The organism is Mycobacterium sp. IDUB_3, assembly GCF_055419585.1.
The window spans coordinates 115,343-173,013 of the sequence record NZ_JBVAXZ010000001.1; the positions used below are offsets into that span (position 1 = coordinate 115,343).

General features: G+C 67.9%; 44 protein-coding genes, 1 tRNA gene and 1 pseudogene (2 of these 46 running past the window's edge). 27 read left to right on the plus strand and 19 right to left on the minus strand.

Annotated features, from left to right (window positions below; all coding sequences use genetic code 11):
- The 4 genes from ACZYVJ_RS00435 to ACZYVJ_RS00450 all read right to left on the minus strand — a co-directional run.
- Positions 1 to 1,343: the 5' portion of a cytochrome ubiquinol oxidase subunit I gene (locus ACZYVJ_RS00435; protein ID WP_463829194.1), read on the minus strand. It extends 130 nt beyond the left edge of the window; 1,343 of the gene's 1,473 nt are visible here — the first part of the coding sequence; its start codon is at positions 1,341 to 1,343; its stop codon lies off the left edge, out of view.
- Positions 1,344 to 1,431: 88 nt separating this feature from the next.
- Complete coding sequence (locus tag ACZYVJ_RS00440; RefSeq protein WP_463829195.1) at positions 1,432 to 2,037, minus strand: HdeD family acid-resistance protein; 606 nt, start codon at positions 2,035 to 2,037, stop codon at positions 1,432 to 1,434.
- 27 nt (positions 2,038 to 2,064) lie between these two features.
- Positions 2,065 to 3,396: an adenylate/guanylate cyclase domain-containing protein gene (locus ACZYVJ_RS00445; protein ID WP_463829197.1), complete on the minus strand. Its 1,332-nt coding sequence runs from the start codon at positions 3,394 to 3,396 to the stop codon at positions 2,065 to 2,067.
- Positions 3,397 to 4,237: 841 nt separating this feature from the next.
- Positions 4,238 to 4,314 (minus strand) — tRNA-Leu (locus tag ACZYVJ_RS00450).
- A 112-nt stretch (positions 4,315 to 4,426) separates the two neighbouring features.
- Between ACZYVJ_RS00450 and ACZYVJ_RS00455 the strand changes: the two genes are divergently transcribed.
- A complete protein-coding gene (locus ACZYVJ_RS00455) occupies positions 4,427 to 5,044 on the plus strand; it encodes an ANTAR domain-containing response regulator (RefSeq protein ID WP_463829198.1) in 618 nt (205 codons plus the stop codon).
- 38 nt (positions 5,045 to 5,082) lie between these two features.
- On the opposite strand, the gene ACZYVJ_RS00460 is transcribed toward ACZYVJ_RS00455, so the two are convergent.
- Both ACZYVJ_RS00460 and ACZYVJ_RS00465 read right to left on the minus strand, forming a co-directional pair.
- Complete coding sequence (locus ACZYVJ_RS00460) at positions 5,083 to 6,285, minus strand: lipid-transfer protein (RefSeq protein ID WP_463829199.1); 1,203 nt, start codon at positions 6,283 to 6,285, stop codon at positions 5,083 to 5,085.
- Positions 6,282 to 6,725 (minus strand): Zn-ribbon domain-containing OB-fold protein, encoded by a 444-nt coding sequence (locus ACZYVJ_RS00465; RefSeq protein WP_463829200.1) that lies wholly within the window; start codon positions 6,723 to 6,725, stop codon positions 6,282 to 6,284. The genes ACZYVJ_RS00460 and ACZYVJ_RS00465 overlap by 4 nt, the downstream gene beginning before the upstream one ends.
- A gap of 164 nt (positions 6,726 to 6,889) precedes the next feature.
- Between ACZYVJ_RS00465 and polA the strand changes: the two genes are divergently transcribed.
- From polA to coaE, 3 genes are all read left to right on the plus strand, one after another.
- On the plus strand, positions 6,890 to 9,550 hold the full coding sequence (gene polA, locus ACZYVJ_RS00470; protein ID WP_463832775.1) for a DNA polymerase I: 2,661 nt from the start codon (positions 6,890 to 6,892) through the stop codon (positions 9,548 to 9,550).
- A gap of 244 nt (positions 9,551 to 9,794) precedes the next feature.
- Positions 9,795 to 11,231 (plus strand): 30S ribosomal protein S1, encoded by a 1,437-nt coding sequence (gene rpsA, locus ACZYVJ_RS00475; protein ID WP_065031143.1) that lies wholly within the window; start codon positions 9,795 to 9,797, stop codon positions 11,229 to 11,231.
- Positions 11,232 to 11,249: 18 nt separating this feature from the next.
- Entirely contained in the window at positions 11,250 to 12,464 is a 1,215-nt protein-coding gene (gene coaE / locus ACZYVJ_RS00480; RefSeq protein ID WP_463829201.1) for a dephospho-CoA kinase, read from the plus strand.
- 7 nt (positions 12,465 to 12,471) lie between these two features.
- Here coaE and ACZYVJ_RS00485 read toward each other — a convergent pair whose 3' ends face one another.
- The 6 genes from ACZYVJ_RS00485 to ACZYVJ_RS00510 form a co-directional block, all read right to left on the minus strand.
- Entirely contained in the window at positions 12,472 to 12,885 is a 414-nt protein-coding gene (locus tag ACZYVJ_RS00485) for a hypothetical protein (protein WP_463829202.1), read from the minus strand.
- 56 nt (positions 12,886 to 12,941) lie between these two features.
- Positions 12,942 to 13,727 carry an Fpg/Nei family DNA glycosylase gene (locus tag ACZYVJ_RS00490; RefSeq protein ID WP_463829203.1) on the minus strand — a complete coding sequence of 262 codons (786 nt, stop codon included), beginning with the start codon at positions 13,725 to 13,727 and terminating at the stop codon, positions 12,942 to 12,944.
- Positions 13,720 to 14,610, minus strand: a complete 891-nt coding sequence (gene ligD / locus ACZYVJ_RS00495; RefSeq protein WP_463829204.1) for a non-homologous end-joining DNA ligase — start codon at positions 14,608 to 14,610, stop codon at positions 13,720 to 13,722. The genes ACZYVJ_RS00490 and ligD (ACZYVJ_RS00495) overlap by 8 nt, the downstream gene beginning before the upstream one ends.
- Positions 14,610 to 15,620 carry a non-homologous end-joining DNA ligase gene (gene ligD / locus ACZYVJ_RS00500; RefSeq protein ID WP_463829205.1) on the minus strand — a complete coding sequence of 337 codons (1,011 nt, stop codon included), beginning with the start codon at positions 15,618 to 15,620 and terminating at the stop codon, positions 14,610 to 14,612. The genes ligD (ACZYVJ_RS00495) and ligD (ACZYVJ_RS00500) overlap by 1 nt, the downstream gene beginning before the upstream one ends.
- A 37-nt stretch (positions 15,621 to 15,657) precedes the next feature.
- Positions 15,658 to 16,098: a ribonuclease FAU-1 family protein gene (locus ACZYVJ_RS00505; protein ID WP_463829206.1), complete on the minus strand. Its 441-nt coding sequence runs from the start codon at positions 16,096 to 16,098 to the stop codon at positions 15,658 to 15,660.
- A 96-nt stretch (positions 16,099 to 16,194) separates the two neighbouring features.
- The gene (locus ACZYVJ_RS00510) at positions 16,195 to 18,957 is read right to left on the minus strand and encodes an ATP-binding cassette domain-containing protein (RefSeq protein WP_463829207.1); all 2,763 of its coding nucleotides are present in this window, start codon (positions 18,955 to 18,957) and stop codon (positions 16,195 to 16,197) included.
- A gap of 302 nt (positions 18,958 to 19,259) precedes the next feature.
- On the opposite strand from ACZYVJ_RS00510, the gene ACZYVJ_RS00515 reads away from it, so the two are divergent.
- From ACZYVJ_RS00515 to ACZYVJ_RS00525, 3 genes are read left to right on the plus strand one after another with little or no spacing between them, the layout of a single operon-like run.
- Complete coding sequence (locus ACZYVJ_RS00515) at positions 19,260 to 21,332, plus strand: serine/threonine-protein kinase (RefSeq protein ID WP_463829208.1); 2,073 nt, start codon at positions 19,260 to 19,262, stop codon at positions 21,330 to 21,332.
- Between the two features lie 59 nt (positions 21,333 to 21,391).
- On the plus strand, positions 21,392 to 23,551 hold the full coding sequence (uvrB, locus tag ACZYVJ_RS00520) for an excinuclease ABC subunit UvrB (RefSeq protein WP_463829210.1): 2,160 nt from the start codon (positions 21,392 to 21,394) through the stop codon (positions 23,549 to 23,551).
- Between the two features lie 57 nt (positions 23,552 to 23,608).
- Entirely contained in the window at positions 23,609 to 25,027 is a 1,419-nt protein-coding gene (locus tag ACZYVJ_RS00525) for an MFS transporter (RefSeq protein WP_463829211.1), read from the plus strand.
- 39 nt (positions 25,028 to 25,066) lie between these two features.
- Here ACZYVJ_RS00525 and ACZYVJ_RS00530 read toward each other — a convergent pair whose 3' ends face one another.
- A complete protein-coding gene (locus ACZYVJ_RS00530) occupies positions 25,067 to 26,650 on the minus strand; it encodes a mannosyltransferase (RefSeq protein WP_463829212.1) in 1,584 nt (527 codons plus the stop codon).
- Between the two features lie 284 nt (positions 26,651 to 26,934).
- On the opposite strand from ACZYVJ_RS00530, the gene ACZYVJ_RS00535 reads away from it, so the two are divergent.
- Positions 26,935 to 27,378 (plus strand): universal stress protein, encoded by a 444-nt coding sequence (locus ACZYVJ_RS00535; RefSeq protein WP_064883444.1) that lies wholly within the window; start codon positions 26,935 to 26,937, stop codon positions 27,376 to 27,378.
- Positions 27,379 to 27,383: 5 nt separating this feature from the next.
- Here the strand turns inward: ACZYVJ_RS00535 and ACZYVJ_RS00540 are convergent, their stop codons facing one another.
- The gene (locus tag ACZYVJ_RS00540) at positions 27,384 to 28,061 is read right to left on the minus strand and encodes an MBL fold metallo-hydrolase (protein WP_463829213.1); all 678 of its coding nucleotides are present in this window, start codon (positions 28,059 to 28,061) and stop codon (positions 27,384 to 27,386) included.
- Between the two features lie 201 nt (positions 28,062 to 28,262).
- On the opposite strand from ACZYVJ_RS00540, the gene uvrA reads away from it, so the two are divergent.
- Positions 28,263 to 31,178 (plus strand): excinuclease ABC subunit UvrA, encoded by a 2,916-nt coding sequence (gene uvrA / locus ACZYVJ_RS00545; protein ID WP_463829214.1) that lies wholly within the window; start codon positions 28,263 to 28,265, stop codon positions 31,176 to 31,178.
- 6 nt (positions 31,179 to 31,184) lie between these two features.
- Here the strand turns inward: uvrA and ACZYVJ_RS00550 are convergent, their stop codons facing one another.
- Positions 31,185 to 31,433, minus strand: coding sequence for a hypothetical protein (locus ACZYVJ_RS00550; RefSeq protein WP_463829215.1), 249 nt, complete (start codon positions 31,431 to 31,433; stop codon positions 31,185 to 31,187).
- A gap of 269 nt (positions 31,434 to 31,702) precedes the next feature.
- Here ACZYVJ_RS00550 and ACZYVJ_RS00555 point away from each other — a divergent pair, with 269 nt between their 5' ends.
- The 3 genes from ACZYVJ_RS00555 to ACZYVJ_RS00565 are packed head-to-tail and all read left to right on the plus strand — an operon-like array spanning position 31,703 to position 36,446.
- Positions 31,703 to 32,419, plus strand: a complete 717-nt coding sequence (locus tag ACZYVJ_RS00555; RefSeq protein WP_463829216.1) for a hypothetical protein — start codon at positions 31,703 to 31,705, stop codon at positions 32,417 to 32,419.
- Between the two features lie 31 nt (positions 32,420 to 32,450).
- On the plus strand, positions 32,451 to 34,571 hold the full coding sequence (locus tag ACZYVJ_RS00560; protein WP_463829217.1) for an Rv1355c family protein: 2,121 nt from the start codon (positions 32,451 to 32,453) through the stop codon (positions 34,569 to 34,571).
- Positions 34,572 to 34,586: 15 nt separating this feature from the next.
- Positions 34,587 to 36,446 (plus strand): putative bifunctional diguanylate cyclase/phosphodiesterase, encoded by a 1,860-nt coding sequence (locus ACZYVJ_RS00565; protein ID WP_463832776.1) that lies wholly within the window; start codon positions 34,587 to 34,589, stop codon positions 36,444 to 36,446.
- A gap of 5 nt (positions 36,447 to 36,451) precedes the next feature.
- Here ACZYVJ_RS00565 and ACZYVJ_RS00570 read toward each other — a convergent pair whose 3' ends face one another.
- The 3 genes from ACZYVJ_RS00570 to lysX form a co-directional block, all read right to left on the minus strand.
- Positions 36,452 to 36,871 (minus strand): hypothetical protein, encoded by a 420-nt coding sequence (locus ACZYVJ_RS00570; protein WP_463829218.1) that lies wholly within the window; start codon positions 36,869 to 36,871, stop codon positions 36,452 to 36,454.
- Between the two features lie 5 nt (positions 36,872 to 36,876).
- Positions 36,877 to 38,361: an alpha/beta hydrolase gene (locus tag ACZYVJ_RS00575; RefSeq protein ID WP_463829219.1), complete on the minus strand. Its 1,485-nt coding sequence runs from the start codon at positions 38,359 to 38,361 to the stop codon at positions 36,877 to 36,879.
- Positions 38,362 to 38,438: 77 nt separating this feature from the next.
- Positions 38,439 to 41,750 carry a bifunctional lysylphosphatidylglycerol synthetase/lysine--tRNA ligase LysX gene (lysX, locus tag ACZYVJ_RS00580; RefSeq protein ID WP_463829220.1) on the minus strand — a complete coding sequence of 1,104 codons (3,312 nt, stop codon included), beginning with the start codon at positions 41,748 to 41,750 and terminating at the stop codon, positions 38,439 to 38,441.
- A gap of 501 nt (positions 41,751 to 42,251) precedes the next feature.
- Between lysX and infC the strand changes: the two genes are divergently transcribed.
- The 4 genes from infC to ACZYVJ_RS00600 all read left to right on the plus strand — a co-directional run bounded on the left by infC (position 42,252) and on the right by ACZYVJ_RS00600 (position 44,376).
- Positions 42,252 to 42,863, plus strand: a complete 612-nt coding sequence (infC, locus tag ACZYVJ_RS00585; protein WP_463832777.1) for a translation initiation factor IF-3 — start codon at positions 42,252 to 42,254, stop codon at positions 42,861 to 42,863.
- Positions 42,864 to 42,880: 17 nt separating this feature from the next.
- Positions 42,881 to 43,075, plus strand: a complete 195-nt coding sequence (gene rpmI, locus ACZYVJ_RS00590) for a 50S ribosomal protein L35 (protein ID WP_463829221.1) — start codon at positions 42,881 to 42,883, stop codon at positions 43,073 to 43,075.
- 80 nt (positions 43,076 to 43,155) lie between these two features.
- Positions 43,156 to 43,551 (plus strand): 50S ribosomal protein L20, encoded by a 396-nt coding sequence (gene rplT, locus ACZYVJ_RS00595; RefSeq protein ID WP_007776071.1) that lies wholly within the window; start codon positions 43,156 to 43,158, stop codon positions 43,549 to 43,551.
- A gap of 24 nt (positions 43,552 to 43,575) precedes the next feature.
- Positions 43,576 to 44,376, plus strand: coding sequence for a TrmH family RNA methyltransferase (locus ACZYVJ_RS00600; RefSeq protein WP_463832778.1), 801 nt, complete (start codon positions 43,576 to 43,578; stop codon positions 44,374 to 44,376).
- Here ACZYVJ_RS00600 and ACZYVJ_RS00605 read toward each other — a convergent pair.
- Positions 44,363 to 45,442: an oxygenase MpaB family protein gene (locus ACZYVJ_RS00605; RefSeq protein ID WP_463829222.1), complete on the minus strand. Its 1,080-nt coding sequence runs from the start codon at positions 45,440 to 45,442 to the stop codon at positions 44,363 to 44,365. The two genes, ACZYVJ_RS00600 and ACZYVJ_RS00605, sit on opposite strands and share 14 nt — an antisense overlap.
- Before the next feature lie 210 nt (positions 45,443 to 45,652).
- Between ACZYVJ_RS00605 and ACZYVJ_RS00610 the strand changes: the two genes are divergently transcribed.
- From ACZYVJ_RS00610 to ACZYVJ_RS00660, 11 genes and pseudogenes are all read left to right on the plus strand, one after another.
- On the plus strand, positions 45,653 to 46,564 hold the full coding sequence (locus ACZYVJ_RS00610) for an adenylate/guanylate cyclase domain-containing protein (RefSeq protein WP_463829223.1): 912 nt from the start codon (positions 45,653 to 45,655) through the stop codon (positions 46,562 to 46,564).
- A 9-nt stretch (positions 46,565 to 46,573) separates the two neighbouring features.
- Complete coding sequence (locus tag ACZYVJ_RS00615; protein WP_463829224.1) at positions 46,574 to 47,392, plus strand: rhomboid-like protein; 819 nt, start codon at positions 46,574 to 46,576, stop codon at positions 47,390 to 47,392.
- Positions 47,393 to 47,538: 146 nt separating this feature from the next.
- Positions 47,539 to 48,582: a phenylalanine--tRNA ligase subunit alpha gene (gene pheS, locus ACZYVJ_RS00620; RefSeq protein ID WP_463829225.1), complete on the plus strand. Its 1,044-nt coding sequence runs from the start codon at positions 47,539 to 47,541 to the stop codon at positions 48,580 to 48,582.
- Entirely contained in the window at positions 48,582 to 51,077 is a 2,496-nt protein-coding gene (gene pheT / locus ACZYVJ_RS00625) for a phenylalanine--tRNA ligase subunit beta (protein WP_463829226.1), read from the plus strand. The genes pheS and pheT overlap by 1 nt, the downstream gene beginning before the upstream one ends.
- Positions 51,078 to 51,107: 30 nt before the next feature.
- A pseudogene (gene argC / locus ACZYVJ_RS00630) lies at positions 51,108 to 52,167 on the plus strand (N-acetyl-gamma-glutamyl-phosphate reductase).
- Positions 52,164 to 53,378: a bifunctional glutamate N-acetyltransferase/amino-acid acetyltransferase ArgJ gene (argJ, locus tag ACZYVJ_RS00635; RefSeq protein ID WP_463829228.1), complete on the plus strand. Its 1,215-nt coding sequence runs from the start codon at positions 52,164 to 52,166 to the stop codon at positions 53,376 to 53,378. The pseudogene argC and the gene argJ overlap by 4 nt, the downstream one beginning before the upstream one ends.
- Positions 53,375 to 54,262 carry an acetylglutamate kinase gene (argB, locus tag ACZYVJ_RS00640; RefSeq protein ID WP_463829229.1) on the plus strand — a complete coding sequence of 296 codons (888 nt, stop codon included), beginning with the start codon at positions 53,375 to 53,377 and terminating at the stop codon, positions 54,260 to 54,262. Before argJ ends, argB begins: the two co-directional genes overlap by 4 nt.
- Positions 54,263 to 54,309: 47 nt before the next feature.
- Positions 54,310 to 55,473 carry an acetylornithine transaminase gene (locus ACZYVJ_RS00645; RefSeq protein ID WP_463832779.1) on the plus strand — a complete coding sequence of 388 codons (1,164 nt, stop codon included), beginning with the start codon at positions 54,310 to 54,312 and terminating at the stop codon, positions 55,471 to 55,473.
- A complete protein-coding gene (argF, locus tag ACZYVJ_RS00650) occupies positions 55,470 to 56,396 on the plus strand; it encodes an ornithine carbamoyltransferase (RefSeq protein ID WP_463829230.1) in 927 nt (308 codons plus the stop codon). Before ACZYVJ_RS00645 ends, argF begins: the two co-directional genes overlap by 4 nt.
- A 48-nt stretch (positions 56,397 to 56,444) precedes the next feature.
- Positions 56,445 to 56,939, plus strand: coding sequence for an arginine repressor (locus ACZYVJ_RS00655; RefSeq protein ID WP_065126766.1), 495 nt, complete (start codon positions 56,445 to 56,447; stop codon positions 56,937 to 56,939).
- A gap of 27 nt (positions 56,940 to 56,966) precedes the next feature.
- On the plus strand, positions 56,967 to 57,671 hold the 5' portion of the coding sequence (locus tag ACZYVJ_RS00660) for an argininosuccinate synthase (RefSeq protein WP_463829231.1). The gene runs 516 nt beyond the window's last position; only the first 705 of its 1,221 coding nucleotides appear in the window; the start codon lies at positions 56,967 to 56,969; its stop codon lies off the right edge, out of view.

A 57,671-nucleotide genomic window follows, 5' to 3' on the forward strand; every position in this document is an offset into this window, starting at 1 on the left:
ACCGCGTAGACGAGCGTGAAGGTCACCAGCGAGGTGATGACCATGCCGGGCACGTGATGCGACACCCCTTCGCGTACGGTCATCCGAATCAATTGGTCCCCAGTGGGATTGGGCGCCACCACCCAGGGCTGACGGCCCATCTCGGTGAATACCCAACCCGAGATGTTGGCCAGGAACGGCGTGGGGATGGTGAGCAGGGCGAACCAGGACATCGCGCGGCCCTTGGGTGTTCGCCCGCCGCGGGTGACCCACAACACGGTCAGGGCGAACAACACCGGGATGGCCAGGAATCCGATCATCGCCCGGAAGGACCAGTAGGTGACGAACAGGTTCGGCCGGTAGTCATCGGGTCCGAAGCGCTGCTGGTACTCTTGTTGCAGCTCGTCCACCCCGCGCAGCGTCACGCCGTTGAACTTGCCCTCGGCTAGGAACGGCAGCACGTAATGCACCTTGATGACCTCGGCGACGCTGCCGCAGTTGTTGTGCGTCCCGATCGTCAGCACCGAGAAGTCGGGGTCGGTCTGGGTGTGGCACAACGCCTCCGCCGACGCCATCTTCATCGGCTGCTGGACGAACATCAGCTTGCCCTGCCGGTCCCCGGTGAAGAACAGGCCGACAGTAGCGAGCAGCACCACCCCGCAGCCCAGGATGGCCGCCGGGCGAAACATGGTGCGGGCATCGGTTTGCGCTTCGGGCGTCGTGGGCCCCTGCCTGTGTGAGCGCACCATCCACCATGCGCTGACCGCGGCGACGAAAGTGCCCGCAACCAACAGCGCGCCGGTCACGGTGTGTGAAAACGCCGCTTGCGCAGTGTTATTGGATAGCAGGGCGAAGATGTCGTCCAGCTCGGCGCGTCGCGTCGCGGGGTTGTAGTGCGCGCCGACCGGGTGCTGCATGAACGAGTTGGCCGCGATGATGAAGAACGCCGACGCGTTGACGCCGAACGCGACGATCCAGATGCAGGCCAGGTGTATCAGCTTCGGCAGCCGGCTCCAGCCGAAGATCCACAACCCGATGAACGTGGACTCGAAGAAGAAGGCGAACAACCCCTCCATCGCCAGTGGCGCACCGAAGATGTCGCCGACGAACTTCGAGTACTCCGACCAGTTCATCCCGAACTGAAACTCCTGGACGATCCCGGTCGCCACGCCGATGGCGAAGTTGATCAGGAACAGCTTGCCGAAGAACTTGGTCAGTCGGTACCAGGCGGTGTTACCGGTGGCCACCCACACCGTCTGCATGATGGCGATCAGCGGCGCCAAACCGATGGTGAGCGGCACGAAGATGAAGTGGTAGACGGTAGTGATACCGAACTGCCACCGCGAAATATCGACGACATTCATCTGTCATCTCCCGAGACTGCGGAGGGCCGATCAACGGCTACGACAGAGTGTAGTAGATGAGTCGGCGCCTCCGCTACCGGCGCCCTCGTCAGGCGGCGAGGGTTTTGGAGGCCTTGCGAATTCCGAACGACGAAATGATCTCGAACACGCCGATGACGACGAACCACGCGCCGACCACGATGGCCAGGGTGACGATGGACTGGAACGGAGACGCCAGCACGACAATGCCGGCGAGCAGGCTGATCACGCCGACGAAGATGTTCCAGCCTCGGCCCGGCAGGTGCGGGTCACTGACAGCCGAAATCGTTGTGGCGACACCGCGGAAGATGAATCCGATGCCAATCCAGATGGCCAGCAGCAGGATTGCGTATCCCTGGCCGAAATGACGGAATGCCAGCAGCGCGAGGATCAACGACGCTGCGCCACTGATGAACAGCAGGATCCGGCTGCCTGCCGAGACATGAAGCGAGAACGCGAAGACGACCTGCGCGATGCCGGTGATCAATAGATAAACGCCGAAGGCGACGGCGGCGACCAGGATGGAAATTCCCGGCCACGCCAGCACCAGGACACCCAGGACAAGAGACAGAATTCCCGACAGCAGAGCGGATTTCCACAGATGCGGCATCATGCTTGGAACGGGGTGGGTTCCAGGAGAGCCAGGGGAGATAGTCATGGCCGCAGTCTGGCACAAACGCGGGCTGCGGTACAGGGACTTTCGTCAGGCGTGGACCGTGCGTGGAGCTTCGGAACGCAGGTCGGTGGGTTCTTCGCCTGCCTTGCGGCCGATTAGATACCAGGTGTGCATGACGCCCTTGCCCTTGATCTCGATCCGGCCGCGCTCCTGCAGGACGAACTCGTTTTTGAGGCGTTCATACATCGCCTCGGGCACTTGAATTCGGCCCACCGAATCGGTGGACTCCATTCGTGACGCGACGTTGACCGCGTCGCCCCATACGTCGTAGAAGAACCGGCGCGAACCCACGACGCCGGCCACGACGGGTCCGCACGCCATGCCCATCCGCAACTGGACAGCCTGGTCGTGCGGATCCTTCAGTGCCGCAGCAACGTTGGCCATTTCGAGTGCTAGAGCGGCCAGGGCGAAGGCGTGGTCCGGCCGCGCGCGCGGGACCCCGCTGACCACCATGTAGGAGTCGCCGCTCACCTTGATTTTCTCCAAGCCGTGCCTGTCCACCAACTCATCGAAGGCGCCGTACAGCCGATCCAAGAACCGCACCAGGTCGGCCGGCGCTGTGCTGCTGGCGCGTTCGGTGAACCCGACGATGTCGGCGAACAGAACGGAGGCCTCGTCGTACTTGTCGGCGATGACGTTTCGCTCCATGCTTTTCAGACGCTCGGCGATGCTGCCCGGCAACATGTTGGCCAGCAGCGCCTCCGACCGCTGGTACTCGGATTCCATCACCGCCTCGGCGCGCTGGGTGTCGCGCAGCGCGTACCACACGGTGATGAACACCATCACGCAGGCGGAGACGATGGTGACGACGAACATCATGGACTGCGCCCAGGCCGGCACCAGACCAGTGTCGCGGGGGACCAGGAATTCCAGGGCGATGATCAGGCCGGCGGCGATCGCCGCGAGGAGTGCCGCCAACACGATGTGATCAAGCCCCAGCACCAGCACCACCAGGCAGGCGCCCACCACCAAGAAGAATTGGCCGCCCGATGCGGTGCCCGAATCCCAACAGGTGGTGGCGACCGTGACGTAGGCCGTGCCGATGAAGGTCAGCGGCGCAACCAGTTCACCGAAGCGGTGCAGCCACGGCACGCTGGCGAAGATCAGCGCCGAGACGACGTTGACGAGGACTATCTGCCAAATCACCGCGCCGGTGACCACCTGCAGCACCACGAAGGTGGTGCAGACCACGACGGCCAACCAGGCCGCGATCGAGAGCACTCGAAATTCGCGCGCGGCACTGTCGGCGTAGTGCTGATTGCGGGCGCGTGATTGGGCGCGCGCCGCGGCCACGCAGTCCGGGCGCTCCAAGGAGCCGTCTGGGCGTCTTGGCGGGGTACCACACTTCTTTGCCGCCACGGGTGTAAGCCTAACCGCTGAGCAGCGAATTTTGTCGGCTGCCAGGTGAATATTGCCGTTTTCGCTTCCGCAACTTTCCCGAGTCTGATAACAACATTGTTATCGGGTTGTAATCGGGTTTGCGAACGGATCGTTATGGTTATTTAACACGTGCTCGGCGGGGCTGTTGGACACGTGTTCGCCTCGACTAAGGGGTGCCTGATGGCGGGTCTCAAGAGATTCGTTCTTGCGCTAATCCTTGCTCTGACCGCTGTGCTCATGGACGGCTGTAGCGCCGCCTGTAGTGAGCCGAGTTGGCTTCTCCGGGTCGCCGGCGACTCCATCGGCAACGACGCCACGGGACTGAATGTCTCTGCGTCAGACCAGGTCTGCATCACCCGATCATTCGGCGATTGAACCGGACGGTGGGCCTCGACGAGGGGTGAGGCCCACCTCAACGGCCCGGTCCGCACCGGATCCCCGGGGGCTTTGGTCCGCGCGACGGAAGCCATTGCTGGAAGGATTTCGGCGCGTGCGCCGCGCGGGTGGAAAAGAATATGAATTCATCGCGCTCCTCTTAATTGCGATGATTTTTCATTTATTGCGTGGAGTTTATTAAATCCGCAGAATCCATACCGTTGGAAGGTATTAGACGCGGTAACAGGGCAGCGGGTTTGTTGAGCTCTTTGTTCCAGGCGCTACTTCGGTACCGGAAAGCGGCCATCGGCTCCCGCCCGGTGCGTCGATGAGAGCGGGATGCCGGGCCAGGAGGCCGCGAGTGGCCTCGACGTGGCACCCAGAGCGGCACCGGATCACAGTGCGTCCGCAGGGCGGCCGGGTGCCGATATTCGCGGGGGGTCTGTGGTGCCCTCGGTGAGATTCGAACTCACACTGGACGGGTTTTGAATCCGTTTCCTCTGCCAGTTGGGATACGAGGGCGCGCGGCCTCCTACCTTAGAGGCAGCCTCCCACCATAGAGGATCAGGAGTGCTCAACCGCCTCACCGCCCCCGAGGTCGCTGGTCTGAGGCGTTCACGACACAATATGCGTCATGACAGGCCCCACGACCGACACCGACGCCGCTGTGCCGCGCCGGGTCCTGATCGCTGAAGACGAAGCGCTCATCCGCATGGATCTCGCCGAGATGCTCCGAGAGGAGGGTTACGAGATCGTCGGGGAGGCCGGCGACGGACAGGAAGCCGTCGAATTGGCCGAGCTCCATCAGCCGGATCTGGTGATCATGGATGTGAAGATGCCGCGCCGCGACGGCATCGACGCGGCCTCGGAGATAGCCAGCAAGCGCATTGCCCCGATCGTGGTGCTGACCGCCTTCAGCCAACGCGATTTGGTGGAGCGGGCGCGCGACGCCGGGGCGATGGCCTATCTGGTGAAGCCGTTCACCATCAGCGACCTCATCCCGGCCATCGAGTTGGCCGTCAGCCGTTTCGGTGAGATCGCCGAGCTCGAACGCGAGGTGGCCTCGTTGTCCGACCGGCTGGAGACGCGCAAGCTCGTCGAGCGCGCGAAAGGGCTGCTGCAGACCGAACAGGGCATGACCGAGCCCGAGGCCTTCAAGTGGATTCAACGGGCCGCCATGGACCGCAGGACCACGATGAAGCGAGTGGCCGAAGTCGTCCTGGAGACCCTGGATCCGTCGAAAGACGCCTGAGGCGCGGCCAAGACCGTAATCGCCGGCGGCCCTAGGCCCTAGCGCGCCACGATCACCGACGACCCGTGGCCGAACAGCCCCTGGTTGGCGGTGACGCCGACCTTGGCGTTCTCCACCTGCCGGCCGGTGGCCTGGCCGCGCAGCTGCCAGGTCAACTCGCAGACCTGGGCGATCGCCTGGGCCGGAATCGCTTCGCCGAAGCACGCCAGCCCACCCGACGGGTTGACCGGGACCCGGCCGCCGATCGTGGTGGCGCCGCTGCGGAGAAGGGCTTCGGCTTCACCTTTTGGGCACAGCCCCAGGTGCTCGTACCAGTCGAGTTCCAGCGCGGTGGACAGGTCGTAGACCTCGGCCATGCTCACGTCCTCGGGACCGATGCCCGCCTCGGCGTAGGCCGCATCGAGGATCTGATCCTTGAACACCCGCTCCGGTGCGGCCACGACAGCGGTGGAATCCGTTGCGATGTCCGGCAATTCGGGCAGATGCTGCGGGTAGCGCGGGGTGACCGTGCTGACCGCGCGCACCGACGGCACGCCCTCGAGCGAGCCCAGGTGCTTGCGGGCGAACTCGGCGCTGGCCACGATCAGCGCCGCGGCGCCGTCGGAGGTGGCGCAGATGTCGAGCTGCCGCAACGGGTCGGAGACCACCGGACTCGCCAGCACGTCCTCGACCGAAGATTCCTTGCGGTAGCGGGCGTTCGGGTTCTGCAGGCCGTGCTGGGAATTCTTCACCTTCACCGCGGCGAAGTCCTCGGACGTCGCACCGTAGAGGTCCATCCGGCGCCGTGCCAGCAGCGCGAAGTACACGGGATTCATCGCACCGATGAGGTGGAAGCGCTGCCAGTCGGGATCGTTCTTGCGCTCGCCGCCGACCGGGGCGAACGCGCCCTTCGGGGTGGTGTCGGCGCCGATGACCAGCGCGACGTCGCAGAAGCCGGCCAGGATGTGGGCGCGGGCGCTCTGCAGCGCTTGCGAACCGCTGGCGCAGGCGGCGTAGCTGGAGCTGACCGGCACGCCGTTCCACCCGAGCTTCTGCGCGAACGTCGACCCCGCGATGAAGCCCGGGTAACCGTTGCGGATGGTGTCGGCGCCGGCGACCAGCTGTATCTGCTGCCAGTCCAGCCCCGCCTCGGCCAGCGCGGCGCGGGCGGCGACGACGCCGTATTCGGTGAAGTCCCGGCCCCATTTGCCCCAGGGGTGCATCCCGGCGCCGAGGATGTAGAGCGGTTCGGGCGTGCTCATGACGCGATCCTCCAGGCGTGCACAAGGCGTTCGACGCCGTCGGCGTCGGTGAACAAGGTCATGGTGGCCAGCTCCATCTCGATGCCGACCTTCAGGTCGGCGGCCAGGGTGCCCTCGACCACCTTGCCCAGCACGATGATGCCCTCGTTGGCCAGCTCCACCGCGGCGATGGCGAACGGCTCGAACGGGTCGGCCGCCGGGTAGGGCGCGGGTGGCGGGTACCGGTTCTCGGTGTAGCTCCACAGCGTTCCCCGGGTCGACAAAGCGACGGACTCTAGGGCGTCGCTGGCGCACGCCGGGTTCGGGCAGTTGTTCTCCCGTGGCGGGAAGACGTAGGTGCCGCACTCGGGGCACTTGCTGCCGATCAGATGGGGATTTCCGGCGTCATCGGTGGCGAACCACCCGTCGATCGCGGGTTCTTGACTGGTGACCTCTGGCACTGGGCCAGACTACCCAGCCCAAACTCAAAACTGAAACGTGTTGCAGTTCTGCTGGTGGCACGGTCGGGGCGCCTAGCTCGTCGCACCAAGTGCTTAGAGTGAGAGCCGTGCCCGCCACGAAAACCACGACGAAGGCCATCGAGGAAGAAACCACGCCGACGCTCATGCTGCTGGACGGCAACTCGCTGGCGTTTCGGGCGTTCTATGCGCTGCCCGCCGAAAACTTCAAAACCCGCGGCGGGCTGACCACCAACGCGGTCTACGGCTTCACCGCGATGCTGATCAACCTGCTGCGCGACGAGGCTCCGACGCACATCGCCGCAGCGTTCGACGTGTCGCGGCAGACCTTCCGCTCCGAGCGTTACCCGGAGTACAAGGCCAATCGGTCGGCGACACCCGACGAGTTCCGCGGCCAGATCGACATCACCAAGGAAGTCCTTGCGGCCTTGGGCATCACGGTGCTGGCCGAGGAGGGCTTCGAGGCCGACGACCTGATCGCAACCTTGGCCACCCAGGCCGAGAACGAGGGCTACCGGGTGCTGGTGGTCACCGGCGACCGCGACTCGTTGCAGTTGGTCAGCGACAACGTGACGGTGCTGTATCCCCGCAAGGGGGTCAGCGAGTTGACCCGCTTCACCCCGGACGCCGTCGTCGAGAAGTACGGGCTGACGCCCAAGCAGTACCCCGACTTCGCCGCCCTGCGCGGCGATCCCAGCGACAACCTGCCCGGCATTCCCGGCGTGGGGGAGAAGACCGCCTCCAAATGGATCGGCGAATACGGGTCGCTGCAGGCGCTGGTGGACAACGTCGATTCGGTGCGTGGCAAGGTGGGCGACGCGCTGCGCGAACATCTGGCCGGCGTCATCCGCAACCGCGAGCTGACCGATCTGGTCAAGGACGTGCCGCTGGCCCAGACTCCGGACACGTTGCGGCTGCAGCCGTGGGATCGCGACCAGATTCACCGGCTCTTCGACGACCTGGAGTTCCGGGTGTTGCGGGACCGGTTGTTCGAAACCCTGGCCGCGGTGGAGCCCGAGGTCGACGAGGGTTTCGACGTGCGTGGCGGCGCACTGGAAGCCGGCGAGCTCGCCGTGTGGCTGGCCGAGCACAGCTCGGGAAAGCGGTTCGGCTTGGCCGTCGTCGGCACCCACCTGGCCTACGACGCGGACGCCACCGCGCTGGCCATCGTCTCCGCCGACGGCGAGGGCCGCTACATCGACACCGCGACGCTGGATCCCGAAGACGAAGCGGCGCTGGCGTCTTGGCTTGCCGACCCCGGCCCGCCCAAGGCGCTGCACGAGGCCAAGCTGGCGATGCACGACCTGGCCGGACGGGGCTGGACACTGGCCGGTGTCACCTCCGACACCGCGCTGGCGGCCTACCTGGTGCGGCCCGGGCAGCGCAGTTTCTCCCTCGACGACCTTTCGCTGCGCTACCTGCGCCGCGAGCTGCGCGCGGAAAACCCTGAACAGCAGCAACTTTCGCTGCTCGATGACAACGAGGGCACCGACGACCAGGCGGTGCAGACGCTGATCCTGCGCGCCGTGGCGGTGCTCGATCTGGCCGACGCGCTCGACGAGGAATTGGCCCGCATCAACTCCACGGCGTTGTTGAGTGGCATGGAGCTGCCGGTGCAGGCGGTGCTGGCCGGCATGGAAAACGCCGGTATCGCAGTCGATTTGGATCTGCTCACCGAGCTGCAAAGCGATTTTGCCCATCAGATCCGCGACGCGGCCGAGGCGGCGTACGCGGTGATCGGCAAGCAGATCAACCTGGGCTCGCCAAAGCAGTTGCAGGCGGTGCTCTTCGACGAGCTGGAGATGCCGAAGACCAAGCGCACCAAGACCGGCTACACCACCGACGCGGATGCGCTGCAATCGCTTTTCGACAAGACCGGCCATCCGTTCCTGCAGCATCTGCTGACCCACCGCGACGCCACCCGGCTCAAAGTCACCGTCGACGGGTTGCTGAACTCGGTGGCCTCCGACGGGCGCATCCACACCACGTTCAACCAGACCATCGCCGCGACGGGCAGATTGTCGTCGACCGAGCCGAACCTGCAGAACATTCCGATCCGCACCGAGGCGGGCCGGCGGATCCGCGACGCGTTCGTCGTCGGCGACGGCTACAGCGAGCTGATGACGGCCGACTACAGCCAGATCGAGATGCGGATCATGGCCCACCTGTCCAAGGACGCGGGCCTCATCGAGGCGTTCAACACCGGGGAGGACCTGCACTCGTTCGTCGCCTCGCGGGCATTCGGCGTGCCGATCGAGGAGGTCACCGCCGAGCTGCGCCGCCGGGTCAAGGCGATGTCCTACGGCCTGGCCTACGGATTGAGCGCCTACGGGCTGTCCGCGCAACTCAAGATCTCCACCGAGGAAGCCAAAGACCAGATGGAGCAATACTTCGCCCGGTTCGGCGGGGTGCGTGACTACCTGATGGACGTCGTGGAGCAGGCCCGCAAGGACGGCTTCACGTCGACAGTCTTCGGCCGCCGTCGCTACCTGCCCGAACTCGACAGCAGCAACCGTCAGGTGCGCGAGGCCGCCGAGCGGGCGGCGCTCAACGCGCCGATTCAGGGCAGCGCAGCCGACATCATCAAGGTGGCGATGCTCGAGGTCGACAAGGCGATCAAAGACGCCGGGCTGTCCTCCCGAATCCTGCTGCAGGTGCACGACGAACTGCTGCTGGAGGTCGCGTCCGGCGAGCGTGCACAGCTGGAGGCGCTGGTACGCGACAAGATGGGCGGCGCCTACCCGCTCGACGTGCCGCTGGAGGTGTCCGTCGGTTACGGCCGCTCATGGGACGCCGCCGCGCATTAGCGCGGCGATCGGGCCGGTGGGACGCACGGCGGCCCTCGGGCGCATATTCGCTGCTCAATCGACCGTCGCGCCTGGTGTCGTGGCGCAAGGTTCTCCGGGGATTCGGCGTGGCGTCACATTCGGGGCGGCCGTCCGGCCGAATGCGCTCCCGCTGAGTTTGGCCAGCATGTACACAGTCGAGTAACCTCGACAGGTAAATCCCAACTGTCCCTACGACCAAACCTGTCCGGAGCAACCCAACAACATGCCGAGTCCCGCCGTCACCTCGCCGCAAGTAGCCGTCAACGACATTGGCTCGAGCGAGGACTTTCTCGCCGCAATAGACAAAACGATCAAGTACTTCAACGATGGCGACATCGTCGAAGGCACGATCGTCAAAGTGGACCGGGACGAGGTGCTCCTCGATATCGGCTACAAGACCGAAGGGGTCATCCCCGCCCGCGAACTCTCCATCAAGCACGATGTCGACCCCAATGAGGTCGTTTCCGTCGGTGATGAGGTCGAAGCCCTGGTCCTCACCAAGGAGGACAAAGAGGGTCGCCTGATTCTCTCCAAGAAGCGCGCGCAGTACGAGCGCGCCTGGGGCACCATCGAGGCGCTCAAGGAGAAGGACGAGGCCGTCAAGGGCACCGTCATCGAGGTGGTCAAGGGTGGCTTGATCCTCGACATCGGGTTGCGCGGCTTCCTGCCCGCCTCGCTGGTCGAGATGCGCCGCGTCCGCGATCTGCAGCCGTACATCGGCAAGGAGATCGAGGCCAAGATCATCGAACTGGACAAGAACCGCAACAACGTGGTCCTGTCCCGGCGCGCCTGGCTGGAGCAGACCCAGTCCGAGGTGCGCAGCGAGTTCCTCAACCAGCTGCAGAAGGGCGCCATCCGCAAGGGTGTCGTGTCCTCCATCGTCAACTTCGGTGCGTTCGTCGACCTCGGCGGTGTGGACGGTCTGGTGCACGTCTCCGAGTTGTCCTGGAAGCACATCGACCACCCGTCCGAGGTTGTGCAGGTCGGCGACGAGGTCACCGTCGAGGTGCTCGACGTCGACATGGACCGCGAGCGGGTTTCGTTGTCGCTCAAGGCGACCCAGGAAGACCCGTGGCGCCACTTCGCCCGCACCCACGCCATCGGCCAGATCGTGCCCGGCAAGGTCACCAAGCTGGTTCCGTTCGGTGCGTTCGTGCGCGTCGAGGAGGGCATCGAAGGTCTGGTGCACATCTCCGAGCTGGCCGAGCGCCACGTCGAGGTCCCCGACCAGGTGGTCGCCGTCGGCGACGACGCGATGGTCAAGGTCATCGACATCGACCTGGAGCGCCGCCGGATCTCGTTGTCGCTCAAGCAGGCCAACGAGGACTACACCGACGAGTTCGACCCGGCGAAGTACGGCATGGCCGACAGCTACGACGAGCAGGGCAACTACATCTTCCCCGAGGGCTTCGACTCCGAGACCAACGAATGGCTCGAGGGCTTCGATAAGCAGCGCAACGAGTGGGAAGCCCGCTACGCCGAGGCCGAGCGCCGGCACAAGATGCACACGGCGCAAATGGAGAAGTTCGCCGCCGCCGAGGCTGCCGGGCACACCGAGCAGTCGCCGGGCAACGGTGCTCCTCCGGAGAAGGCGGGCGGATCGCTGGCCAGCGACGCCCAATTGGCCGCTCTGCGGGAGAAACTCGCCGGCAACGCGTGACGCTCTGCTGAGCACGCCATGCTGCGGATCGGGTTGACCGGTGGCATCGGCGCCGGCAAGTCGGCGCTGTCGTCCACGTTCGAGCGATGCGGTGCCGTCATTGTGGACGGTGACGTGATCGCGCGTGAGGTGGTGCAGCCGGGAACCGAGGGCCTGGCCGCGCTGGTCGAGGCGTTCGGCCGCGACATCCTGCTCGAGGACGGTTCGCTGGATCGGCCGGCGTTGGCCGCCAAGGCCTTTCGTGACGACGAGGCACGCAAGACGCTGAACGGGATTGTCCACCCGCTGGTGGGCAATCGCCGTTCGGAGATCATCGCCTCGGTGCCCGAGGATTCCGTTGTGGTCGAGGACATTCCGCTGTTGGTGGAGTCCGGGATGGCGCCGCTGTTTCCGCTGGTCGTCATCGTCTACGCCGACGTCGAGGTGCGGCTGCAGCGGCTGGTCGAGCAGCGCGGCATGCCGGAGGATGACGCCCGAGCGAGGATCGCGGCGCAGGCCAGCGACGAGCAGCGCCGCGCGGTCGCCGACATCTGGCTGGACAACTCGGGCAGCCCCGAGGATTTGGCGCAGCGGGCCCACGACGTGTGGAACACCCGCATCGTCCCGTTCGCGCACAACCTGAGCGCACACCAGATCGTCCGGGCTCCGGCCCGGTTGGTGCCGCCCGACCCGAGCTGGGCGGACCAGGCGCAACGAATTGTGAACCGCCTGCGGACCAGCTGTGGTCACCGCGCGCTGCGCGTCGACCATATCGGCTCGACCGCGGTGCCGGACTTTCCGGCCAAGGACGTCATTGACGTTCAGATCACCGTCGAATCCCTCTCCATCGCAGACGAACTCGTCGAGCCGTTGCTGGCCGCCGGGTACCCGCGCGTCGAGCATATCGCCGAGGATGTGGCCAAGCCCGACGCCCGCAGCACCGTCGAGAGCTACGACCACCGGGACGATCCGGGCCTGTGGCTCAAGCGAATTCATGGCTCGGCCGACCCCGGTCGACCCACCAACGTGCACATCCGGGTGGACGGCTGGCCCAACCAGCAGTTCGCTCTGTTGTTCGTCGACTGGCTGACGGCCAACCCCGACGCCCGCGCCGACTACCTGGACGTCAAGCGTTTGGCCGAGAAGGGCGGCGACGGAGACACCGCGGCCTATGTCGAGGTCAAAGAGCCGTGGTTCCTCGACGCCTACCGACGGGCCTGGGAGTGGGCCGACTCGACGGGCTGGAAGCCCTGACCCCTGTCTAGGGCAACGGGGCGCCGCACTGCAGCGCCCCGTTGTTGGGATCGGTGTTACCGGCCGTCGGCCTCACCATTTGGTCGGTCTGGGTGAAAACGTTGTCGTCGGCGTCGATCTCGCAATGCACGTTGGCCGCGTAGGGAAAGTGCAGCACAATCCGCAGGCCGGCTTGCGCCGGGTCGGGAAGCACGGTGTTGGCTTCGAACACGTTGCCGGGCATGGAAGGAAGGCCGGTCGTGCTGGTCTGACCGCCGTTGGTCACAAAGGTGGCCTGGCTACCGGTCGTCAGGGCATCGATCCTCGCCCGATAGGTGATGTTATGCAGATCCGCTCTTGCGATTGCTGGACTCAACTGGGCGCCGGCGGCGATGACCGTCACCGCCGCTATCGGCATCCACCTGCGGAAATGGGAGCTCATAGCAGCTGAGATTAGCCCACCGTGGTCCGGGCCACCAGGCTGGCCGGCCGCAGCGGTTAGGGCTGGCAATCGGGACACCAGAACGACATCCGGCCGCCGATCCGGCCGTTGCGAAGGGCGGTGCCGCAGCGCGGGCAGCGCGGGTCCGGATCGTCGCGTGCACCGGTGAGCCAGCGCGACAGGCCGGGGACCCGGCCGTGGCGCACCGCGGTGTGCAGCACTTGCTTCATCGCACGATGCAAGTCCCTGACCGCGTCGTCGTTCAACTCCGCAATCGGAAAATTGGGCCGTATCCTCGCCCGCCAGCAGATTTCGTCGACAAGCAGATTGCCGAGGCCTGCGATCACCGACTGGTCCATCAGCGTCGGCTTCAGCCGCCCGGACCCCTTGCGGCGCCCGGCAACTACGCCGCGAAACTCCCGCAAGCCCATGCCCAGCGCGTCGGGCCCTTGCGGGCCCAGCACCTCCGCTACCGCGTCCTCGGTGTCGGCCAGCCAGACCCCGCGCAGCTTGCGCAGGTCGGCGTAGCGCAGCTCACCCTGGTCGAGCGACATCACCAGCCGTTCATACTTTTCCGGCTCGGCGCCGGCATTCGCGTAGTACGGGTGTCCGGTCATGCCGCTGTGAATCAGCAGCGTCGGACCGTCGGTCGGCAGTATCAGCCATTTGCCGTGCCGGCGCGGGGCACCGAAGCGATGCCAGGCCAGGCGCCGCGCGAGCGTGCTGGCGGAGGCGTTGCGCAAAATTCCGGGGTCGCGGACGTCTACGTCTTCAATCCGGCGGTGGGGCAAGGTCTTAGCGAGCTCGCGCCGGAACCCTTCGACGTCCGGCAGTTCAGGCACGAAGTTTCGCCAATCGTGCGCGCGGCCCTGCGAGGGAGCGGGCGTGCCGGAACATGTCCGCCCACGGATCACCCTGCCCCGCGACCCGTTCGGGAACATCGCGGATGCTGAACCGATCCGCCCGCAGACCGCGCGTGTCCAGTTCGTCCCACTCGAGCGGGGTGGCCACCGGCGCACCGCCGCGGGCCCGCACCGAGTAGGGCGCGACGGCGGTCTGCGCGTAGGCGTTGCGCATGACATCGAGATAAATGCGGCCATCGCGTTTGTCCTTCCGGGCCTCGACGGTGCGGTGCGCCTCGTCGTCGGCGGCGACGACTTCGGCGACGTCACGGGCGAATTGGCGGACGGTGTCGAAGTCAGCCTCGACGCGCAACGGCACCACCACATGTAGCCCGCGTGATCCGGTGGTCTGCACGTAGCGTGCCAGTCTCAGGTCGTCGAGCACACCGGCCACGGCGCGGGCGGTCGCCCGCACCGCCGCGAAATCGGCGTCGGACGGGTCGAGATCGAAGACCAACCGGTCGGGCTGGTGCAGGTTGCCCTGCCGCGACTGCCACACATGCAGCGTTACGCAGTTCTGGTTGGCCAACCAGCGCAGCGCTTCCGGGCGTTCGGCCAATGGATGCACCAGGGTGCCGCCCTCTTTGTCGACCTCGACCCCGCTCATCCAGTCCGGCAATGTGTCAGCGAAATCCTGCTGCACGAACCCCTTTTCGTCGATACCGCGGGGGAACCGCTGCACGGTCAGCGCGCGGCCCTTCAGGTGCGGCAGCATGGTCTCGGCCACCTCACCGTAGTAGTCGGCCAGGTCCCGCTTGGTGATCCCGTCCTTGCCGAACATGACCCGATCCGGGTGGGTGATCTCGATGTCGATGCGTGCCATCAGCGTGTCTCCCGTACCACCTCTGCAGGGTCCTTGTCGATGCGCAGGCCCTGGTAGCGCGGGTGACGGAGCTTGCCGTCGCGGGTCCATTCGGTAAACCCGATCTGCGCCACCAACTCCGGGCGCACCCAGCGAGCACCGTTCTCGCGTACCAACCCCCGGGTGAACGGCGGGGCCTCCTGTTGGAGGGGCGAGAGGCGCTCATGCAGGCTGCGTAGCGTGGCCGCGTCGAACCCGGTGCCGACCTTGCCGGCGTACACCAGGTCGCGGCCTTGCCCATGGCCTGTGTAGTAGCCGAGCAGCAACGCGCCCAGTTCGATTCGGCTGCCTTTCGGGTTGGTGTAGCCGCCCACGACGAACTCTTGGTCGCGCACGCATTTGAACTTCAGCCAGTTCTTCGACCGGCCGCCGTCATAGGCGGAGTCGGCCAGCTTGGCGATCACGCCTTCGTCGCCGCGCTTGCAGGCGGCGCGGTAGGCGGCGAGGCCGTCATCGACGCGGTGCGCGGTGTTGCGCAACGGATCATCGAAGTTGAGCACATCGCGTAGTAGTCGCTTGCGCCACCGCAGCGGCAGCGCGGTGGTATCCCTGCCGTCCAGGTGCAGCAGATCGAACACGTAGTAGTAGACCCGGATTCGCGAGGCGCGGGCCACCTCGGGGTCGGTGATGCCCAGGCGTCCCTGTAGGCGGGCGAAACTGGTGCGGCGTCCCTGGAACGCGACGACCTCGCCGTCCACCACGAATCGGGTAGTGCGCTGGGCCGCGAGCGCATCGACCAGCTCCGGGTAAGTCCCGTTGAGCGGCTTGCGATTTCGTGACAGCAGCCGGACTTCGTCGCCGTCACGAAAGGCGAGGCAACGCATGCCGTCGAATTTGCGTTCGAAAATCCACTGCGGGTCACAGAACCGCTCGTCGGTCAGGGTGGCCAGTGTGGGCTCTCGCCAGACGGGCACCGGTTCGGCGTGCAGCGCCTCGCGCAGTGCATCGGGCAGACCGGCGATATCCGTCATGTCAAGGTGCATACCCGGCGTCGGACTCGGAAAACGGCTACGGCGCCCGCCAGGTCAGTTCCATGCCGTGGTGCGCCAGCCACCGCGACAGGTCGTAGCCGTTACAGGCCAACCCATCGACCGCGGCCACGGCGCGCCGCACCGCCTGCGCGGCGGCCTCGGGAGTCAACAAGCCGTGCCGGACGGCATCCAGCAGCTCGTCGACGTCGGTGAGGTCGGCCCTGGCGCCGGTGCGCACCTCGATGTCCAGGTAGTGGTCTTCGGAATGCCACACGGCGGGCCCGGGTGAGTATTCGCCCACGTCCAGGTAGTAATCGTGGTCGCGTTCATGCCCGGGATTGAAGTGAAACACGGTGGCGCGCAAGCCCAACGACGGCAGCAGCCACGACTCGAGGTAATGGAACTGGGCGCGACCAGGGGTGGGGCGGGCGACGTAGAGGCCCCACGGGCGCACCACGTACTCGTCGACGGTCCGCACGATGCCCTTGGGATCGGTGTTCGTGCGGGCCAGGAGGTCGAACGTCTCGTGCTTCGGCGGGTGAATGATGTCACCCTACCGCCGCGGGGCGATTCCTCAGCGGCGCAACCGGATCTTCCACCGCACGAACCCGGCGTAGAAAAGCGACAACGCGGCGAGCATGCCCATGTCCAGCAGCCAGATCGTCGACGTGTGTTGCCAGAACCGGTCCTGGGACAGCAGCGAATCGGGCACCAGGTGGCGCAGATCCACCGTCGACGAGGCCGCGGCGTAGCCCCAGCGCGCCGGCATCGCCCACGACAGCTGGTTCAAACCGAGCCGGCCCGTCACGGGGACCATCCCGCCGCACAGCACCAGCTGCGCCATCACCGTCACCACGAACAGCGGCATGATCTGCTCGCTGGACCGAACCAGCGACGAAATCGCCAGGCCCAGAATGGCCGAGGCGACACACGTCGCCGCCACGGTGGCGAACAATTCGACGGTCGCCCCGACGGTCGAGTGGCCGCACAGCACCGCGCCGCGCGTCGGGGCGCCCTTACCGATCACCACGATCGCCGTGACGATCGCCGACTGCAGTATCGCGAACCCGCAGAACACCGCGCTCTTGGCGAGCAGGTAGGCGGTGGTCGACAACCCGACCGCCTGCTCGCGCTGGAAGATGGCGCGCTCGCCGACCAGGTCGCGAATTGTCAAGGCGGTACCCATGAATGCTGCAGCCGGCATCAGCAGGGCCAGTATCTGCGCGGCCTCGTCGGGTGTCCCCGCGTTTGGTGCCGGAACGTGAAACCCGTTGCTGCCCGGGACGGTCAGCGACAGCGAGCCGAGGATGAACGGCAGCAGCGCCAGAAAGACGAAGTAGGCGCGGTCGGCGATCACCAGGCGGACCTGGCGGCGGGCGATCGTCGAGATCTGGCGTCGCACACTAGTGTGCACCGGTTCGCCGAGGCTGCCGGGCTCGCCGGTCTTGTCCGGAAGGTACTTTTGGGGCCGCTTCTGGGCCTCGTTCTGCTCCAGGAAGCGCCGGTTGGCTTCGTCGGGGTCGGCGCCGACCTGGGTGAAGATCTTCGCCCAGTTGGTGGTGCCCATCGCCCCGCCGATCTGGTCGGGCGCGCCGCAGTAGGCCGTCTTGCCGCCGGGCGCCATCAGCAACACCTGGTCGCAGACGTCCAGATACGACAGTGAGTGCGTCACCACCAGCACCACACGACCGGCATCGGCCAGCTGGCGCAGCATCGTCATCACCTGCAGATCCAGCGCGGGATCCAGGCCCGAGGTCGGCTCGTCGAGGATCAGCAACGACGGCCCGGTCAGCAATTCGAGCGCCACCGAGGCGCGTTTGCGTTGCCCGCCGGACAGCTTCTCGACGCGGGTGTCGGCATGCTTGGTCAGGTCCAGCTCCTCGAGCACCTGGGCGACGACCTTGGCGCGGTCCGCCTTGCCGGTGTCGGGCGGCAGGCGCAGCTCGGCCGCGTAGCCAAGCGCCTGGTTGATGGTCAGCTGACGGTGCACCACGTCGTCCTGCGGGACGATGCCGATCCTGCTGCGCAGCGACGCGTACTCGGCGTGAATGTTGTGGCCCTCGAACGTCACTGAGCCGGACGTCGGGGTGGTATACCCGGCGATGAGCCGCGCCAGGGTGCTCTTGCCGGCGCCCGAACCGCCGATCACGGCGGTCAGCGTGCCGGGGCGCGCGGTCAGCGAGATGTCGTCCAGCAGTTGTTTGCCGTTGTCGACGACGTACCTGACGTCGCGCACTTCCAAGCCGCCGGCGCGAGTGGCGGCGCCGCGGTGTTCGGTCAGGGTGCCGTCGCGGAACACCAGGTCGACGTTGCCGATGGTGACGATGTCGTCCTCGGACAGGATGGCCGACCCGATCCGGGTGCCGTTCACGAAAGTTCCGTTGACGCTGTTGTCCCGGATCTCGGTGCCCAACTGGGTGGGCACCAAGGTGGCGTGCTGACGCGACGCCAGCACGTCGGAGACGACGATGTCGTTCTCGGCGGCCCGGCCGATCGTCATGGCGCCGGCCGTGCCCGCGGCCGACGACGCGCGTGGCGAGAGCAATTTCACAAAACGCGTCGCCAGGTTCGACACATCGGCCGTCTTGGCGTCGATGACGGTGAATTCCGCTGCGGGCGTTGGGGATGGGTGCGACGGCGCCGCGGTTTCGCCCGCGACGGGCGGCGTGACCTGCAACCTTGCCGGCGAGCCCGGGTCGATGACGGTGAGCTGCTCGGGCGGTGTGCCACGCGGCGCCGGTGGCGGGGGCACACGAGGCGGTGGCGCCTGACGGGGCGGTGGCGCCGGCTGTCGCGGCGGTGCGTTCGGCGGCCTCGCCGGCTGCCGGGGTGGCACGGGGCGCGACGCCGCCCCCTGCGGACCACCGCGCTCCGGGTTCCTTCCCGGGCCGCCGCCGGGCCGGGCCCGCGGCGGCTGCGGCGGGTGCGTCGGGATGGTTTGCTCAGCAACCGCGGACCACGGCAGGGTCGGCGGTCCGGAATCGTGGCTCGGCCGGGTCCGCGGCGGATGCCCGGCATGACCCTGCTGGGGTCCGATCGCGAAGGTCAGCCGCGGGCCCTGCGGATTTCCGATGTGAATGCTCTGGCCGTCGTGAACGTCGACCACCGGCATCCGGTAGCCGTTGAGATAGGTCCCGTTCAGCGAGCCGTTATCGATTGCCAGCCAACGGCCTTGATCGAACCGCAGGATCAGATGCGCGCGCGAGATCCGCGGATCGGCAATGCGCACATCGGCCTGCACGTCGCGTCCGACGACCACCTCGTGGCCGGCCGCGAAGGATCGTTGGGACCCGTCATGCCGGATTGTCAGGATGGGCGGGGCGGGTCGAGTCACCACTCAAGTATCGGCCCGTGTTGGCAGTGCGCTCTATTGGACCCAGCTGTGACTTCGCTTTGTTTCGATTCGGCCACTCATAGCCCATTCATAGCCTGCTGCGACGAATCGCCCACGGCGGTGCGGCATTATTCGATCGGGAGGGGTAGTTGGATTGTGTCCGTGCGCGCCGAGCACAGCGTTGTGGCGGCAGACGCGAGACGGAGTAGTGGGCCCAATCGCTATGCACATGCCCATGGTGTGCGATCCGCATCACAGTGCGGTGACACCTGGGCGGTGCCGGGAAACGAGGGGGCAAGGCATTGATGAACGAGCACAGGGGAACTACTCGGCGCATCGGCGCCGGGCGGCGGCTGCTGAGCAACCCGCGACAAGCCCGTGAGGCGTTGCGCGCGGGTTTTCAGTCGTTGCCCGCCATGCCCATCGGGCAACTGTTCCGCCGGATACCCCCCGTCGATTCGGTGCCGAACGTGGAACCCGTGGTGGCGCAACAGCCCAACGATTCCTCGGCGTCGCGCCTTGCGGTGGGTAACGGCGCGTCGTTCGCCGGTTACACGATTCTGCGGCAGCTGGGCGCGGGCGGTATGGCCGAGGTCTATCTCGCGTTGCACCCCAGGCTGCCCCGCCGCGACGTGATCAAGGTCCTCGCCGAGGCGGTGACCGCCGATCCCGAGTTCCGCGAAAGGTTCAACCGGGAGGCCGATCTCGCGGCGACGCTATGGCACCCGCATATCGTCGGCGTGCACGATCGGGGCGAATTCAACGGGCATCTGTGGATCTCGATGGACTACGTCGAGGGCACCGACGCCTCGCGGCTGGTCAAGGAGAACTACGCCGACGGCATGCCGATCCACGAGGTGTGCGCCATCGTGCAGGCGGTCGCGGGCGCGCTGGACTACGCCCACGACCGTGGGCTGCTGCACCGCGACGTCAAGCCCGCCAACATCCTGCTCACCCACCCGGAGGAGGGGGAGCGCCGAATCCTGTTGGCGGACTTCGGCGTCGCGCGTCACCTGGGTGACATCAGCGGGATCACCGAAACCAACGTCGCGGTCGGAACCGTGGCATACGCCGCGCCCGAGCAGCTGACGGGTTCCCCCATCGACGGCCGGGCGGACCAATACGCTTTGGCCGCAACGGCTTTCCACCTGCTCACCGGGGCGCCGCCGTTCCAGCACTCCAACCCGATCGCGGTGATCAGTCAGCACCTGCACGAGGACCCGCCTCGGCTCAGCGATTTCCGCCCCGAGCTGGCCGAGCTCGACGAGGTGTTCTTCCGCGCGCTGGCCAAGCAACCGGCGGACCGCTTCGAGCGGTGCCGCGCGTTCGCCGCCGCCGTCGGCGAGTCGGCCGGGGCCGTCTTCGAACTCGGCCCGGGCGCCCAGCCGCGCGGCGCCGTGTCGACGCCGCATCGCCGACACGGACCCGCCCGCGTCATTGCCGGGCTGAACCGGTTTTCGACGAAAACCCGGTGGGCGACCGCGCTGGTGTGTGCGGTGCTCATCGCGGTCGCGGCGACCTGGTCACTTCTCTATTCGTTTCAACCCGACACGCCGCCGGCCAACCCCGCGCTCGCGTCGAGACCGTCCGCCCCGGCCGCCAGTGCCGCGCCCACCGCGGGCGGACCGGTGCTGAACGGGACCTACAAGCTGAACTACGACCAGACCAAGCGCACCACCAACGGCATCTCGATCCGGCACAACGGGGCGGCCACCAGTTGGTGGGCATTCCGGTCGGTGTGCACCCCCAACGGGTGCGCGGCCACCGGGACCCAGCTGGACGACGCCACCCATCAGGTGGCCAACACCACCGACGGGGGACAGACCGACACCCTGCGCTTCGTCGGGGGCTACTGGCAGGGCGCCCCGGCCCAGCAGCGGGTGGGATGCACCCAGCCCAATGGGCAAGTGCGGGCCACCCAGCAGGAAACCATCGCCTGGTCGCTGGCGCCGCAGGCCGACGGCACGCTGCGCGGCACGTTGACCGAGACGGTGCTGAGCAACGAGTGCGGCGCCCAGGGAGCGGTGGTGCGGGTGCCCGTGGTGGCCAGCCGGACCGGCGACGTGCCTCCGAAGGTGACGTTGGGCGACCCCACTCAGGTCATCAACACCTCGACCACCGCGTCGGCCCCGGCGCCGCCGGTGCTCGGCGGAGTGTGCAGCGACGTCGGCAAGGTCGCCTACGACCCGACCAACAACGAGCAGATCGTCTGCGAGGGAAGCAGCTGGGCCAAGGCGCCGATCACGATGGGCGTGCATGCCGCCGGCAGCTCATGCGACCGGCCGGGCACCTCGGTGTTCGCCATGAGCACCTCCAGCGACGGCTACCTGCTGCAATGCGATCCGGTCACCCGGACGTGGACGCGACCGGCGGGCTAGCATTCCGGTGCCCGGTCAGGCCCACGACACTTGTCGGTGATCGGTCCTACCCTGGTGGCATGGCATTCGCCACGGAGCATCCCGTAGTAGCGCATTCGGAGTACCGCGCTGTCGACGACGTCGTGCGCGTCGGCGGCGACTTCGAGGTGGTCAGCCCGCACGATCCCGCCGGCGACCAGCCGGCCGCCATCCAGGAGCTGGAACGCCGGATCAGGGCGGGGGAGCGCGACGTCGTGCTGCTGGGCGCCACCGGCACCGGTAAGTCGGCCACCACCGCGTGGCTCATCGAGCGGCTGCAGCGGCCCACCCTGGTGATGGCGCCCAACAAGACACTGGCCGCCCAGCTGGCCAATGAGCTGCGAGAGATGTTGCCGCACAACGCAGTTGAATACTTCGTCTCGTACTACGACTACTACCAGCCCGAGGCGTACATCGCGCAGACCGACACCTACATCGAGAAGGACAGCTCGATCAACGACGACGTGGAGCGGCTCCGGCACTCCGCGACATCCTCGCTGCTGTCGCGCCGTGACGTGGTGGTGGTGGCGTCGGTGTCGTGCATCTATGGCCTGGGCACGCCGCAGTCCTACCTGGACCGCTCGGTCGAGGTGCGGGTGGGCGCCGAGGTGCCGCGGGATGCGCTGCTGCGCCTGCTGGTTGACGTGCAGTACACCCGCAACGACCTGTCATTCACCCGAGGCTCGTTCCGGGTGCGCGGCGACACCGTGGAGATCATCCCGTCCTACGAAGAGCTGGCGGTGCGCATCGAGTTCTTCGGCGACGAGGTCGAGGCGCTGTACTACCTGCACCCGCTGACGGGCGACGTGATCCGCCAGGTGGACTCGCTGCGGATCTTCCCGGCCACCCACTACGTGGCCGGTCCCGAGCGGATGGCCCACGCGATCTCGACGATCGAAGCGGAGCTGGCCGAGCGGCTGGCAGAGCTGGAGGGCCAGGGCAAGCTGCTCGAGGCCCAGCGGTTGCGGATGCGCACCAACTACGACATCGAGATGATGCGCCAGGTCGGGTTCTGCTCGGGCATCGAGAACTACTCCCGGCACATCGACGGCCGGGGTCCGGGCTCGCCGCCGGCGACCCTGCTGGACTACTTCCCGGAAGACTTCCTGCTGGTCATCGACGAATCCCACGTCACCGTCCCGCAGATCGGTGGCATGTACGAGGGCGACATGTCGCGCAAGCGCAACCTCGTCGAGTACGGGTTCCGGCTGCCGTCGGCGTGCGACAACCGCCCGCTGACCTGGGAGGAGTTCGCCGACCGGATCGGGCAGACGGTGTACCTGTCGGCCACCCCCGGCCCCTACGAGCTCAGCCAGTCCGGCGGCGAATTCGTCGAGCAGGTGATCCGGCCCACCGGCCTGGTCGACCCGAAAGTGGTGGTCAAGCCGACCAAGGGTCAAATCGACGACCTGATCGGGGAGATCCGGAAGCGCACCGAGGCTGACCAACGGGTGCTGGTCACGACGCTGACCAAGAAGATGGCCGAGGACCTCACCGACTACCTGCTCGAGATGGGCATCCGGGTGCGCTATCTGCACTCGGAGGTCGACACGCTGCGCCGGGTCGAGCTGCTGCGCCAGCTGCGGCTGGGCGAGTACGACGTGCTGGTCGGCATCAACCTGCTACGCGAGGGCCTGGACCTCCCCGAAGTGTCCTTGGTGGCGATCCTGGACGCGGACAAAGAAGGCTTCCTGCGGTCATCGCGCAGCCTGATTCAAACCATCGGCCGCGCCGCCCGCAACGTCTCCGGTGAGGTGCACATGTACGCCGACACCATCACCGATTCGATGAAAGAGGCCATCGACGAGACCGAACGGCGGCGGGCGAAGCAGGTCGCGTACAACGAGGAGCACGGCATCGACCCGCAGCCGCTGCGCAAGAAGATCGCCGACATCCTCGACCAGGTCTACCGCGAGGCGGACGACAGCGAGGCGGTGGAGATCGGCGGGTCGGGGCGCAACGCGTCCCGCGGCCGGCGCGCGCAGGGTGAGCCGGGCCGCGCGGTCAGCGCGGGGGTGTTCGAGGGCCGCGACACGGCCAGCATGCCGCGCGCCGAACTGGCCGACCTGATCAAGGACCTCACCGCCCAGATGATGGCCGCGGCCCGTGACTTGCAGTTCGAGCTGGCGGCGCGGTTCCGCGACGAGATCGCCGACCTGAAGAAGGAACTGCGCGGGATGGACGCCGCCGGCCTGAAATGAGTTTGCTGGCAACCGATCTCCGGCTCTTATCTCCGCGTGACCCCATACGGTAGAGGAGTGACCGACGCGGCGACTATCACCGGCGGCTGGCGTGAGCTGCTGGGCGCGAGGTATCTCAGAACTTCCATACTGCTGGCCGGCGGGGTGGCGCTCTACGCCACGAATGAGTTCCTGACCACCAGCTTGTTGCCCAACACCATCGCAGAAATCGGCGGCAGCCGGCTCTACGCATGGGTGACGACCCTGTACCTGGTGGGGTCGGTCGTCGCGGCGACGATGGTCAATCCGCTGCTGCTGCGCATCGGTGCGCGGTCGTCGTATCTGATGGGCCTGGCCGTGTTCGGCATCGCCAGTCTGGTTTGCGCTGCCGCACCAACCATGCATGTTTTGATTGCTGGGCGGGCCATGCAGGGGGTGGCCGGGGGCTTGCTGGCCGGCCTGGGTTATGCGGTCATCAACTCCGCCCTGCCCCGCTGGTTGTGGACGAGGGGCTCGGCGCTGGTGTCGGCGATGTGGGGGGTCGCGACCGTGGTCGGTCCCACCACGGGCGGCCTGTTCGCGCAGCTCGGGATCTGGCGATGGGCTTTCGTCGCGATGGCCATCCTGACCTTGCTGATGGCCATGCTGGTCCCGGTCGCGCTGGCCCGCGTCAGGCCGACGAACAGTTTTCCCCGGATGAAGGTCCCGGTGTGGTCGCTGCTGATCATCGGGGTGGCGGCGCTGGCGGTCAGCGTCGCGCAGATTCCGCGCAACACCGTCGCGACGTATGGGCTCCTCGCGGCGGGCATCGGCCTGGTCGGCGTCTTCGTGATCGTCGACTGGCGGATGCACGCGGCCATCTTGCCGCCCAGCGTGTTCTCGCCCGGTCCGCTGAAGTGGATCTACCTCACCATGGGCGTGCTGATGGGCGCGGCGATGGTGAACACCTACGTGCCGCTGTTCGGGCAGCGGCTGGCCCACCTGACGCCGATCGCGGCCGGATTCCTGGGAGCGGCGCTCGCGCTGGGCTGGACGGTGAGCGAGATCGTCAGCGCATCGCTGGAGAACCCGCGGACGATCGGGCGGGTGGTCATGGTGGCGCCGATGGTGGCCGCGTCGGGCCTGGCACTGGGAGCCGTCGCCCGGCACGGCGACGGCTCGGCCTGGACGGCCGCGCTGTGGGCGGTGGCCCTGCTGGTCGCCGGCATCGGGATCGGGATGGCCTGGCCGCACCTGTCGGCCCGCGCGATGGCGTCCGTCGCCGACCCCGTCGAAGGCGGCGCCGCTTCCGCGGCGATCAACACCGTCCAGCTGACTTCCGCCGCGATCGGTGCCGGATTGGCCGGTGTCGTCGTCAACACCGCCACCGGCGGCGAGGAGATGGCGGCGCACCTGCTGTTCACGGTGTTCACCGCGTTGAGCGCGGCGGGCGTGGCGGTGTCCTACGCCGCGACGCGGGCCACCCGGCAAGCCGAGCCGGTCGCCACCGGGGCCTGAGCTCGGTCCGGCGCTGCACGCGGTCGGCGAAGCGCCAAATCACCGCGTGGACTTGACAACCTGCGAGTAGTGGAACTGCCACCGCTCCACAATGTGGAAGCCGAGGTAGCCCGGGAACCGGTACGCCGGGGCGCGCCCGAATGCGCTCCCGGGCGGTAGCGATCGCCCGGCCTGATGGTCGGGCAGCGAGTTGTCTTTGTCGGTGATGGTCCAGATCGCCGGGCATTTGTTGATTTTGGCCGTGGTCAGCCAGACGGCGACGTGCCCGTCCCACAGGGATCCGACCTTCGGCCCGTACACGCCGCGCTCGACGTCGATCAACGACCGGAAGGCCGCCGGACGGGTGGCCAGCAGCGCACGAATCGGGCCGGGCTTCCACGGCACGGTGTTGTCCACCATCAGACAGTCGCCGGGGGCGGCGTGGGAGCTGATCAGATCGGCGACCTGGCTGTAGTCCCAACCCTCTTTGGCATACGGCCAGCGTTGGACGAACAGGTAATTCGGCACCGCGGCGATGGCGAACAGCAGCACCCCGCCGGCGATGGGCCAGGGCCGGCGGGCGACGGTGACGAGGCAGACGGCCAGGACGACGGCCATCGCCGGGGCGGTGAAGATCAGGTAGCGCGGGTAGTAGATCGGCTCGCTGACGGCCGAATAAATGACGACGAGGGCGGTGGGAATCACCATCCAGGCCGTGGCGATGAGCAACAACCGCCGCAGGTCGCCGGCCGGAGCCGGCACGCCGGCCAGCCGTGTCACGACCGCCGCGACGATCAGGACCGCGCTCGCGATGGCGAAGGCCACGCTGTGGTCGAAGTATTGGCGCAGGATGATGTCGAACGCGTAATGCCAGCTGACGGGGTAGATCCAGTTGACCTGCCACACCTGGTTGTGCGCGAACACCAGGAACGGTGTCATGGCCGCCACGGCGACGACCGAAGCGGTGGCCCACCAGAGCGCCGGAGATCTGCGGGCGCCTTTGGGTGCGAGCAGCGGCAGCATCGCGCCGTACACCGGCACCAACAGCACCAGGTTGAGGTTGAGCAGTATCGAGAGCATCAATCCCAGCGCGTACCAAACCCAGCCGCGCGGCCTGTTCCGCCGGACCGTGGCGACGAACAACACCGTCAGCCAGACGGCCGCGGCGGCCACGAAGGCGTACGGGCGCGCTTCCATGCCCGCCCACGTCGTGCGCGGCAGGATCGCGAAAATCGCCCCCGCACACACCGCCGCGGGCCGCGTCGAGAACTGCCTGGTGAACACCGTGACGCCGGCCGCCGCGGCTCCGATCGCCAGGGAACTGGGGAAACGCGACCAGAATTCGGTGGGTGGGAACAGCGCGAACCAACCGTGCATCAGCAGGTAATAAGCGCCATGGACGGCGTCGATGTGACCCAGCAACCGCCACAGCTCTGGCAAAGTCCGGCTGGCCGAAGCCGATATCGTCGCCCCTTCGTCGAACCAGAGCGACGGCCGGCAGGCCCAGCCGGCGCTGACAGCGGTGGCGAACAGGGCGATTGCCCACGGATCTAGCAACCCACCGCGCGCACGCCCGGACGCGGGCGCGGCGCCGAAATCGCCGGCACGGGGCTCGACGGTGGGCTCGAGAGTGGGCATGGACATGATGATTGTTACTGTAAGGCGCCGTTGACAGAACGGGTCACAATCCGCGTCCGGCGTATTCGCTGTTCGTGTCCATTTTCACCAAAAGCGGCGTAATGCAATGCCTTCCACGTCGGCCCCGCAGATTCGATTGTTTTGCCATTGGCAATATTGTCCGTTGCCGCAGTCAGCGCCCGCAAATTGCGGATGTGTCACGCCACACCGTGTCGTTAATCTATCTCCTGCGCATCGAGCAAACGCGCTACTGTCTTGGGTTGGCTGACCAACCGAAACTGGGAGGGTAAATGGGCGCCTATCGGACTGTGGTGGTAGGAACCGATGGCTCGGATTCGTCGATGCGCGCGGTGGAGAAGGCGGCGCAGATCGCGGGAGCGGACGCCAAGCTGATCGTGGCGTCGGCGTACCTGCCCCAACATGAGGACGCCCGGGCCGCCGACGTCCTGCGGGACGAGAGCTACAAGGTTTCGGGCACCGCCCCGATTTACGCGATCCTGCGTGACGCCAAGGACCGCGCCCACGCCGCCGGTGCAAAGAACATCGACGAGCGACCCATCGTGGGGGCGCCGGTCGACGCGCTGGTGCACCTCGCCGAGGAGGAGCAGGCCGACCTGCTCGTGGTCGGCAACGTCGGCTTGAGCACGATCGCCGGCCGACTGCTGGGATCGGTGCCGGCCAACGTCTCGCGTCGGGCCAAGACCGACGTGTTGATCGTGCACACCACGACGTAGCCGCGCTACCAGCCCCGCTCGCGCCATTCGCTCAGGTGCGGGCGCTCGGCGCCTAACACCGTGTCGTCGCCATGACCGGGGTAGATGACCGTGGAGTCGTCATACACGTCGAACACCCGGGTGCTGACGTCCTCGATCAGCTGGGTGAAATCGCCCGGCTGCCATGTCTTCCCGACACCGCCCGGGAACAGGCAGTCGCCGGTGAACAACTGGGTGACCCCACCCGTCGCGGGCCCGTCCAGGGCCAGCGCGATCGAGCCCGGGGTGTGCCCGCGCAGATGGATGACGTCGAACGCCAGCTCGCCGATCTGCACCGTGTCGCCGTTGCCCAGCAAACGGTCCGGTTTGACCGGCAGCGGTTCCGCGTCGATCTCGTTGGCGGCGGTCGGCGCCCCGGTGGCGGCGGCCACCGCCTCCAGCGCCTGCCAGTGATCGAAGTGCTGGTGGCTGGTCACGATCAGCGACACCTTCGGCGCGTTCAGCCTGATCAGGTCGATCAGCACAGCCGCGTCGTTGGCGGCGTCGATCAGCAGCGTTTCGCCGGTAGCGGAACAAGTGATCAGATATGCGTTGTTGTCCATAGGGCCGACAGAGACCTTTAGGATCGTGGCGCCGGGTAGGGTCCGGCGCGCCGCGGTACCGGGGTCAACGTGCCCGGTGTAGTTGTCGTCCACTGCAGTCATGAGTGCCACTCCTTGATCCCGCATCGGCGCCGTCCGAGCCGGGAACGTCGTCGTCGGCGCCAGTCACTGGCGGCCACGTTACTGGTCGCACGTTGCTTGTCGGTATGGGCACATAGCATGGAATGCGCCGTGCGCAATTCCGGTTCGGATTCCGCAGTGCGGCCACGAGAAGTCGCCAGATAGTTCCTGAGAGGGGCAGCGTTGGCTGACCGTCTGATCGTCAAGGGCGCCCGCGAGCACAACCTGCGCGGCGTCGATCTCGACCTGCCCCGCGACGCGCTGATCGTCTTCACCGGACTGTCGGGTTCTGGTAAGTCGTCGCTGGCCTTCGACACGATTTTCGCCGAGGGCCAGCGCCGGTACGTGGAGTCGCTGTCCGCCTATGCGCGGCAGTTCCTGGGGCAGATGGACAAGCCGGACGTCGATTTCATCGAGGGTCTGTCCCCGGCGGTGTCCATCGACCAGAAATCCACCAACCGCAACCCGCGCTCGACCGTCGGAACCATCACCGAGGTGTACGACTACCTGCGGCTGCTCTACGCGCGGGCGGGCACGCCGCACTGCCCGATCTGTGGCGAGCGGATCGCCCGGCAGACTCCGCAGCAAATCGTCGATCAGGTGCTGGCGATGCCGGAGGGCACCCGATTCCTGGTGCTGGCCCCGGTGGTGCGCACCCGTAAGGGCGAGTTCGCCGACCTCTTCGAGAAACTCAACGCCCAGGGCTACAGCCGGGTGCGGGTCGACGGGGTCGTGCACCCGTTGACCGATCCGCCGAAGCTGAAGAAGCAGGAAAAGCACGACATCGAGGTGGTGGTGGACCGCCTGACCGTCAAAGCGTCCGCCAAGCAGCGGCTCACCGATTCGGTGGAAACCGCGCTCAACCTGGCCGACGGCATCGTCGTGCTCGAGTTCGTCGACCACGAACACGACGCGCACAACCGGGAGCAGCGGTTCTCCGAGAAGCTGGCCTGCCCTAACGGGCATGCGCTGGCGGTCGACGACCTTGAACCCCGGTCGTTTTCGTTCAACTCGCCCTACGGTGCCTGCCCGGAGTGCAGCGGCCTGGGCATCCGCAAGGAGGTCGACCCCGACCTGGTGGTGCCCGACCCCGAGCGCACCCTGGCCGAGGGCGCGGTGGCGCCGTGGTCGGCGGGCCACACCGCGGAGTACTTCACCCGGATGATGGCCGGGCTGGGCGACGAACTGGGCTTCGACGTCGACACCCCGTGGCGCAAACTGCCGGCCAAGGCCCGCAAGGCGATTCTCGAGGGCTCCGATCACCAGGTGCACGTGCGCTACCGCAACCGGTACGGCCGAACCCGGTCCTACTACGCCGATTTCGAGGGCGTGCTGGCGTTCCTGCAGCGCAAGATGGCCCAGACCGAGTCCGAGCAGATGAAGGAACGCTACGAAGGCTTCATGCGGGACGTGCCCTGCCCGGAGTGTGAGGGAACCCGGCTCAAGCCCGAGATTCTGGCCGTCACGCTGGCCGCGGGGGACCGGGGCAACAAGTCCATCGCCGAGGTCTGCGAGCTGTCGATCTCGGACTGCGCGGACTTCCTGAACGCCCTCACCCTCGGTGTCCGCGAGAAGGCGATCGCAGGGCAGGTACTCAAGGAAATTCAGTCGCGGTTGGGCTTCTTGCTCGACGTGGGGCTGGAGTACCTGTCGCTGTCCCGCGCGGCGGCAACGCTGTCCGGCGGTGAGGCGCAACGCATTCGGTTGGCCACTCAGATCGGGTCCGGTCTGGTCGGCGTGCTCTACGTGCTCGACGAGCCGTCCATCGGGCTACATCAGCGCGACAACCGCCGTCTCATCGAAACCCTCACGCGGCTAAGGGGTTTGGGCAACACGCTGATCGTCGTCGAGCACGACGAGGACACCATCGCGCACGCCGACTGGATCGTCGACATCGGCCCGCGCGCCGGGGAGCACGGCGGCGAGATCGTGCACAGCGGCACCTACAGCGAGCTGCTGGCGAACACGAAGTCCATCACCGGCGCCTACCTGTCGGGCAAGGAACGCATCGAGATGCCGGCGAAGCGGCGCGCGGTAGACCGCAAGCGTCAGCTGACCGTCGTCGGCGCCCGCGAGCACAACCTGCGCGGCATCGACGTCTCGTTTCCGCTCGGCGTGCTCACCTCGGTGACGGGCGTGTCCGGATCCGGCAAATCGACGCTGGTGAACGACATCCTGGCCGCGGTGCTGGCCAACCGGCTCAACGGCGCCCGGCAGGTCCCCGGCCGGCACACCCGGGTCACCGGGCTGGATCACCTGGACAAGCTGGTGCGGGTGGACCAGTCACCGATCGGTCGTACGCCGCGATCCAACCCGGCCACCTACACCGGGGTGTTCGACAAGATCCGCACCCTGTTCGCCGCCACCACCGAGGCCAAAGTTCGTGGCTATCAACCGGGCCGGTTCTCGTTCAACGTCAAGGGCGGCCGCTGCGAGGCGTGCACCGGCGACGGCACCATCAAGATCGAGATGAACTTCCTGCCCGACGTCTATGTGCCGTGCGAGGTCTGCCACGGCGCGCGGTACAACCGGGAGACCCTGGAGGTGCACTACAAAGGCAAGACCATCTCCGAGGTGCTGGACATGTCCATCGAGGAGGCGGCGGAGTTCTTCGAGCCGATCACCGGCATCCACCGCTACCTGCGCACCCTGGTCGACGTGGGGCTGGGATATGTGCGGCTCGGCCAGCCCGCGCCGACACTGTCCGGCGGCGAGGCGCAGCGCGTCAAACTGGCCGCGGAACTGCAGAAGCGCTCGACCGGACGCACCGTCTACATCCTCGACGAGCCCACCACGGGGCTGCACTTCGACGACATCCGCAAGCTGCTGAAGGTCATCAATGGCCTTGTCGACAAAGGCAATACGGTCATCGTCATCGAACACAACCTGGACGTGATCAAGACCTCGGACTGGATTGTCGACATGGGGCCGGAAGGCGGCGCCGAGGGCGGAACCGTTGTCGCGGAAGGCACTCCGGAGGAGGTCGCCGCGGTGCCGGAGAGCTACACCGGGAAGTTCCTCGCCGAGGTCATCGGTCGTAGCCCGGCACCGTCCAGGACTCCGCGACGATCGAACCGGCGTCCCAAAGTCACCGCCTGACCCCGGTCAACCCTGGTCGGGCCGCATCGCCTCCCGGATCTGGGCAAGCCGCTCGGCGGCGGCGCGTTGGCGTTCGTCGTATTGTTCGTCCACCGAGCGGCCTTCGGGCGATTCCGCGCCGAGTTCGGCGGCGCCTTGCGCGGTCGCGTACCGGGCCTCGATCTGGTCGCGCACCGACTCGAAGGTCGGCACACCAGCGTCGTCGTATTCGGGGACGGGCCCGGTGGAGCGGGGAGTGGCTGGTTCGTCGGACATGTCGTCACGGTAGCGCGACGGTCGATCAAAATATCGCGTCGGCGTGTGAATGCGGAAGCGTCAAATATCGGCGTCGCCGCACTACCGCGACCCCCGGCCGCCAAAACAAAAGGTACACAAGCGACTTTTTGCATCCTATTGCCCTCGCCGGGCGGTCGAATTCGTCCGCTTATGTCACAATCCCTTTGGTTAATTTGTCGCGAGTCAAATTAGCAAACCGGCTCTCAAAAAATTACTCGTTAGTAACGGCGAATAGGCGGAGGTCACGCATGGAAGCGGTGCAAATCACGGAGCTCGGGATTGACGGCCCGGGGTCGGAATCGGGGTTTGGTTGGCACGATCACGCGACGGGGTGCCGGGTCACCGCGTCGACGCCGGCCGCGGAGCCTGATCTGTGGAATCAGTACCTGGAAGGCGCGCTGAACAGCTATCGCCGGCACGGGCTGGATTGGGTGCTCGACCTCGACCAGATTCAGGATGGGGCCGACACGTCCCTGTTTTTTGCTGCGCTCGACCCGAAAGGGCGCGTCGTCGGAGGTACGCGTGTCGTCGGGCCTTTGCGATCGCCGGAGGACTCCCACGCTCTCGAGGAATGGAAAGGCAACCCGGGTCTTCCGTTGCTGCGCCATATGATTTCCAACCGGCTTCCGTTTGGCGTGGTGGAGGTGAAAGGCGCGTGGACCAATTCGCGCGAATATGGCAATCGCGCGCTGTCCACCGTGCTGGCCCGCACCGCGCTGCCGATGATGACGTTGCTGGGTGTTCAGTTCGTGATGGCCACCGCGGCGGCTCACGTGCTGGAGCAATGGCAGTCCTCCGGGGGTGTCGTGACCAACCGGGTACCGGCCGCGGCGTATCCCACCGAGGACTACCGAACCAAGGTGATGTGGTGGGATCGCCGCACCCTTGCCACACACGCGGAGCCGGGACAATTTAAGCTGATGTGCGCCGAGAACGCCGAAATCCTCGACCGCATCTCGGCGTAGGTGACCTCGGGTCTACGCCGTTGGGAGTTGGATGGGCCATAGCTACGAGAGCCACGAGGCCAGTGGTGCAGTGGTTCTCGCTGACCATATCGCCGCGGACCGCGACGTATTGGAACGGCTCAGAGCGACACCGGGTATCGACTTCATCGACCGGTCCGACCCCGATTCGGCGGGAGCCGAGGAAGGCGGCCGGTGGGCGTACTTCTCGTGGCGCAACGCCGTGGTGCGGATCGCGGGTCCGCGAGCGTTTGCTGCCGCCCGACTCGACCGGAACCGGCATCTGATCACCTCCGCCGAGCAGGAGCGCCTGCAACGCCTGCGTATCGGCATCGTCGGCCTGAGCTCGGGTCACGCGATCGCGTACTGTCTGGCGGCGCAAGGTCTTTGCGGCGCATTGCGGTTGGCCGACGGTGACACGCTGGAGCTGTCCAATCTGAATCGCGTCCCGGCGACGGTGCTCGATCTCGGCCTCAACAAGGCCACCGTCGCCGCGCGGCGGATCGCGGAACTCGATCCGTACCTGAGCCTGGAGGTATTCACCTCCGAGGTGACCGCCGAACGCGTCGACGGGTTTCTGGACGGCCTGGATGTGCTGATCGACCAAGCGGATTCGCTGGACATCAAGATCCTGCTGCGCGAGGCGGCTCGCGACCGCGGCATCCCGGTGCTCATGGCCACCAGCGATCGGGGTCTACTCGATGTCGAGCGCTTCGACCTGCGGCCGCAGCCCTCGGTGCTGCACGGGTTGCTGAGCGACATGGACACGACGGCGCTGAGCGGATTGTCGACCCGCGACAAGCTGCCATACCTGTTGCGCCTTTTGGACGCTCGGCAATTGTCCGCGCGCGGGGCAGCCTCGCTGGTCGAGGTCGGACAGACGTTGGGCGGGTGGCCTCAGCTGGCCGGCGACATCTGGGTAGGTGCCGCCGCGGCGGCCGAGGCGGTGCGCCGGATCGGCCTGGGCGAGCCGCTGCGATCCGGACGCGTCCAGATCGACATCGCGGGCGCTCTCGACGCTCTCGTCCCGCCCGTGGCGCGGGATGCCCCGCCGCACGCATCGACCGCTGACGTCGCCGCAGCCATCGGGCCGGGCGCAACGAAAGCAGGGATCGCCGAAGCCGTTGCGAGCGCGGCGATCCGCGCCCCTTCCGGCGGCAACGGCCAGCCGTGGCGGATCGCCATCGACGACACCTCGATTCAGTTGCTGCTGGCTGCCGAGGATTCGGCCACCATGGACGTCGAATTTCGGGCCAGCGCGGTCGCGCTGGGCGCGGCCATGTTCAACGCGCGCGTCGCGGCGGCAGCGCACGGCGCGCTCGGCCCGGTCAGCTTTCGTGACGACCACCCGCACACCGTGCTGCACGGCGAGATGCGGTGGGGGGACGGTGACGACCCCGAACTGGCGCAGCAATACCGGGCGATGCTGGACCGGCAAACAAATCGCCACCCCGGTTGTGCCGTCGCAGTCCCCCCGGAAACCGCCGAGCGCCTGGCGGCCGCCACGGCCGGTGAGGGCGCGCGGCTGCGGCTGATCACCGATCGCGACCAAATCATCGCCGTCTCAGGCATACTGGCCGAAGCCGACCGCATCCGTTATCTGACCCCTCGCCTGCACGCGGAAATGGTGTCGGAGCTACGTTTTCCGGCTGACCCGTCACCGGAGACAGGAATCGATGTCCGTGCCCTGGAACTGGATGCCGGTGAGTTGGCGGCCCTGGAACTCGTCCGTCGCCCCGATGTCATGGTCGAGCTGGCGCGCTGGGATGCCGGTGGGGTGCTGGGCGACGTCACCCGCCAGCGAGTCACGGCCAGCGCGGCCTTGGCGGTGGTCGCGGTGACGGGGTCCGCGCTCACCGATTACGCCCGCGGGGGCGCGGCGCTGGAGGCGTTCTGGATCACCGCCGAACGCAGCGGCTTCGGCGTGCATCCGGTGTCGCCGGTGTTCCTGTACGCGCACGGCGACAATGACTTCCAGACCCTGTCGCCCGCTTACGCCGAGGAGCTGAAGGGGCTGCAGGACGCCTTCCGGGCCCGCGCCGGACTGGGCGCCGGCGAACACGAAATCCTCGTGCTGCGCCTCGTGTCCGGTCCGCCGCCCTCGGTGCCGGCACGGCGCCGCTCGCTGAGCGCCAGTCTGCGCGTGCCAGGGTAAGCGGACATGGAAAACATCGAAAATAGCGCTGCGCCAAAGACTCTGGCCAACATCGTCACGTCCGTAGCGACCAAGCTGATGGGCGCAACTGCCGCCACCGCAGCGGAAATCAGCACGGAGATATTGGCCGAACTGGTGGCGATCCTCGACGTGGACGTGAGTTTCCTGCGCTACAACGATCACGACATCCACGCCACGGTCCTGGTGGCCGAATGGCCACCGCGGCCGGACATCCCCGACCCGGACCCGCTGCACACGATCTACTTCGCCGACGCCGACCCCATCTTCGCCATGTGCGAACACTCCAAAGAACCGATCGTGCTGCGTCCCGAATCCGCGAACGAGGATTACCAGCGCACCATCTCGGAGGCGAGCGGCATTCCGGCGATCTCCCTGTCATCTGTCCCGCTGCTCTCCGGCGACGTCACCACCGGTGCGCTTGGCTTCGTGAAGTACGGTGACCGGGCGTGGACCCAGGATGAGCTCAATACGCTCACGGTGGTCGCCACGATGTTCGCCCAGGTGCAGGCCCGCCTGATCGTCGAGGACCGGCTGCACTACCAAGCCGAACACGATGACCTGACGGGATTGCCGAACCGTCGAACCCTGTTGGCGCATCTGAATTCTCGCGTCGTTGGGGGGCAACCTGGCCCGGTCGCGGTGTTGGTCTTCAACCTCGACCGGCTCAAGGCGATCAACGACTACCTGGGTCACGCCGCCGGTGACCAGTTCATCTGCGACTTCGCCGCGCGGACCACCGAAGCCATGCAAGACACGGGCATGATCGCCCGGCTCGGCGGCGACAAATTCGTCGTGGTTCCCGCGTCGGCGATGGACCTCGATGCCGCCCGACGGCTCGCGGAGTCGTTGCGAACCCAGGTTAAGGACCACGTGACCATCGACGGGGTGGTCCTCAACCGCACCGTGAGCGTCGGCGTCGCAACGGGTTCCCCCGGGACGGACTCGAGCCTGGATCTGCTGCGGCGCGCCGACGAAGCGCTGATCGCCGCGAAGGGGAGCGGCGGAGACAGTATCGGGGTGTTCTCCGCCGAAATGCTCACCCGTCGTGAACTGCGCAACGACATCGAGCTGCACCTGCAGGCCGGGATCGAATCGGACGCGCTCACCGTCGCGTACCTGCCCGAGGTCGACATGCCGACGGGAAAGATCCTGGCGGTCGAGGCGTTGGTGCGCTGGCAGCATCCCACTCGGGGCCTTTTGCATCCGGACGAATTCGTGCCGGTGGCCGAATCCATCAATCTCGCCGCGGAACTCGGCAACTGGATGCTGAATGCGGCGTGCGCTCACCTGGCGCAGTGGCGGGCCCAAGGCGTGGGGCACGACATCATGCTGCGCGTCAACGTCTCGCCGGCCCAGCTCGTCGCGCACGATTTGGTCAACACCGTTGCGCGCACGCTGGAGAAGTTCGGGCTCGACGGGTCGTCGATCGGGCTGGAAGTCACCGAAAGCCTGCTCATCCAGGACCTGGTGAACACCCGAACCACGTTGCTGGGCCTCACCGAGCTCGGGATCAACATCGCCATCGACGATTTCGGCACCGGCTTCAGCGGGATGGGTCTGCTGCGGACGCTGCCGGTGGGAACGCTGAAAATCGACCGCGGCTTCGTGCTGGATCTCGCCACCTCCGCCGACGACCGCGCCATCGTGCGGGCGATCACCGGCCTGGCCCACGCGCTGGGCCTCGACGTCGTCGCCGAAGGCGTCGAGTCCGAAAGCGCGGCGCGCGTGCTTCTCAGCGAAGGTTGTTCGCGCGCACAGGGATTCCTGTTCTGCCAACCCATTCCCGCCGAGGCGACCCGGCGGCTGCTGGCCGAGGGTACGGTTCCAGTCCGGATCGATCCGACGGAGCCCTGAGTCCGCTAGCGCGATCGCCGCTCGAAATACCGGACCATTTGTTGCCAGTACACCAGTGTCAACGCCATCTGCACCACGACGGCGATCAGCGCCGGGCGCAGCCGATGCCGGCGCGCGGCGACTACCGCCACCAAGGCGGTCGCCGACGTCGCCGCGCTGACCACCATCGCCGCATCGCGGGGCCGGTGGGTGATCCACAGCTCTTCGCCCAGCATCGCCCGCGTCGACCATGCGCGGTGGTGCGCCGGCTCACCGAAGACCACGGGATTCACGGCCAGCCACAACGCAATCCACACCGCATGGGCCCGTCGCCGCGTCCAGACCGGGACCAGGATCAGCGGCGTGCTGGCCCACCGGGTCCATGCGCTCAACGGATGGCAGTGCCGCGCGAAGACGGCGCGCCGGACCCACGCGACGGACGGCACGGGCGCTATCGCTTGGCGGTGTTGGAACGTTCGGCCGGGACGACCACCGGGGCACCCGCCGCGGGCGCGGACGCGGCGGGCAACGGCGTCCGCGGAATTCCCGGAGTGCCGAGCTCCCCGGCGAGCCAGGGCAGCGAGGCCGCGAACACGCGGTCGGCGAATGGCCAGTCGTGCTTGCCGGGCTGCGGCACCACCGCGCAGTCGATTCCCTCGGAGCGGCCGAGCGCACACAGCGAATAGGCGGCGGCGCTCTGGTTGCCGGGATTGGCGGCCGCTTCGCGTCCGGCCAGCCGGATGGCGCCGCTGTCGGTCATCGGGAGCCCGCGGCGCGGGGCGGGCGGGCCGTCGGATGAGATCGCGAACCAGCCGGCCACGTCGCGATAAGGGCCGTGCCGGTTGATCACCGTGGTCGGATCGAAAGCCGCCCAGGCGTCGGCGTTTCCGCCGAACAGCCTGGCGATGGTTTGGGCCTTGTTGCCGGCGTTCGGGAAGAAATCACCGGCGACGTCGACGAACGCGCTGAACATGTCGGGGTGCATGACGGTCAGATCCACGGCGCAGGTCCCGCCCATCGACCAGCCGGCGACGCCCCAATTGGCCCGGCTCGGGCTGACCCCGAAACTCGAAACCATAAAAGGCACAACATCTTTGGTCAGGTGGTCGGCCGCGTTGCCCCGGACCCCGTTGACGCATTCGGTGTCGTTGTTGAACGCTCCGCCGGAATCCACGAACACCAGCACCGGCGCCTTGCCGTCGTGCGCGGCGGCGAAGTCGTCGATCGTCTTGACCGCGTTGCCCGCCCGTGTCCAGTCCGCCGGCGTGTTGAACTGCCCGCCGATCATCATCACCGTCGGAAGCGGCGGAGGTGGGGTGGTGGCGAACCATTCCGGCGGCAGGTAGACCAGCTCGCCGCGGTGTTTGAAGTGTGACCCGTCCGAGGGGATCGCCACCGGCACCACGGTGCCGTGCGGTGGCCGAGTTCCCTTGGCGGCCATGGCGGTGACGGTGGCCTGATCGGTTTGATCGGGCAGCGGCCCCGACGTCAGCTGGCTCCACGCCGACTGGACGGTGGGGAAGTAGCCCACCCAGAGGTTGAGCATCAGCGCCGTGCTGAGCAGGCACAGGGGCACTGCCAGCACCGCGGCGCCGCGCCGCCAGCGGCGCGCGGTGCGCCAGCCCAGCACCAGCACCGCCGCCGCCATGCCCGTCAGCGTGACCCAGAGCCACAGCGCCGCCGGGGCCGGGTCGTCGGAGAGCCCGCGGTCGACGATGTACCAGTGCGTCAGGTAGGCCGCAACCCCGCCGGCCAGCGCGGCCGCCGGCATCCACACCGTGCGCCAGCGGCGCGACCGCCAGCCGACCGCCGCCGTGAGCACCACCGCGGCGAGCACCTGGATCGTCACCGGCACCCAGCCATGCATCAGCGAGGTGTGGCTACTTGCCAGGAACTGCGCGGGAGCGCTGTCCATCGAGGCTGTCACGTGACTCATTGTGATCTATCGGTAACCGGCCTGGAACATGTTTACCGAATGTTCGCTCTAGGCTTTCTGATTGGTCGGTGCCTGGGCTAATGCGGCTTGGCCAGCGGAAATGGCAACGTCTCGCGGATGCTGCGGCCCGTTATGAGCATGATGAGCCGATCGATGCCCATTCCCAGCCCACCGGTGGGAGGCATCGCGTATTCCATCGCCTGCAGGAAGTCCTCGTCGAGCTCCATCGCCTCCGGATCCCCGCCGGCAGCTAACAGCGACTGCTCCTGCAGGCGGCGCCGCTGCTCGACCGGATCGGTGAGCTCGCTGTAGGCGGTGGCCAGCTCGACGCCCCACGCCACCAGGTCCCACCGTTCGGCGACGCCCGGCTCACTGCGGTGTGGCCGCGTCAGCGGGGACACCGAGGTCGGGAAGTCGATATAGAAGGTCGGCTCCTCGGTCCGGTCCTCGACCAGGTGCTCGTACAGCTCCAGTACCACCGCGCCCGCATCCCATTGCGCCCGATAGGGGATGTGCGCGGCGTCGGACAGCTTGCGCAGCGCGGACAGCGGCGTCGCAGGGTCGATGTGCTCGCCGAGCGCCTCGGACACGGCGTCATGGACGGTCTTGACCGCCCAGACCCCGGAGATGTCGACCGGTTCCAGCCGGCCGTCGGCGCCATGCCGCATCACGATCTGCTCGCCGTGCGCGGCCTGGGCGGCGTTCTGGATGAGCTCGCGGCATCCGTCGATCCACACCTTGTAGTCGGCGTGGGCCTGGTAGGCCTCCAGCAGGGTGAATTCCGGGTTGTGGCTGAAGTCCACCCCCTCGTTGCGGAAGGCCCGGCCCAATTCGAAGACCCGCTCCACGCCGCCGACGCACAGCCGCTTCAGGTAGAGCTCCGGCGCGATGCGCAGGAACAGGTCCAGGTCGTAGCTGTTGATGTGCGTGACGAAGGGCCGGGCGGTGGCTCCGCCGTGGATCTGCTGCAGGATCGGTGTCTCGACCTCGATGAAGTCCTTGGCGAACAGCGTCTGCCTGACCGAGCGCAACACCTCGCTGCGCGCCTTGAGCAGCTCGCGCGAGTCGGGGTTGACGGCCAGGTCGACGTAGCGGGTCCGCACCCGCGCCTCCGGGTCGGTCAGCCCCTTCCACTTGTTCGGCAACGGCCGCAGGCACTTTCCGATCATCCGCCAGTCGTCGACGATCAGCGAGCGGCTCCCCTTCTTGGAATAGCCCATGTGCCCGGACACCTCGACCAGGTCGCCCAGGTCGATGGCCGCGGTGAAGTCGGCGGTTCGTCCCCTCTGCAGCTGCGAATTATCCAGCAGCACTTGCACTTCCCCCGACCAGTCACGCAGCTGGGCGAACAGCACGCCGCCGTAGTCGCGGATCCGCAAAATCCTGCCCGAGACGGTGATGGCGTCCCGGTCGTCCGCGTCGAGCGCATTGGCGACGGTGTGGCTGGGCGGCGTTCCCACCGGATACGCGTCGACGCCGTTGCGCTGCAATATCTTCAGCTTGGCCAGCCGCACCCGCACCTGTTCGGGCAGCCGGGACCTGGACTCCTCCTCGTCGGCGGTCTCGCGGCGCTCCCGCAGCCCGCTGACGTCCGGGGCGCTGCCGTCGTGATGCAGCAGCCCGGATTCCGCCAAGCGCTGCGGGACGGCGGGGTAGTGGCCGGTGTGCGTCTTGCGCCGGCCGAACGGCAACACCAGGAACCCCTCGGCGAGGGCCGAGGCGACGCCGACACGCGGGATCAACCGGGCGTCCTCGTAGCAGGCGTACCGCGGCACCCAGTCGGGCTGGTACTTCATGTTCGAGCGGTACAGCGTCTCCAGCTGCCACCACCGCGAGAAGAACAGCAACAGGCCCCGCCACAGCCGCGCGACCGGGCCGGCGCCGAGCTGGGCACCCTGCTCGAACGCCGAGCGGAACATCGCGAAGTTCAGTGAAATGCGGGTGATGCCAAGGGCTTCGGCGTTCAGCGCCAGGTCGCTGACCATGAGCTCGATGGTGCCGTTAGGGGACTGCGGCGAACGGCGCATCAGGTCCAGGGACACGCCGGTGGTACCCCACGGAACCAGCGACAGCATCGCCACGACGCTGCCGTCCCGGTCCAGCGCTTCGACCAGCAGGCAGTCCCCGTCGGCGGGGTCGCCGAGCCGGCCCAGCGCCATCGAGAAGCCGCGCTCGGTTTGGGTGTCCCGCCAGGCGTCGGCGTGGGCGATGGTTTCGGCCATCGCGTCGGCCGCGATGTCGCGGTGCCGCCGGATCCGCACGGTCAACCCCGCCCGGCGGGCCCGGGTCACGGCCTGACGGACCCCGCGCATGTCGGGGCCGGACAGCTTGAAATCGGAGGTCCGCAGGATGGCCTCGTCGCCGAGCTCGAGCGCGTTCAGGCCGCCCTCGCGGTAAGCCCGCGCGCCCTGGGTGCTGGCGCCCATCACGCCGGGCGCCCAGCCGTAGGTCTGGCACAGACCCAGCCAGGCGTCGACCGCCTGGCCCCAGGCCTTGGGATCGCCGATCGGGTCGCCGCTGGCCAGGCACACGCCGATCTCGACGCGGTAGGTGATGGCGGCGCGCCCGCTCTGGGCGAAGACCACCGACTTGTCGCGGCGGGTGGCGAAGTAGCCCAGCGAGTCGTTCTTGCCGTACAGCTCGAGCAGCCCGCGGATCGCCGATTCGTCCTCGCCGGTCAGCGCGTTCTCCGCGCGCTGGGACTGGAAGAGCACGATCGTCGCCAGGATCAGCGCCAGCGCACCGAACAACCCGAAGATCGCGTTGAGGAACACGTGCGGCCGGCCGGTGAACAGGTCCGGGTCCGCCAGCGCGAACCCGACCACCCGGTTGGCCACGTACGGCAGGCGGTCCGGGCGGGCCAGCGTTCCCGGGAACAACTCCACCAGGCCCCAGGACACTCCGATCCCCACCACGTCGCCGGCGACCAGCACCGCGGCCGCCTTGACCAGTGCGCCCTTGCGGACCTTGGCCCAGAACTCCCGGTAGGCCAGCACCAGCAGGACGATCGCCACGATGTGTACGGCGAACCCGAGGTTTTCGCCGAACGTCTCGGCGGCGGTGTTGTCGCCCGCGGCGATGTCGGCGGCATTCAGCGCGGCGGCCAGGACCATGTTCGCCAGCAACAGCAGCCAGGCGATGCGCTTGCGCGCGGTCAGCGCCGCGGCCAGCAGGGCCAGGATGAACGACCACGCGATGCTGGTGTCCGGGAAGTTGAACAAATAGTCGTTGATGAACTCGCGGGGGACCTTGATCAGGTACCTGATCAGCGGGGACACGCTGCCGAGCAGCGACACGGTGGCGATGACGCCCACGGTCCATCCGGCCGCCGCGGGCACCCAGCGATATCGCGAGTTCGACCTGCCGCTGGGCCCAAAACGCGGCCCCAAACGAGGACCCGAACGAGGACCCGAACCAGGAGTAGCGAGTGTCACAGACCGCGAGGATATGCCCTCAATCCGTGAAAAGCTTGTCTAAGGGCCAAGTGTGGCGGGCGCGAGTTCGGACGTGGGTTTCGGGCCGCGTCGACCCGCTTTGCAGCGCGCTCGCCCAGCCGAAGTGCTAAAAGCCACCTCAAGGCTGCTAAACTAGCGCCTGCGACCATCCCGGCGAATGCCAGGAACAGTTAAGTGGAGTCCCACTCCCACCGCGCGCCGACGAAATCCCTGAGCGGATCTCCAAGGTTCAGCGGTCCGGTCACAGGCATCGCGGATGCCTGTTCCGCGGGAAACGCGGGCGGCTCGAGTTATTTCCAGCCGTGATCGGTCGGCATTGGGCCCTGCTTGTGCAGGGCTTTTTTGCTAGTGGTGTGGTGTCTCCGCCGCTGCTTCCCGGACCGACCCGGCGGGTCGTCACCGCAGGACATAAAGAAGCCCAACAAGGGAGGCCCCATCAGCACTGAGACCCGCGTCAACGAGCGCATTCGCGTACCTGAAGTCCGATTGATCGGCCCAGGGGGAGAGCAGGTAGGCATAGTGCGCATCGAAGACGCACTGCGCGTCGCTGCGGACGCCGATCTCGACCTTGTCGAAGTTGCCCCGAACGCCAGGCCGCCGGTCTGCAAGATCATGGACTACGGCAAGTTCAAATACGAAGCGGCGCAAAAGGCGCGCGAATCCCGCCGGAACCAGCAGCAGACCGTCGTCAAAGAACAAAAGCTGCGACCGAAAATCGACGATCACGACTACGAGACCAAAAAGGGTCACGTCATCCGCTTCCTGGAAGCGGGATCGAAGGTGAAGGTCACCATCATGTTCCGCGGACGTGAGCAGTCGCGGCCCGAATTGGGCTATCGGTTGCTGCAGCGCCTGGGCGCGGACGTCGCCGAGTACGGCTTCGTCGAGACGTCCGCCAAGCAGGACGGCCGCAACATGACGATGGTGCTGGCACCGCATCGCGGCGCGAAGACCCGCGCCAAGGCGCGGCATCCGGAAGGACCCGAAGGCGGTGCGGCACCGGAGTCCGATGCGGCCGCTGACGCCGAAGAACCTTCATCGAACTGACCTAGAACAGAGGAAACATGCCCAAAGCCAAGACCCACAGCGGCGCGTCAAAGCGGTTCCGGCGCACCGGAACCGGCAAGATCGTCCGCCAGCAGGCCAACCGCCGGCATCTGCTCGAGCACAAGCCCTCGAAGCGGACCCGCCGCCTCGACGGCCGAACCACGGTGTCGGCCAACGACACCAAGCGTGTTAACAGCCTGCTGAACGGCTGACCACCGCGCCGGCCAGACCCGCATCGCGAGCTGGCACGGCAACCCGACCAACTAATTTTGAACGAGAGTAGGAACATCCAATGGCACGCGTGAAGCGGGCGGTCAACGCCCACAAGAAGAGGCGCAGCATCCTGAAGGCCTCGAAGGGCTATCGCGGCCAGCGATCCCGGCTCTACCGCAAGGCCAAAGAGCAGCAACTGCATTCGCTGAACTACGCCTACCGTGACCGTCGTGCGCGCAAGGGCGAGTTCCGCAAGCTGTGGATCTCGCGGATCAACGCGGCGGCGCGCGCCAACGACATCACCTACAACCGGCTGATCCAGGGCCTCAAGGCCGCCGGCGTGGAGGTGGACCGTAAGAACCTGTCCGACATCGCGATCGCCGACCCGGCCGCCTTCACGGCGCTGGTCGACATCGCCCGGGCGGCATTGCCCGAGGACGTCAACGCTCCCTCGGATTCCGGAGAAGCGGCCTAACAAGAGACGGTGCGGACCGGCCAGGTGCTGACCGAACGTTCGGCCAGGGTCGCCGCGGCGGTCAAGTTGCACCGCCACGTCGGCCGCCGGCGGACGGGGCGATTCCTCGCCGAAGGCCCCAACCTCGTCGAGGCCGCGGCCCGTCGCGGCCTGGTTCGCGACGTCTTCGTCACCGAAGTCGCCCAGCAGCGTCATGCGTCGCTGCTGGCGACTTTGGCCTCCGCGGGATGCCCGGTGCATCCGGTCACCGAGCGCGCGGCGAAAGCGCTGTCCGACACCGTCACCCCGGCCGGACTGGTCGCCGTCTGCGAATCGCCGGAGACCCACCTGCAAGACGTGCTGGCCGGCCCGCCCGCGCTGGTCGCGGTCGCCGTCGAGATCAGCGAGCCGGGCAACGCGGGCACCCTCATTCGCCTCGCCGACGCGATGGGCGCGGCCGGTGTGATCCTCGGCGGCCACAGCGTCGACCCGTACAACGGCAAGTGCCTGCGCGCGTCGGCCGGCAGCATCTTCTCGGTCCCGGTCGTCGTCGCGCCCGACACGCTCGGCGCCGTCGACGCCTTGCGCGCCGCGGGCCTGCAGCTGCTCGCCACCACCGTGGACGGCGAGACGCGGCTCGACGAGGCCACCGACCTGCTCGGGATACCGACGGCGTGGCTGTTCGGCCCCGAATCACACGGCCTGCCGACCGAAATCGTCGCGGCGGCCGACCACCGGATGCGTATCCCGATGGCCGGCGGCGCGGAGAGCCTCAACGTGGCGTCGGCCGCGGCCATCTGTCTGTATCAGAGCGCGCGGGCGCTGAGCCTGCCTACGCGGCCGTAGCCGGCCGCTTCGGCCGGCCCCGCCCGGCGCGCAGGCCGGCCAGCGACAGCGTCGTGTGCACCAGGGATCCGGCGCGTCCCATCAGGGCCCGGGCGGGCTGCAGCGCGGGGTTCAGCGGCGACTTGGGCGACGGCGGAAAGTAATGCATCGGCAGCCCGCGGCGGTCACGCGGCGGCGCCATGAACGGCGGGGCCTCGACCAGCGGCGCGTCGCTGGGCAGCCGACCCTCGGCGCGGCGGTAGGCGGCCAGCGCGCGCGGGTGCAGCCGGATCTCGTCGGGCACCGCCAGGAAAGCCAGTTCGACGAGCTTGCCGAACAACCGCAGCAACACCTCGTCGCCCGGTGTCCAATGCATTCCGGCCTTCTCGCGCACCGCGGGCTCGAAGAGCCCCGCCGCGATCCAGCGCTGGCCGGCGACCAGCGGCTTGAAGATCTGGTCCCAGATAGGGGTCGGCATCAACACGAATTTCGGCTTCGGGATTCGCATCTGGAAGATGTCCAGCGTCGCCCGGTTGATCTGCAGTGTGTCGCGGCCGGTGCGGTCCCAGTACTCCTGGAATTCCTCCCATGTTTCGGGCACCGGCCGCATGCTCATCCCGTACATCCGGTACCACTGCACGTGCTCGGCGAACAGCTGCCGCTTCTCGGCCTCGGTCAGCCCGCCGCAGAAGTACTCGGCCACCTTGACGATCAGCATGAAAAACGTGGCGTGCGCCCAGTAGAAGGTCTCCGGGTCGAGCGCGTGATAACGCCGCCCGGCGGCGTCGGTTCCCTTGATGGTGTGGTGGTAGCCGGTAATCTGCCGGCCGGTCTGCGATGCCCGGTCGCCGTCGTAGACCACGCCCATGATCGGGTAGACCGACCGGGCCACCCGCTGCAGCGGCTCGCGCAGCAGGATCGAATGCTCCTCGACGGCCGCGCCGAGTTCGGGGTACATGTTCTGGATCGCGCCGATCCAGACACCCATCATCCCGGTGCGCAGATCGCCAAAGTACTTCCAGGTCAGGGAATCTGGTCCGAGCGGGTCCGCGGATTCGCTCCCGCAAGCTTTCACAGCGCCAGTCATCGCGGCCTCCTGCTCCGATTGCGCTCACGATAACTTTGACAACGCGCGTTGTCTACGATTTCGGCGATATGTCCGCGAGGGTGTTATCGAGCTTCCGCATCGGTGTGGCGCCACCGTGATCAGGTGGTTTGGTGCGAGATGTGACACATACGGCAGAAGGGTCCCGGACTGTCGTTGCCTGCCTGGAACGAAAACAAATAACCTGGCCAGGTGGAACTCGCGCGTCGCGATCTGGACCCGGGTGAGCCCGAAGAGACCGAGGCGCAATCAACTACGCAACGTTCTCCGCTGCACAGCGCGACTCAATGGCTGCACGGCCGCAACCGAAGCCCCGGGGCGGTCGCGTTCATCCGGCGAGCGCGCAAACTGCTGCCCGGTGACCCCGAGTTCGGCGATCCGCTGTCCACGGCGGGCGAGGGCGGTCCGCGCGCCGCGGCGCGCGCGGCCGACCGGCTGCTGGGGGACCGGGACGCGGTGTCGCGCGAGGTCAGCCTCGGGGTGCTGCAGGTGTGGCAGGCGCTGACCGAGGGAGTGTCGCGACGGCCGGCCAACCCGGAGGTGACGCTGGTCTTCACCGACCTGGTCGGCTTCTCGACGTGGTCCCTGCAAGCCGGCGACGACGCGGCGCTGGCGCTGCTCCGCCAGGTGGCGCGGGCGGTCGAGCCACCCCTGCTCGACGCCGGCGGACACATCGTGAAGCGGATGGGCGACGGCCTGATGGCCGTATTCGGCGATCCGACGGTCGCCGTACGGGCCGTGCTGGCCGCTAAGGAGGCGCTGAAATCGGTCGAGGTGGCGGGTCACACGCCCCGGATGCGGGTCGGGATTCACACCGGGCGACCGCAGCGGCTGGCGGCGGACTGGCTCGGTGTCGATGTGAATATCGCCGCACGAGTTATGGAAAGAGGCACCAAGGGTGGAATCATGGTGTCGAGTTCAACGTTAGATCTCATACCGCAAAGCGAGTTGGACGCGTTGGGCGTCGAGGCCAAACGCACCAGGAAGCCGGTTTTCGGGGCGAAGCCCGCCGGCGTTCCCGACGATTTGGCGATATATCGCCTCAAGACTCTTAAGGAGTTGTCAGGCTCTGATGACACAGCCGAAACGGAACCGCAGCCATAATGGGTGCCAATGGTAGGGGGCATCGTGTCCCGGCTCGCCCGGGTCCAATTCACTGTGGGGTATGCGGCGCTGCTGCTTGCCATCAGCTCCGCCATTCTGGCCCTCGGCCCGCAGGCGCATGACGTCATCGTGCAGCGCGCCAGCACCAACGTGCACAACCTGGCCCACGGCCACCTGGGCACGTTGCTGGGCAGCGCGCTGGTGGTCGACGCCGGCCCGCTCTACTTCTGGCTGCCCTTCCTGACCTGCCTGCTGGCGTTGGCCGAGCTGCATCTGCGCACCATCCGGCTGGTGGTGGCCTTCGTGGTCGGCCACATCGGCGCGACGCTGCTGGTGGCCGCCGGCTTGGCCGCGTCGGTCGAGTTCGGCTGGCTGCCCGTGTCCATCACCCGCGCCAGCGACGTCGGCATGAGCTACGGCGCGCTGGCGGTGCTCGGCGCGATGACGGCGGTGATCCCGTCGCGCTGGCGGGCCGCCTGGGTCGGCTGGTGGGTGTCGGCGGGCATCGCCTCGGCGATCATCGGCGGCGACTTCACCGACGCGGGCCACACCGTAGCGGTGATCCTGGGCGTGCTGGTGTCCGCCCGGTTCCGGCAGCCGATCCACTGGACGCCGGCGCGGTACCTGATGCTGGCGGCGTCCTCAGGCTTCGGCTTCCTGATGCTGGCCCACCACTGGGGCACCATGGCGGCGACGCCGGTGTTCGGCCTCGTGGGTGCCTTCGTCGCCTACAAGTTGGCGAAGCTGGCCGCCGGTCGTGGCCTGCCTGCCCTGCCGCTCGACGGTGAAGACACGCTGGCCGGTCGGCAGCCGGCCGTGGCCGGCTAAGCCGCTTCACGCGGCCGCTGCGCTCACGCGGCCCGTCGGCCCGCTCAACTGCCACGTCCGCCAGGCGCCACGCGCCGGATCACTATGATCAGCACTTGCCGCTGGGCAACTTGCAGCCAACCTTGAAGCAAGGAGAGTGTCGCCGCGTGGGTGATCAACCCGTCGACCTGTCGCCGGAAGCCCTGGCCCGAGCGGTCAGCGCCGCCCGGGAGGCATTCTCGCGCGCCGGCGATCTCGACACACTGGCGCGCGTCAAGACCGAGCACCTCGGCGACCGCTCACCGCTGGCCCTGGCGCGCCAGGCGCTGGGCGGCGTCCCGAAGGACGAGCGGGCCGACGCCGGCAAGCGGGTGAACGCCGCCCGCACCGACGCCCAGCAGGCCTACGACGAACGGCTCGCGGTCCTGCGCGCAGAACGAGACGCCGCGGTGCTGGTGGCCGAAGGGATCGACGTCACGCTGCCGTCGACCCGGCAGCCGACCGGCGCGCGGCACCCGATCACGATCCTGGCCGAACACATCGCCGACACCTTCATCGCAATGGGTTGGGAACTGGCCGACGGCCCCGAGGTCGAGTCCGAGCAGTTCAACTTCGACGCGCTCAACTTCCCGCCCGACCACCCCGCCCGCAGCGAGCAGGACACCTTCTACATCGCGCCCGACGGTTCCCGGCAGCTACTGCGCACCCACACCTCGCCGGTGCAGGTGCGCACCCTGCTCGCCCGCGAACTGCCCGTCTACATCGTCTCGATCGGCCGCACGTTTCGCACCGACGAACTCGACGCCACCCACACGCCGGTCTTCCATCAGGTCGAGGGCCTGGCGGTGGACCGCGGCCTGACCATGGCACACCTGCGCGGGACGCTGGACGCGTTCGCGCGCGCCGAGTTCGGCCCCGAGGCCCGCACCCGGATCCGGCCCCACTTCTTCCCGTTCACCGAGCCGTCCGCCGAGGTCGACGTCTGGTTCGTCGGCAAGAAGGGCGGCGCCGGCTGGGTGGAATGGGGCGGCTGCGGGATGGTGCATCCAAACGTGTTGCGCGCCGCGGGGATTGACCCGGCCGTCTACTCCGGCTTCGCATTCGGCATGGGCCTGGAACGAACGCTGCAGTTCCGCAACGGGATTCCGGACATGCGCGACATCGTCGAGGGCGACGTCCGGTTCTCGCTGCCGTTCGGGGTTGGTGCCTGATGCGCGTTCCGTACAGCTGGCTACGTGAGATCGTGGCGGCCGGCGCACCGGACTGGGACGTCGCCCCCGCCGAGCTCGAGCAGGCGCTGGTGCGCATCGGGCACGAGGTCGAAGAGGTCGTCACCCTGGGGCCGGTCGAGGGCCCGCTAACGGTCGGCCGGGTCACCGCCATCGAAGAACTGACCGGTTTCAAAAAGCCGATCCGGTTCTGCCACGTCGATGTCGGCGACGGCAAAGACCGTGAGATCGTTTGCGGCGCAACTAACTTCGCCGTGGGTGATCTGATCGTCGCGGCGCTGCCCGGCACCACGCTGCCCGGCGACTTCAAGATCGCCGCCCGCAAGACCTACGGCCGCAACTCCGACGGCATGATCTGCTCGGCGGCGGAACTCGGCTTGGGCGCCGACCATTCCGGGATCCTGGTGCTGCCGCCCGGCACCGCCGACCCGGGCGCCGACGGCGCCGCGGTGCTGGGCCTGGACGACGTCGTCTTTCACCTGGCGATCACGCCCGACCGCGGCTACTGCATGTCGCTGCGCGGCCTGGCCCGCGAGATCGCTTGCGCCTACGACCTGGACTTCGTCGACCCGGCCGGCGGCCAGGTGATCAAGCCGCTGCCGGTCAACGGCGAGGCCTGGCCGCTGACCGTGCAGCCCGGTACCGGCGTGCGGCGGTTCGCGCTGCGTCCGGTCACCGGCATCGACCCCGCGGCCGTGTCGCCGTGGTGGCTGCAGCGCCGGCTGCTGTTGTCCGGCATCCGCGCGACCTCCCCGGCGGTCGACGTGACGAACTACGTGATGCTCGAGCTTGGTCACCCCATGCACGCCCACGATCGCAAGCGGATCACCGGAAGCTTCGGCGTGCGGTTCGCCCGGCCCGGCGAGACCGTGGTGACCCTCGACGACATCGAGCGCAAACTCGAGCCGGCCGACGTCCTGATCGTCGACGACACGGCGACCACCGCGATCGGCGGGGTGATGGGCGCGGCGAGCACCGAGGTGCGCGCCGATTCGACCGACCTGCTGCTCGAGGCCGCGGTGTGGGATCCCGCCGCCGTCTCGCGCACCCAGCGCAGACTGCACCTGCCCAGCGAAGCCGCCCGCCGCTACGAGAGGGGCGTGGATCCGGCCATCTCGGTGGCCGCGCTGGACCGGTGCGCCACCCTGCTCGCCGACATCGCCGGCGGAGTGGTCTCCGACGGACTGACCGACTGGCGCGGTGACCCGCCGCGCGACGACTGGGCCCTGCCGCCCATCGAGATCGCCGTCGACCTGCCGGATCGCGTCGCCGGGGTGGACTACGCCCCGGGCACGACCGCCAAGCGGCTCACCCAGATCGGCGCCGACGTGGCGGAGCGGGGCGACACGTTGACGGTGACCCCACCCAGCTGGCGGCCCGACCTCGTGCAGCCCGCCGATCTCGTCGAGGAGGTGCTGCGCCTCGAGGGGCTGGAGGTCATCCCGTCGGTGTTGCCGGCCGCGCCGGCCGGGCGGGGCCTGTCCGCCGTGCAGAAGCGGCGCCGCGCCATCGGCAAGTCCCTGGCCCAGTCCGGTTACGTCGAGATCCTGCCGACGCCGTTTTTACCTGCGGGCGTGTTCGACTTGTGGGGCCTGCCGGCCGACGACCCGCGGCGCACCACCACCGACGTGCTCAACCCGCTGGAGGCCGACCGCCCGCACCTGGCCACCACGCTGCTGCCCGCATTGCTGGAAGCGCTGGTGCGCAACGTCTCTCGCGGGCTGCTCGACGTCTCGCTGTATGCCCTGGCGCAGGTGGTCCAGCCGACGGCGGACACCCGCGCGGTGGACCTCATTCCCGTCGACCGCCGGCCCACCGACGCCGAGATCGCGGTGCTCGACGCGTCGTTGCCGCGGCAGCCACAGCACGTCGCGGCGGTGCTGACCGGCCTGCGTGAACGCCGCGGACCCTGGGGCCCGGGCCGCCGGGCTGAGGCCGCCGACGCGTTCGAGGCGGTCCGCATCATCGCCCGCGCCAGCGGAATCGACGTGCGATTGCGCGCGGCGCAGCAGCTGCCGTGGCATCCGGGTCGGTGCGCCGAAGTGCTCGTCGGAGACACCCCGGTGGGTTACGCGGGCCAGCTGCATCCCGCGGTGATCGAGCGCGCCGGGCTGCCGAAGGGCACCTGTGCCCTCGAGCTGAACCTGGATGCGATGCCCATCGCCGCGCCGCTGCCTGCGCCGCGGGTGTCGCCGTTCCCGGCCGTCTTCCAGGACGTCAGCCTGGTGGTGGCCGCGGACGTACCGGCCCAGGCGGTAGCCGACGCCGTCCGCGAGGGCGCGGGGGAGCTGCTCGAAGACCTGCAACTGTTCGACGTGTTCACGGGCCCGCAGATCGGCGAGGACCGCAAGTCGCTGACCTTCGCGCTGCGGTTCCGCGCGCCCGACCGTACGCTCACCGAGGACGACGCCACCGCGGCCCGTGACGCCGCGGTCCGCCGCGCCGCCGAGGCGGTCGGCGCGGAGCTCCGGGCCTAGTGGAATGGATTTGCAAACCACTGCATAACCATGCAGAATCGGCGGAATGGCCGACGGAATGAAGGTGGCGGTTGCCGGTGCCAGCGGCTACGCGGGCGGTGAAATCCTACGCCTGCTGCTCGGGCACCCGGCCTACGCGCACGGCCGCCTGACGATCGGCGCGGTGACCGCGGCCGCCAGCGCCGGCAGCACGCTCGGTGAGCACCACCCGCACCTGACGCCGCTGGCCCAGCGTGTGGTCGAGCCGACCGAGCTCGACGTGCTGGCCGGCCACGACGCGGTGTTTCTGGCCCTGCCGCACGGTCATTCGGCCGCGCTGGCCGAACAGCTCGGCCCCGACACGTTGATCATCGACTGCGGCGCCGACTTCCGGCTCACCGACGCCGGGGCGTGGGAGCGGTTCTACGGATCGCCGCACGCCGGCAGCTGGCCGTACGGGTTGCCGGAGTTGCCCGGCGCGCGTGAGCGGCTACGCGGCGCCCGCCGCATCGCCGTTCCGGGCTGCTACCCGACCGCGGCGCTGCTGGCGCTGCTGCCCGCGGTGGCCGAGGACCTGATCGAACCGGCCGTCACCGTGGTCGCCGTCAGCGGCACCTCCGGGGCCGGCCGCGCCGCCAAGACCGACCTGCTGGGCTCGGAGGTCATCGGCTCTGCGCGGGCCTACAACATCGCCGGGGCGCACCGGCACACCCCCGAGATCGCCCAGGGCCTGGGCGCCGTCACCGGCCGCGACGTCACCGTGTCGTTCACCCCGGTGCTGATCCCGACGGCGCGTGGCATCCTGGCGACCTGCACCGCGCGCACCCGCGCCCCGCTGGCGCGGCTGCGTGAGGCCTACGAAAAGGCTTACCACGCAGAACCTTTCGTCTACCTGATGCCCGACGGGCAGCTGCCCCGCACCGGGTCGGTGATCGGCAGCAACGCGGCGCACATCGCGGTCGCGGTGGACGAGGCAGCTCAGACATTCGTCGCGATCGCCGCGATCGACAACCTGGTCAAGGGGACGGCCGGCGCCGCCGTGCAGTCGATGAACCTGGCGCTGGGTTGGCCGGAGACCGAAGGCCTTTCGGTGATCGGGGTGGCGCCGTGACGTCGACGGCCGCCGACGTTCGGCTGCTGCGCGAACAGGGCGTCACCGCGCCGGCCGGGTTCCGGGCCGCCGGCATCGCGGCCGGCATCAAGGCCTCGGGTAACCGCGACCTGGCCCTGGTCTTCAACGAAGGCCCCGATTATGCCGCCGCCGGGGTGTTCACCCGCAACAAGGTCAAAGCCGCACCGGTGCTGTGGAGCCAGCAGGTGCTGAGCACCGGCGCGCTGCGCGCGGTGATCCTCAACTCCGGCGGGGCCAACGCCTGCACCGGGCCGGGCGGCTTCCAGGACACGCACGCCACCGCCGAAGCCGTCGCGGCCGCGCTGTCGGACTGGGGAACCGAGACCGGCGCCATCGAGGTCGCGGTGTGCTCGACCGGGTTGATCGGCGACCGGTTGCCGATGGACAAGGTGCTGGCCGGGGTGCGCACGATCGTGCAGGACATGGCCGGCGGCCTGTCCGGCGGTGACGAGGCGGCCCAGGCGATCATGACCACCGACACCGTGCCCAAACAGGTTGCGCTGCACCATCGGGACAACTGGACGGTCGGCGGAATGGCCAAGGGCGCAGGCATGCTCGCGCCGTCGCTGGCGACGATGCTCTGCGTGCTCACCACCGACGCGGCCGTCGACGCCGCGGCCCTGGACTCCGCGCTGCGCCACGCCACCGCGCGCACCTTCGACCGGCTCGACATCGACGGCGCGTGCTCGACCAACGACACGGTGCTGCTGCTGACGTCGGGAGCCAGCGGGATCGCGCCGAGCCAGGCCGAGCTCGACGAGGCCGTGCTGCGGGTGTGCGATGACCTGTGCGCCCAGCTGCAAGCCGACGCCGAAGGCGTCACCAAGCGGGTCAACGTCACCGTGCAGGGGGCGGCCTCCGAGGACGACGCCCTGGTCGCCGCCCGGACGATCGCCCGCGACAGCCTGGTCAAGACCGCGGTGTTCGGCTCTGACCCCAACTGGGGCCGGGTGCTCGCCGCCGTCGGCATCGCGCCCATCGCCCTGGACCCCGACCGGATCACGGTGTCGTTCAACGGCTTTGCGGTGTTCGCCGACGGGGCCGGGGTCCCCGGAGCGCGCGAGGTGGACCTCTCCGAAGCCGACATCGACATCACGGTCGACCTGGGGCTCGGCGACGGCTGGGTGACCATCCGGACCACCGACCTGTCGCACGGCTACGTCGAAGAGAATTCGGCCTACAGCTCATGAGCTCTGCGACTGAAGCCCTGTCCACCGCGGTCAAGGCGCAGGTGCTCGCCGAAGCCCTGCCCTGGCTCAAGCAGCTGCACGGCAAGATCGTCGTCATCAAGTACGGCGGCAACGCCATGACCGACGACACGCTGCGCCACGCGTTCGCAGCCGACATGGCATTCCTGCGTAACTGCGGCGTCCATCCCGTCGTCGTGCACGGCGGCGGCCCACAGATCACCGCGATGCTGCGGCGGCTCGGCATCCCCGGCGATTTCAAGGGTGGATTCCGGGTCACCACACCGGAAGTGCTCGACGTGGCGCGGATGGTTTTGTTCGGCCAGGTCGGTCGCGAGCTGGTCAACCTGATCAACGCGCACGGACCGTATGCCGTCGGCATCACCGGCGAGGACGCCCAGTTGTTCACCGCCGTGCGGCGCAGCGTCACCGTGGACGGCGTGGCCACCGACATCGGCCTGGTGGGTGATGTCGAGATGGTCAACACCGCCGCCGTGCTGGATCTGATTGCGGCGCGCCGCATTCCGGTGGTGTCGACGCTGGCCCCGGACGCCGAGGGCGTGGTGCACAACATCAACGCCGACACCGCCGCGGCGGCGCTGGCCGAGGCACTGCACGCCCAGAAGCTGTTGATGCTCACCGATGTCGAAGGCCTGTACACGAGTTGGCCGGACCGCGGTTCGCTGGTCAGCGAAATCGACACCGCCACACTGTCACAACTGCTACCCACGCTGGAGGCCGGCATGATTCCCAAAGTCGAAGCCTGTCTGCGGGCCGTGACCGCGGGCGTGCCGAGCGCGCATGTCATCGACGGGCGGGTCGAACACTGCGTGCTGGTGGAGCTTTTCACCGACGAGGGCACCGGCACCAAGGTGGTGCGCGCGTGACCGACCAGACAAACACCGACAGCATCAAGCAGCGGTGGGAAGCCGTGATGATGAACAACTACGGCACCCCACCGATGGCTTTGGCCAGCGGCGAGGGCGCCGTGGTCACCGACGTGGACGGCAAGACGTATCTCGACCTGCTCGGCGGCATCGCGGTCAACGTCCTGGGCCACCGCCACCCCGCCATCATCGAGGCCGTCACCCACCAGATGTCGACGCTGGGCCACACGTCGAATCTGTATGCCACCGAACCGGGCCTCGCGCTGGCCGAAGAACTCGTGTCCCTGCTCGGCGCCGGCCACGAATCCGGCACCGCCGCGCGGGTGTTCTTCTGTAACTCCGGAACCGAGGCCAACGAGGTGGCGTTCAAGCTGTCGCGGCTCACCGGACGCACCAAACTGGTTGCCGCACAAGAGGCTTTCCACGGCCGGACCATGGGCTCGCTGGCGTTGACCGGGCAGCCGACCAAGCAGGCGCCGTTCGCGCCGCTGCCCGGCGAGGTCACGCACGTGCCCTACGGTGACACCGACGCGCTGGCGGCCGCGGTCGACGACGCCACCGCCGCAGTGTTTCTGGAGCCGATCATGGGGGAGAGCGGCGTCGTCGTCCCGCCTGAGGGATACCTCGTCGCCGCCCGCGACATCACCGCGCGGCACGGGGCGCTGCTGGTGCTCGACGAGGTGCAGACCGGGATGGGCCGCACCGGAACGTTTTTCGCCCACCAGCACGACGGAATCACCCCGGACGTGGTGACGCTGGCCAAGGGGCTCGGCGGCGGCCTGCCCATCGGCGCCTGCCTGGCCATCGGCCCGGCCGCCGACCTGATGACGCCAGGCCTGCACGGCAGCACCTTCGGTGGCAACCCCGTCTGCGCGGCGGCGGCGCTGGCCGTGCTGCGGGTGCTGGCCGAAGAGAACCTGGTGCGGCACGCCGAGGTGCTGGGCAAGTCGCTGCGCCACGGCATCGAGGCGCTGGGCCACCCGCTGATCGACCACGTGCGCGGCCGCGGGCTGCTCTGCGGCGTGGCGCTCACCGCGCCGCGCGCCAAGGACGCCGAAGCGGCCGCCCGAGGGGCCGGGTTCCTGGTGAACGCGGCCGCACCCGACGTCATCCGGCTGGCGCCGCCGCTGATCATCACCGACGCCCAGGTCGACGGCTTCGTCGCCGCGCTGCCGGGCATCCTCGACGAAGCCGCAGGAGCCGCAGCATGACCCGCCATTTCCTTCGCGACGACGACCTGTCGCCCGCCGAGCAGGGCGAGGTGCTGGCGCTGGCCGCCGAACTGAAGAAGGACCCATTCAGTGCCCGCCCGCTGGAGGGCCCGCGCGGCGTCGCGGTCCTGTTCGACAAGAACTCCACCCGCACCCGGTTCTCGTTCGAGGTGGGCATCGCCCAGCTCGGTGGGCACGCCGTCGTCGTCGACGCCCGCAGCACCCAGCTGGGCCGCGACGAAACCCTGGAGGACACCGCGCGGGTGCTGTCTGGCTACGTCGAGGCCATCGTCTGGCGAACGTTCGGCCAGGACCGCCTCGACGCGATGGCCTCGGCCGCGACGGTGCCGGTGGTCAACGCGCTCTCCGACGAGTTCCACCCTTGCCAGGTGCTGGCCGATCTGCAGACCATCGCCGAGCGCAAGGGCTCGCTGACCGGTTTGCGGATGACCTATTTCGGTGACGGCGCCAATAACATGGCCCACTCGTTGATGCTCGGTGGCGTCACGGCCGGCCTGCACGTCACCATCGCCGCGCCGGACGGCTTCGCCCCGGACGAGGCGTTCGTGGCCGCGGCCCGGCGGCGCGCCGAGGACACCGGCGCCTCGGTCACCCTCACCCCCGAAGCCGACGAGGCCGCGCGCGGCGCCGACGTCCTGGTCACCGACACCTGGACGTCGATGGGACAGGAGGACGACGGGCTGGACCGCCTCACGCCGTTCAAGCCCTACCAGATCAACGCCCGACTGCTGTCCCTGGCCGACCCGGAAGCCATTGTGCTGCACTGCCTTCCGGCTCACCGCGGCGACGAGATCACCGACGAGGTGATGGACGGACCGGCCAGCGTGGTCTGGGACGAGGCCGAAAACCGGCTGCACGCCCAGAAAGCGCTGCTGGCCTGGCTGCTGGAACGGTCCCGATGACTGCGCCGACGACGATGCAGAGCGAAGCGATGCTGAGGAGTGGCGCCATTGACTAGATCGAAGGCCACCCCCGAAACCACCCGGGCGGGCCGGCAAGCCCGCATCGTGGCCATCCTGTCGTCGGCGGAGGTGCGCAGCCAGAGCGAACTGGCCGCGCTGCTGGCCGACGAGGGCATCGACGTCACCCAGGCCACCCTGTCGCGGGACCTGGAAGAACTGGGCGCGGTGAAGCTGCGCGGCGCCGACGGCGGCGTCGGCGTCTACATGGTTCCCGAGGACGGCAACCCGGTGCGGGGAGTGTCCGGCGGCACCGCCCGGCTGTCCCGGCTGCTGAGTGAACTGCTGGTGTCGGCCGACGCCAGCGCCAACCTCGCGGTGCTGCGCACCCCGCCCGGCGCCGCCGACTACCTGGCCAGCGCGATCGACCGCGCGGCACTACCGTACGTCGTCGGCACCATCGCCGGCGATGACACCGTCTTCGTGGCCGCTCGAGAGCCGATGACCGGCGCCGAGCTGGCCACCACCCTGGAAAAACTCACGTAAGCGCTTTCAACCTAAGGAGATTGGTTCATGTCAGAACGCGTCATCCTGGCGTATTCCGGCGGTCTGGACACCTCGGTGGCCATCAGCTGGATCGGCAAGGAGACCGGCCGTGAGGTCGTAGCGGTGGCGATCGACCTCGGCCAGGGCGGCGAAGACATGGAGGTCATACGCCAGCGGGCCCTGGACTGCGGCGCGGTGGAAGCCGTCGTCGTCGACGCCCGCGACGAATTCGCCGACGGTTACTGCCTGCCCACCATCCTGTCCAACGCCCTCTACATGGACCGCTACCCGCTGGTGTCGGCGATCAGCCGGCCGCTGATCGTCAAGCACCTGGTGGCCGCGGCCCGCGAGCACGGCGGCAGCATCGTCGCGCACGGCTGCACCGGCAAGGGCAACGACCAGGTCCGGTTCGAGGTCGGATTCGGTTCGCTGGCACCCGATCTCGAGGTGCTGGCACCCGTCCGCGATTACGCCTGGACGCGGGAGAAGGCGATCGCGTTCGCCGAAGAAAACGCCATCCCGATCAACGTGACCAAGCGCTCGCCGTTCTCCATCGACCAGAACGTGTGGGGCCGCGCGGTGGAAACCGGCTTCCTGGAACACCTTTGGAACGCCCCCACCAAGGACGTGTACGCCTACACCGAGGACCCCACGCTGAACTGGAGCACGCCCGACGAGGTGATCGTCGGGTTCGAGCGCGGCGTGCCGGTGACGATCGACGGCAAGCGGGTG

Coding starts and splice junctions, on each gene's coding strand:
- rpsA (WP_065031143.1), top strand. CDS start 9,795: ATGCCGAGTCCCGCCGTCACCTCGCCGCAAGTAGCCGTCAACGACATT.
- rpmI (WP_463829221.1), top strand. CDS start 42,881: ATGCCCAAAGCCAAGACCCACAGCGGCGCGTCAAAGCGGTTCCGGCGC.
- ACZYVJ_RS00560 (WP_463829217.1), top strand. CDS start 32,451: ATGGGCCATAGCTACGAGAGCCACGAGGCCAGTGGTGCAGTGGTTCTC.
- ligD (WP_463829205.1), bottom strand. CDS start 15,620: ATGACGGATATCGCCGGTCTGCCCGATGCACTGCGCGAGGCGCTGCAC.
- ACZYVJ_RS00615 (WP_463829224.1), top strand. CDS start 46,574: ATGGTAGGGGGCATCGTGTCCCGGCTCGCCCGGGTCCAATTCACTGTG.
- pheT (WP_463829226.1), top strand. CDS start 48,582: ATGCGCGTTCCGTACAGCTGGCTACGTGAGATCGTGGCGGCCGGCGCA.
- ACZYVJ_RS00575 (WP_463829219.1), bottom strand. CDS start 38,361: ATGAGTCACGTGACAGCCTCGATGGACAGCGCTCCCGCGCAGTTCCTG.
- ACZYVJ_RS00540 (WP_463829213.1), bottom strand. CDS start 28,061: ATGACTGCAGTGGACGACAACTACACCGGGCACGTTGACCCCGGTACC.
- ACZYVJ_RS00645 (WP_463832779.1), top strand. CDS start 54,310: ATGATGAACAACTACGGCACCCCACCGATGGCTTTGGCCAGCGGCGAG.
- ACZYVJ_RS00605 (WP_463829222.1), bottom strand. CDS start 45,442: ATGACTGGCGCTGTGAAAGCTTGCGGGAGCGAATCCGCGGACCCGCTC.
- coaE (WP_463829201.1), top strand. CDS start 11,250: ATGCTGCGGATCGGGTTGACCGGTGGCATCGGCGCCGGCAAGTCGGCG.
- argF (WP_463829230.1), top strand. CDS start 55,470: ATGACCCGCCATTTCCTTCGCGACGACGACCTGTCGCCCGCCGAGCAG.
- argB (WP_463829229.1), top strand. CDS start 53,375: ATGAGCTCTGCGACTGAAGCCCTGTCCACCGCGGTCAAGGCGCAGGTG.
- ACZYVJ_RS00550 (WP_463829215.1), bottom strand. CDS start 31,433: ATGTCCGACGAACCAGCCACTCCCCGCTCCACCGGGCCCGTCCCCGAA.
- ACZYVJ_RS00555 (WP_463829216.1), top strand. CDS start 31,703: ATGGAAGCGGTGCAAATCACGGAGCTCGGGATTGACGGCCCGGGGTCG.
- ACZYVJ_RS00460 (WP_463829199.1), bottom strand. CDS start 6,285: ATGAGCACGCCCGAACCGCTCTACATCCTCGGCGCCGGGATGCACCCC.
- rplT (WP_007776071.1), top strand. CDS start 43,156: ATGGCACGCGTGAAGCGGGCGGTCAACGCCCACAAGAAGAGGCGCAGC.
- polA (WP_463832775.1), top strand. CDS start 6,890: ATGCTGCTGGACGGCAACTCGCTGGCGTTTCGGGCGTTCTATGCGCTG.
- ACZYVJ_RS00455 (WP_463829198.1), top strand. CDS start 4,427: ATGACAGGCCCCACGACCGACACCGACGCCGCTGTGCCGCGCCGGGTC.
- ACZYVJ_RS00530 (WP_463829212.1), bottom strand. CDS start 26,650: ATGTCCATGCCCACTCTCGAGCCCACCGTCGAGCCCCGTGCCGGCGAT.
- ACZYVJ_RS00535 (WP_064883444.1), top strand. CDS start 26,935: ATGGGCGCCTATCGGACTGTGGTGGTAGGAACCGATGGCTCGGATTCG.
- ACZYVJ_RS00515 (WP_463829208.1), top strand. CDS start 19,260: ATGAACGAGCACAGGGGAACTACTCGGCGCATCGGCGCCGGGCGGCGG.
- uvrB (WP_463829210.1), top strand. CDS start 21,392: ATGGCATTCGCCACGGAGCATCCCGTAGTAGCGCATTCGGAGTACCGC.
- ACZYVJ_RS00485 (WP_463829202.1), bottom strand. CDS start 12,885: ATGAGCTCCCATTTCCGCAGGTGGATGCCGATAGCGGCGGTGACGGTC.
- ligD (WP_463829204.1), bottom strand. CDS start 14,610: ATGGCACGCATCGACATCGAGATCACCCACCCGGATCGGGTCATGTTC.